General features: G+C 71.2%; 39 protein-coding genes (2 of these 39 cut by a window edge). 25 read left to right on the top strand and 14 right to left on the bottom strand.

What is annotated here, in order from left to right; translation table 11 throughout:
- Window positions 1-512: the 3' portion of a hypothetical protein gene (locus K8612_RS14735; protein WP_223743968.1), read on the top strand. It extends 316 nt beyond the left edge of the window; the window shows 512 of its 828 coding nt (coding positions 317-828); the start codon falls outside the window, past its left edge; it ends in the stop codon at window positions 510-512.
- A gap of 117 nt (window positions 513-629) precedes the next feature.
- Here the strand turns inward: K8612_RS14735 and K8612_RS14730 are convergent, their stop codons facing one another.
- The 4 genes from K8612_RS14730 to K8612_RS14715 form a co-directional block, all read right to left on the bottom strand.
- Window positions 630-2,180, bottom strand: coding sequence for a DHA2 family efflux MFS transporter permease subunit (locus K8612_RS14730; protein WP_223743969.1), 1,551 nt, complete (start codon window positions 2,178-2,180; stop codon window positions 630-632).
- Between the two features lie 6 nt (window positions 2,181-2,186).
- On the bottom strand, window positions 2,187-3,470 hold the full coding sequence (locus K8612_RS14725) for an HlyD family secretion protein (RefSeq protein ID WP_223743970.1): 1,284 nt from the start codon (window positions 3,468-3,470) through the stop codon (window positions 2,187-2,189).
- Window positions 3,471-3,515: 45 nt separating this feature from the next.
- Window positions 3,516-4,022: a MarR family winged helix-turn-helix transcriptional regulator gene (locus K8612_RS14720; protein ID WP_223744039.1), complete on the bottom strand. Its 507-nt coding sequence runs from the start codon at window positions 4,020-4,022 to the stop codon at window positions 3,516-3,518.
- A 129-nt stretch (window positions 4,023-4,151) separates the two neighbouring features.
- Window positions 4,152-5,246: a glycerophosphodiester phosphodiesterase family protein gene (locus K8612_RS14715; RefSeq protein WP_223762717.1), complete on the bottom strand. Its 1,095-nt coding sequence runs from the start codon at window positions 5,244-5,246 to the stop codon at window positions 4,152-4,154.
- A gap of 38 nt (window positions 5,247-5,284) precedes the next feature.
- Here K8612_RS14715 and K8612_RS14710 point away from each other — a divergent pair, with 38 nt between their 5' ends.
- Window positions 5,285-5,521, top strand: coding sequence for a hypothetical protein (locus tag K8612_RS14710; protein ID WP_223743972.1), 237 nt, complete (start codon window positions 5,285-5,287; stop codon window positions 5,519-5,521).
- On the opposite strand, the gene K8612_RS14705 is transcribed toward K8612_RS14710, so the two are convergent.
- Together K8612_RS14705 and K8612_RS14700 are read right to left on the bottom strand one after the other, a co-directional pair.
- Window positions 5,522-5,971 carry a nuclear transport factor 2 family protein gene (locus tag K8612_RS14705; RefSeq protein ID WP_223743973.1) on the bottom strand — a complete coding sequence of 150 codons (450 nt, stop codon included), beginning with the start codon at window positions 5,969-5,971 and terminating at the stop codon, window positions 5,522-5,524.
- Window positions 5,952-14,576: a non-ribosomal peptide synthetase/type I polyketide synthase gene (locus K8612_RS14700; RefSeq protein ID WP_223762716.1), complete on the bottom strand. Its 8,625-nt coding sequence runs from the start codon at window positions 14,574-14,576 to the stop codon at window positions 5,952-5,954. The genes K8612_RS14705 and K8612_RS14700 overlap by 20 nt, the downstream gene beginning before the upstream one ends.
- Window positions 14,577-14,662: 86 nt before the next feature.
- Between K8612_RS14700 and K8612_RS14695 the strand changes: the two genes are divergently transcribed.
- Window positions 14,663-15,199 (top strand): metal-dependent hydrolase, encoded by a 537-nt coding sequence (locus tag K8612_RS14695; RefSeq protein ID WP_223743975.1) that lies wholly within the window; start codon window positions 14,663-14,665, stop codon window positions 15,197-15,199.
- A 32-nt stretch (window positions 15,200-15,231) separates the two neighbouring features.
- On the top strand, window positions 15,232-16,995 hold the full coding sequence (locus tag K8612_RS14690; RefSeq protein WP_223762715.1) for a carboxypeptidase regulatory-like domain-containing protein: 1,764 nt from the start codon (window positions 15,232-15,234) through the stop codon (window positions 16,993-16,995).
- A 6-nt stretch (window positions 16,996-17,001) separates the two neighbouring features.
- On the opposite strand, the gene K8612_RS14685 is transcribed toward K8612_RS14690, so the two are convergent.
- Together K8612_RS14685 and K8612_RS14680 are read right to left on the bottom strand one after the other, a co-directional pair.
- Window positions 17,002-17,802 (bottom strand): glutaminyl-peptide cyclotransferase, encoded by an 801-nt coding sequence (locus K8612_RS14685; RefSeq protein WP_223762714.1) that lies wholly within the window; start codon window positions 17,800-17,802, stop codon window positions 17,002-17,004.
- Window positions 17,803-17,861: 59 nt separating this feature from the next.
- Window positions 17,862-18,323, bottom strand: a complete 462-nt coding sequence (locus K8612_RS14680; protein ID WP_223743978.1) for a response regulator — start codon at window positions 18,321-18,323, stop codon at window positions 17,862-17,864.
- 414 nt (window positions 18,324-18,737) lie between these two features.
- Between K8612_RS14680 and K8612_RS14675 the strand changes: the two genes are divergently transcribed.
- A complete protein-coding gene (locus K8612_RS14675; protein ID WP_223762713.1) occupies window positions 18,738-20,252 on the top strand; it encodes a Do family serine endopeptidase in 1,515 nt (504 codons plus the stop codon).
- A 56-nt stretch (window positions 20,253-20,308) separates the two neighbouring features.
- On the opposite strand, the gene K8612_RS39550 is transcribed toward K8612_RS14675, so the two are convergent.
- Both K8612_RS39550 and K8612_RS39240 read right to left on the bottom strand, forming a co-directional pair.
- Window positions 20,309-21,067, bottom strand: a complete 759-nt coding sequence (locus K8612_RS39550; protein ID WP_223762712.1) for an immunity 52 family protein — start codon at window positions 21,065-21,067, stop codon at window positions 20,309-20,311.
- A gap of 12 nt (window positions 21,068-21,079) precedes the next feature.
- Entirely contained in the window at window positions 21,080-22,645 is a 1,566-nt protein-coding gene (locus K8612_RS39240; RefSeq protein WP_223762711.1) for a Tox-REase-5 domain-containing protein, read from the bottom strand.
- Between the two features lie 365 nt (window positions 22,646-23,010).
- Here K8612_RS39240 and K8612_RS14660 point away from each other — a divergent pair, with 365 nt between their 5' ends.
- The gene (locus K8612_RS14660) at window positions 23,011-26,928 is read left to right on the top strand and encodes a serine/threonine-protein kinase (protein WP_223762710.1); all 3,918 of its coding nucleotides are present in this window, start codon (window positions 23,011-23,013) and stop codon (window positions 26,926-26,928) included.
- Window positions 26,929-26,959: 31 nt separating this feature from the next.
- Here K8612_RS14660 and K8612_RS14655 read toward each other — a convergent pair whose 3' ends face one another.
- Both K8612_RS14655 and K8612_RS14650 read right to left on the bottom strand, forming a co-directional pair.
- Window positions 26,960-28,774 carry an OPT family oligopeptide transporter gene (locus tag K8612_RS14655; RefSeq protein WP_223762709.1) on the bottom strand — a complete coding sequence of 605 codons (1,815 nt, stop codon included), beginning with the start codon at window positions 28,772-28,774 and terminating at the stop codon, window positions 26,960-26,962.
- Window positions 28,771-31,035 (bottom strand): PAS domain S-box protein, encoded by a 2,265-nt coding sequence (locus tag K8612_RS14650; RefSeq protein WP_223744040.1) that lies wholly within the window; start codon window positions 31,033-31,035, stop codon window positions 28,771-28,773. The genes K8612_RS14655 and K8612_RS14650 overlap by 4 nt, the downstream gene beginning before the upstream one ends.
- 262 nt (window positions 31,036-31,297) lie before the next feature.
- Between K8612_RS14650 and K8612_RS14645 the strand changes: the two genes are divergently transcribed.
- From K8612_RS14645 to K8612_RS14635, 3 genes are all read left to right on the top strand, one after another.
- On the top strand, window positions 31,298-32,686 hold the full coding sequence (locus tag K8612_RS14645) for a serine/threonine-protein kinase (RefSeq protein WP_223743984.1): 1,389 nt from the start codon (window positions 31,298-31,300) through the stop codon (window positions 32,684-32,686).
- A gap of 352 nt (window positions 32,687-33,038) precedes the next feature.
- Window positions 33,039-33,914 carry a hypothetical protein gene (locus tag K8612_RS14640; protein WP_223762708.1) on the top strand — a complete coding sequence of 292 codons (876 nt, stop codon included), beginning with the start codon at window positions 33,039-33,041 and terminating at the stop codon, window positions 33,912-33,914.
- A gap of 318 nt (window positions 33,915-34,232) precedes the next feature.
- Window positions 34,233-35,216 carry a sensor histidine kinase gene (locus K8612_RS14635; RefSeq protein WP_223743986.1) on the top strand — a complete coding sequence of 328 codons (984 nt, stop codon included), beginning with the start codon at window positions 34,233-34,235 and terminating at the stop codon, window positions 35,214-35,216.
- Here the strand turns inward: K8612_RS14635 and K8612_RS14630 are convergent, their stop codons facing one another.
- On the bottom strand, window positions 35,217-35,927 hold the full coding sequence (locus K8612_RS14630; RefSeq protein ID WP_223743987.1) for a TetR/AcrR family transcriptional regulator: 711 nt from the start codon (window positions 35,925-35,927) through the stop codon (window positions 35,217-35,219).
- 145 nt (window positions 35,928-36,072) lie between these two features.
- Here K8612_RS14630 and K8612_RS14625 point away from each other — a divergent pair, with 145 nt between their 5' ends.
- The 7 genes from K8612_RS14625 to K8612_RS14595 all read left to right on the top strand — a co-directional run bounded on the left by K8612_RS14625 (window position 36,073) and on the right by K8612_RS14595 (window position 45,737).
- A complete protein-coding gene (locus K8612_RS14625; protein WP_223762707.1) occupies window positions 36,073-36,915 on the top strand; it encodes a sterol desaturase family protein in 843 nt (280 codons plus the stop codon).
- Window positions 36,916-37,055: 140 nt separating this feature from the next.
- Window positions 37,056-38,549, top strand: coding sequence for an FAD/NAD(P)-binding protein (locus K8612_RS14620; protein WP_223762706.1), 1,494 nt, complete (start codon window positions 37,056-37,058; stop codon window positions 38,547-38,549).
- Between the two features lie 131 nt (window positions 38,550-38,680).
- On the top strand, window positions 38,681-39,967 hold the full coding sequence (locus K8612_RS14615; protein ID WP_223762705.1) for a hypothetical protein: 1,287 nt from the start codon (window positions 38,681-38,683) through the stop codon (window positions 39,965-39,967).
- A 417-nt stretch (window positions 39,968-40,384) separates the two neighbouring features.
- On the top strand, window positions 40,385-40,888 hold the full coding sequence (locus K8612_RS14610) for a hypothetical protein (protein ID WP_223762704.1): 504 nt from the start codon (window positions 40,385-40,387) through the stop codon (window positions 40,886-40,888).
- Complete coding sequence (locus K8612_RS14605; RefSeq protein ID WP_223762703.1) at window positions 40,885-41,982, top strand: porin; 1,098 nt, start codon at window positions 40,885-40,887, stop codon at window positions 41,980-41,982. Before K8612_RS14610 ends, K8612_RS14605 begins: the two co-directional genes overlap by 4 nt.
- A gap of 208 nt (window positions 41,983-42,190) precedes the next feature.
- Complete coding sequence (locus K8612_RS14600) at window positions 42,191-44,422, top strand: hypothetical protein (protein ID WP_223762702.1); 2,232 nt, start codon at window positions 42,191-42,193, stop codon at window positions 44,420-44,422.
- Between the two features lie 169 nt (window positions 44,423-44,591).
- The gene (locus K8612_RS14595; RefSeq protein WP_223762701.1) at window positions 44,592-45,737 is read left to right on the top strand and encodes a bestrophin family ion channel; all 1,146 of its coding nucleotides are present in this window, start codon (window positions 44,592-44,594) and stop codon (window positions 45,735-45,737) included.
- A 4-nt stretch (window positions 45,738-45,741) separates the two neighbouring features.
- On the opposite strand, the gene K8612_RS14590 is transcribed toward K8612_RS14595, so the two are convergent.
- On the bottom strand, window positions 45,742-46,530 hold the full coding sequence (locus K8612_RS14590; RefSeq protein ID WP_223762700.1) for a 2-keto-4-pentenoate hydratase: 789 nt from the start codon (window positions 46,528-46,530) through the stop codon (window positions 45,742-45,744).
- 186 nt (window positions 46,531-46,716) lie between these two features.
- On the opposite strand from K8612_RS14590, the gene K8612_RS14585 reads away from it, so the two are divergent.
- The 9 genes from K8612_RS14585 to K8612_RS14545 all read left to right on the top strand — a co-directional run.
- A complete protein-coding gene (locus K8612_RS14585) occupies window positions 46,717-48,159 on the top strand; it encodes an aldehyde dehydrogenase (RefSeq protein WP_223762699.1) in 1,443 nt (480 codons plus the stop codon).
- A 16-nt stretch (window positions 48,160-48,175) separates the two neighbouring features.
- Entirely contained in the window at window positions 48,176-48,604 is a 429-nt protein-coding gene (locus K8612_RS14580) for a RidA family protein (RefSeq protein WP_223762698.1), read from the top strand.
- A gap of 1 nt (window position 48,605) precedes the next feature.
- Window positions 48,606-49,130: a 3-hydroxyanthranilate 3,4-dioxygenase gene (gene nbaC, locus K8612_RS14575; protein WP_223743998.1), complete on the top strand. Its 525-nt coding sequence runs from the start codon at window positions 48,606-48,608 to the stop codon at window positions 49,128-49,130.
- A complete protein-coding gene (locus K8612_RS14570; RefSeq protein ID WP_223743999.1) occupies window positions 49,127-50,143 on the top strand; it encodes an amidohydrolase family protein in 1,017 nt (338 codons plus the stop codon). The genes nbaC and K8612_RS14570 overlap by 4 nt, the downstream gene beginning before the upstream one ends.
- Window positions 50,140-51,417 carry a kynureninase gene (gene kynU / locus K8612_RS14565; protein ID WP_223762697.1) on the top strand — a complete coding sequence of 426 codons (1,278 nt, stop codon included), beginning with the start codon at window positions 50,140-50,142 and terminating at the stop codon, window positions 51,415-51,417. The genes K8612_RS14570 and kynU overlap by 4 nt, the downstream gene beginning before the upstream one ends.
- A complete protein-coding gene (locus tag K8612_RS14560; protein ID WP_223762696.1) occupies window positions 51,404-52,783 on the top strand; it encodes an NAD(P)/FAD-dependent oxidoreductase in 1,380 nt (459 codons plus the stop codon). Before kynU ends, K8612_RS14560 begins: the two co-directional genes overlap by 14 nt.
- Window positions 52,761-53,498 carry an SDR family oxidoreductase gene (locus K8612_RS14555; RefSeq protein WP_014393716.1) on the top strand — a complete coding sequence of 246 codons (738 nt, stop codon included), beginning with the start codon at window positions 52,761-52,763 and terminating at the stop codon, window positions 53,496-53,498. The genes K8612_RS14560 and K8612_RS14555 overlap by 23 nt, the downstream gene beginning before the upstream one ends.
- Before the next feature lie 583 nt (window positions 53,499-54,081).
- Window positions 54,082-54,663: a hypothetical protein gene (locus K8612_RS14550; protein WP_223762695.1), complete on the top strand. Its 582-nt coding sequence runs from the start codon at window positions 54,082-54,084 to the stop codon at window positions 54,661-54,663.
- Window positions 54,664-54,775: 112 nt separating this feature from the next.
- Window positions 54,776-57,671 carry the 5' portion of a TonB-dependent receptor gene (locus tag K8612_RS14545; RefSeq protein WP_223762694.1) on the top strand. The gene runs 308 nt beyond the window's last position, so the window shows 2,896 of its 3,204 coding nt (coding positions 1-2,896); the start codon lies at window positions 54,776-54,778; its stop codon lies off the right edge, out of view.

Genomic DNA, 57,671 nt, shown 5'->3' with positions numbered 1-57,671 from the left:
AGGGGTTGAGGGAACAGGACACCAAGGACGCCGCTTACCGGCAACGGCGGGAGTCCATGGGGTATCGCTTCTTCGAGCAGTGGCACGTTTCGCAGTTTGTTCGCAGGAAGTTCCACGCAGAGAACCTTCCTGTCCAGTCACCCAAGCAGGGATTGCCTCAGGTCAAGCACCCCATCGCGCACTACGTGCCAGGGGCCTCTGAGCTGTTGCTCATGGAACCCATCGTCGGGACGCGAGCAAAGCTGACCGACGACCTCAAAGGACTCAGTGAGTCCTTTCTGGCCTTTCGCTCTCTGTTCGAGATGGCGAACACTCTGCGGAAGCCGACCTTCATCGTCTACGTCCTGACGGGTGGCTATGAAGGAGCCCTTGCGGAAGCCCAAGACGTGCTCAAGGGGGCTGCCCACGAGATCATCAACGTAGACGACCCCTCTCAGCGCATGCCGTTTCTCCAGCGCATTATGGCCGTGGGACGAACCGGCGGCGACCAAGGCGCACTCGCCCTCCACTGATGACTGCCGGCTCTGACGAATGAGGGGGGCCGCCAGCGGTGGAGGAAGTAAGCGGGGGCGGGGGAACTCGGATGTTGAGCCTCCCCGGAAAGCTCAAGGGGTTATTCGTCTTCCCGATCAGTGCGCGCCTTCCACCTTCACGTTGGGGTCCGCCTTCTGGAGCATGGCCACCAGGATGAGGGCGCAGACGAACAGCGCGGCGAGGATGAGGAAGTTGGCGTTGAAGGCCCGCACCAGCGCCTGCGCGCTGATGCGCTGACTCAAGAGGCCGTAGGCGGCGCCCGTGGGGTTGAGCACGCCCCGGGAGGCCATGGCGCCCGTCATGGAGGCGACCTGCTCCTGGGCCACCTGCCCGTAGACGTCCACGTGCGAGGTGATGGCGGTGACGTTGGCCTGGGTGGAGCGGCTGAGCGCGCTGCTCATCCACGCGGTGCCGATGGAGCCGCCCAGCTCGCGGGTGAGGTTGAAGAGGCCCGCCGCGTTGCCTCGCTGCTCCGGGCGCAGGTTGCTGAGCGCCATCACCGACAGCGGCACGAAGATGAAGCCCAGCGAGCAGGCGCGGATGAACACCGGCGTGATGAGGGTGATTTCATCCACGCGCGTGGTCAGGTGGCCGTTGGTCCACAAGGACAGGCTCACGCCCAGGACGCCGAAGCCGATGAGGAGCCGGCCGTCCACCTTGCCGCCGAACTTGCCGATGAGCGGCATCAGCAGCACCTGGATGGCGCTGCCCTTGAGGAAGATGAGCCCGATGTCCAACGCCTCGTAGCGCATCACCGAGCCGCAGAAGAGGCTGAAGAGGAACGAGCCGGAGAACAGCGCCGTGCCCACCAGGAAGTTCACCCCCGTGGCCGCGGAGTAGGAGCGGTTGGCGAACACGCGCAGGTCCACCACGGGGCTGGGGGTCTCCAGCTCGTGGACGACGAAGGTGATGAGCGCGATGCCCGCGATGACCGCCAGCAGGGTGATGAGCCGGCTGTCGAACCAGTCCTCGCGGTGCCCCTCCTCCAGCACGTACTGGAGGCACGCCATGCCCACGGCGAGCAGCGCGATGCCGTTGCGGTCCACCTTCTCCGTGGACGGCTCGAAGTGGGGCTGCTCGATGGAGCGCCACGCCATGTACGCGGCGAAGAGGCCCACCGGCACGTTGATGAGGAAGATCCAGTGCCAGCTCGCCGCTTCAATGAGGAGCCCGCCCACGGTGGGCCCCAGCAGCGGGCCCGTCACGGCGCCCAGGCCGAAGAGCGCGCCCGCCATGCCGTGCTCCTCGCGCGGGTAGCGGGCGAAGAGGATGGCCTGGGACGTGGGGATGATGGCGCCGCCGCCCATGCCCTGGAGGATGCGGAAGGCCACCAGCGAGGGCAGGTTCCATGACAGGCCGCACAGCACGCTGGCCACCGTGAACAGGAGGATGGAGAAGGTGAAGTACCTCCGGTAGCCGAAGCGGCGCTGGAGCCAGCCCGTCATCGGGATGACCACCACGTTGGCCATCATGTAGCCGGTGGACACCCAGGCGATCTGATCCAACGGCGTGCCGAAGCTCGCGCGGATGTCGCTCAGGGCCACGTTGACGATGGAGATGTCCAGCACGGACATCAGCGCCGCGGCCATGGCCGCGATGGTGATGCCCGCCTTGGAACCTTGGATGACGTCGCGGCGTGCGTCCACGGTGGGTTACTCCGCCTTCCGCGTATCCGCCGCCGCCGACTTCTGGGGCTCCGGCTTCGCGCGGGTGTCCACGGTGACGTAGACGCTCATGCCCGGCTTGATGGGCAGGTCCTTGCGGTCGCCGTCGAAGCGGATGAGCACGGGGATGCGCTGCACGACCTTCACGAAGTTGCCGGACGCGTTGTCCGGCGGCAGCAGGGCGAAGCGCGCGCCGCTGGCGCCCGCGAGGCTGTCCACGTGGCCCTTGAACGCGTGGCTGCCGAAGGCGTCCACCTCCAGCTCCACCGGCTGGCCCGGGCGCATCTCACCGACCTGGTCCTCCTTGAAGTTGGCCACGACCCAGATGTCGTTCTGCGGGACGATGGCCATCAGCGGGCGCTCCGGGCCCACCATCTGCCCCACCTCCACGGTGCGGCGGCTGACCACGCCGTCCACCGGGGCGCGCACCTGCGCGTAGGACACGGCCAGCTCCGAGAGCGTCAGCGCGGCGCGGGTCTGCTTGAGCCGGGCCTCCGCCAGCTTCAGCGCGGCCTGCGCGGCCTGCACCTGCACGGGCGCCGTCTCCGCGGCGCTGAGCTTGCCCTGCGCGGCCTCCAGGCCACCGGAGGAGCTCTGGATGCCGGCCTCCGTGGAGGTCAGCCGCGCGCGCGACTGGTCCAGGGCGGCCCGGGCCTGATCATACGCGGCCTGACGGGCGTCCAGGTCCGCCTGGGCCACGGCGCCCTGCTCGCGCAGTTGCTTGATGCGGCCCAGGTCCGTCTCCGCCAGCTTGAAGCGCGCCTCGGACGCGGTCACGTCCGCGCGGGCCTGGTCCAACGCGGCCTTGGAGGAGCTGATGCCGCTGGAGGCCTGGGTGACGCCGGCGCGGGCCTGGCGCAGGTTGGCGCCCGCGTTGGCCTCCGTGAGGGTGAGCTGGGCCTGGGCGTTGGAGAGCTGGGCCTCCGCGCTCATCACGTCCGCGCGAGCGACCTCCAGGCGCGCGTCCAGGTCCGCGTGGTCCAGCTCCACCACCACGTCGCCGGCCTTCACCGTCTGGTTGTCCCGCACCAGCACGCGGGCCACCTGACCGGCCACGCGCGGGGACACGTTGGCGATGCGGCCCTCCACCTGGGCGTCGTCGGTGGACTCGTGGCCGTGGGTGAGGAGGAAGCGCGTGCCCCCGCCCAGCACCGCCACGCCCACGAGGATGGGCAGCACCTGCTTGGCGCGCGAGCGCTTCGCGGGCTTCGCGACGGCGGGGGCTTCGGGGGTGGGAGCGGCTTCCAGCGAAGGGGCGGTGCGGGTCGTCATGGTTGTTGCTCGGGACGGCGTTGAAGATGGGGTGTGGGAAGAGGCTCAGGGGTCCCGCAGGGCGGGGATGCCGGAGGACACCTTGGCGAGCAGCGCGCGAAGCGTGTCCCGCTCATCCAGGCTCAAGGGAGCCATGAGCGCGGCGATGCGGCGGTAGTGGTCGGGCATCATGCCCAGGATGAACTCGCGGCCCTTCGAGGTGAGCTGCACGGAGTACATGCGCCGGTCCTCGGGGTGATCCGTGCGGGAGATGAAGCCGTCCTTCTCCAGCGTGTCCAAGAGGCCGGTGATGGTCGCGCGGCTGCAGCTCGCCAGCTCCGCGAGCTCCGCGGGGCGCAGCGTCTGCCCCGCGTCCTCCGCCGCGAACAACTGCACCAGCACGACGAAGCGCCCGTGGGACACGCCGTGCCGCGCGAAGTGCGCCTCGTAGGCGCCGGTCAAATCGTTGGAGAGCCGCAGCATCGTCAGACACGTCTCGATGGCGCTGGGGTCGAGCGCGGGGAAGCGCTGGGCCAACTGCTTCAGCCGCTCGTACCGGGGCACGAGCTTCATCGGCGTGGCGTTCTTGGGGCGGGAAGGGGTCAAGACGGGCGTCTAGTAAGGCCCCTAACGATTTTGCGCAAGATGATTTCGTCGCCTGACTAAATCCTTGATTTCACGGCCGGGGAGTGGACCGTCTGGCTACTCGGCCGCCTTCACGTCGGCGGCGGTGGGGCGCGTTTCCAGGAGGAGAACAGCGCGGAGCCGGGGGTGTCTGTCCTGCATGGAGCGCACGGCGCGCAGGTCGAAGGACTGCACGTCCACCCTCGGGGCGAGTGCTGCCTCCTGGATGACCCGGGCGACCGCGTCGCCGTGGGCCTCGGCGATGGCTGCCTTCGGAGACGTCCGTTTGAGTTCCACATTGAAGCGGACGCGGCGGGCGTTCCGGGCGCGGAGCGGGTCGCGGGCTTCATGGGCGGCGTCCGCCTGCTCCGCCGCGAAGGCGAACACCTGGCGCAGGGTGGGGACGGTGTACGGGTCCGGGAGCCCCGCGCGGGCGGCGAAGGCGACGGCCTCCGGGGAGCGGGCGCGGTCGTTCGTCTGTTCGGGGCGGTCCTGGAGTAGCCGGTCGCAGACGAAGGTGGCCTGGAGCCGGGCGACGGTGAGGGTCGCGATGGGGACGGGGGCGGACAGCGGGCTGCCATCCGCGTGACGGCACTTCGTGGGGGACAGGTCCGGGTCGTGGGAGAGCACGGGGACGCCGTCGGCGGTGAGGACGGTGTCCAGCTCCAGCGTGGTCATCCGGTGGTCGAGCGCGGCCTCGAAGGCGGGCAGCGTGTTCTCCGGCCGCAGGTTTCGCGCGCCCCGGTGGCCCTGCGCATCGAAGCGCTTCGGGTCGATGAGCCCGTCCGCGTCCAGCAGGTCCCCGGGGATGCCGTCGCCGTTGGCGTCGAAGTCGCGCACCGCCTGCATCAGGAGGTCCGGCCGGTCGCTGATGATGCCGTCCACGCCGCGCCGGAGCAGGGCCTGCATCGTGGGCAGGTCGTTCACGGTCCAGACGATGACCGGGTGGCCGGCGGCGCGGAGGCGCTCCAGGTCGATGCCGCCTCCGGGCCGCAGCAAAGACACGGATGGAGCGCACACGGGAGCGTGCGTCCGTGCGTGCGCACGCAAGGTGTCCATGAGGCGCAGCGTGGGGTCGTCCTCGGGCCGGGTGAGGGCGGTCCTGGTGCATCCCCAGGTGAGGCCCGCCAGGAGCACCGCGAGGGCCTGACGGAGAAACGATGCCGCGCGCATGGGCTGCCTTCCCTCCGCGTGTCGGTTAGGAAGCGGAAGTGATGGACGTGAAGGATGCCACCGTGCAGGCAGCGCTGCGTCAGGCGTGTGACGACGCGGGACTCCCGCCGTCCCTGCGGGCCTGCGTGTATCCGCTCTTGAGGGACCCGGAGGGGGAGTGGCCGCCCTGCTGCGGCGGAGGCTGCATGCCGTGCGCATCCACGCTGGCGGACGTGGCGCTGCGCACGCTGGAGCTGCTGGGCACGCCCCGGCGCTCGCCGCTGCCTCCGGGGTGATCAGCGGTATTTGTGCTCCACCAGCACCTCCGTGCGCGGAAGCGACCAGTGCATCTGGACCATCCGCCACTCGGTGCCCCGGCGCTCGAAGGCGCAGGCCACGCGGATGCCCTCGAAGGTGACGGGCCTGCCGCCCGAGACCAGGGCGATGTCCATCGCGGGCACGGTGAGGCAGGCCAGCGTGGAGGGCGCGGCGCCCCCGTGCCAGAGCTGCTCCGAGCGCAGCGTCACGCGGATGTCGCGCAGGCTGCCGAACTGGGTGCGGAAGGAGTGCTCCACGTGATTCCAGCCGATGAAGTGGAGGTTGGAGTGCGTGCCCACGACCACGATGTCCTCGTCGTGCCAGAAGAGCTGGGACAGGGCCTCCAGGCTCCCGCGCTCGTAGGCGTCCACGAACGCGGTGAAGCGCCGTGAGAGCTCCGTCTTCCACTCATCCCGCGTCGAGGTCATCGCGCTCCCCTCCCCTTCCCGCTGTCAGTTGCTCACGGATGAGTCGCGCCACCTCCGCCACATGGGGCTCCTCCATGACGGTGAAGTGGTTGCCGCGCACGTCGTGGGCCTGGAACGCGGCGGTCGTCAGCGCCTTCCACCAGCCCGCCGCGTGCGAGTCCAGCACCGGGTCCCGCTCCGTGGCCCGCAGGTACATGAGCGGCACCGCGTGGCGCCCCGGCGCGTAGGCGGCGATGGCCTCGTTGGTGGCGAGCACCACGTCGCGCAGCCGCGTGTCGAGCTCCATGGCCGCCCGCAGCCCATCCGCCGCGCGCGGGGAGATCTCCTGGAACGCGTCCATGAGCCGGAGCACGTCTCCCACGCTCCGGACGTTCAACCTGCGCGAGTCCTCCACCGTCACCGTGTCGATCTGGATGACGCCCGCCACGGCGTGGCCCCGCTTCAACAGCTCGGCCGCCATCTCGTAGGCGATGACGCCGCCCGAGGAGTGGCCGCCCAGCCAGTAGGAGCCCTGGGGCTGGAACGCCAGCAGCTCGTCCACGTACGCGCGGGCCATCGCCGGCACGTCGCGGTAGAGCACCTCTCCAGGCTCCAGCCCCGACGCGCGGAACGCGTGGACCGGCGTGTCCGCGCCCAACTGCTTCGCCAGCGGCAGGTACGTGTAGACGGTGCCCCCGATGGGCTGCACCAGGAAGAGCGGCGCCCGCCCGCGCCGTCCCTCCTGGAGCACCATCCGGAGCCTCGACTCCTCGCGGAACGGCCTCCCCGTCCGCTCCAGCTCGTCCTGGACCGCGCGCACCCACGCGCCCAGCGTCGGGTGCTCCAGCACCGAGTGCAGCGACAGGCTGACCGACAGCCGCGACTTGACCTCACGGTTGAGCTGCACGACCAGGAGCGACGTGCCCCCCAGCTCGAAGAAGTGGCTGTCCGGCGTCAGCGTGTCCACGCCGAGCAGCTCCTTCCAGAGGGCCTCCAAGGAGGAACGGACCTCCTCACGGCTGAGCGGCCGGGGCGCGCTCGCGACTTCAGGCCTCGGCGGTCGTGGCGCCTTCTCCGCCAGGGTGTACCGCTTGCGCTCGAAGGGATAGGTCGGCAGCACCACGCGCCTGCGCGGCCCGCCTCCACGCACCTCGCCCCAGTCCACGGGGAAGCCCGCGGACCAGAGCTGCCCCACGGTCTGGAGCAGGGCCTGTTCATCGCGCGCCGGGGACGGATGCCGGCCGAGCGTGTGCAGCACGAGCCGCTCCCGCCCCGCCCGGGGGTTCAGCAGCGTCAACGCGGAGAGCGTCTGTCCCGGTCCCACCTCCACGAACAACCGCTCGCGGTCCTCCAGCAGCAGCTCCAGCCCCTGGGAGAACCGGACCGTGTGCCGCAGGTGGCGGGCCCAGTACGTGCGGTCGTGCGCGTCGTCCGCGGTCAGCCACGTGCCCGTGACGTTGGAGATGAGGGGAATGGCCGGGGACTTCGGGCGCATCGACCGGGCCAGGTCCGTGAGCGGCTGCATCGCGGGCTCCACGAGCGCGGAGTGGAACCCGCTCGCGTTCGGCAGGCGCTTCGTCCTCACGCCCCGCTCCCGCAGCCGCGCCGCGAAGTCCTCCACCGCCTCCAGCGCCCCGGACACCACGCACTGCCCGGGCCCGTTGACCGCGGCCAGGGACAGCCCGGGCGGCAGCTCCTGCGTGAGCACGGCCTCCGACAGCGGCACGGCCAGCATGCCGGAAGGCGGCAGTGCGTCGCAGAGACGGCCGCGCAGCGCGACCAGCGACACGGCCTGCTCCAGCGACAGGACGCCGGAGAGGCACGCGGCGGTGTATTCGCCCAGGCTGTGCCCCAGGAGGCTCGTCGGGTGGAGTCCCCAGGCGCCCAGCAACCGCGACAGCGCGTACTCCGTCGTGAAGATGGCGGCCATGCCCAGCGAGGGCAACCGCAGCGCCTCCTCCTCCGGTGCGCCGCGCTCGCCGGTGAGCAGCGCGGCGCGGAGGCCCCGCTCCAGCTCCGGGCCGAAGAGCGCGGCGCATGCGTCGAAGGCTTCGCGATACGCCGGGGCGCGCCGGTACCACGCCGCGCCCATGCCCACCTCCTGCGTGCCCGTCCCCGGGAACAGGAAGCACACCTCCGGCAGCGGGGACGAAGCGGGCTGCACGGGCTCGTCCCGCCGGAGCATCGCGATGGCCTCCGCGGGGGTCTCGCACGCGATGGCGCGCCGGTATCCGAACGCCGTCCGCCCTTCCTGCAACGTGTACGCGACGTCCGCCAGGGGCTGTTCGGGGTGCCGCTCCAGATGCTCCGCGAGCCGCCGTGAGGCCGCGCCCAGCGCCTCACCGCTCCGCGCCGAGAGCACCAGCACCTCCGCCGCCGGGCTCGCGGCGACAGGGGGCTGGGGGCGTGCCTCCTCGAGGACGACGTGCGCGTTCGTTCCGCCAATGCCAAACGCGCTGACGCCCGCGAGCCGCGGGAACCCCTCGGGCAGGGACCACGCCCGCCCTTCGCGGCTCACGACGAACGGGGAACGCTCCAGGCCGGCTTCGGGATGGGGCTGCTCGAAGTGGACGGTGCCCGGGAGGAAGCGGTGCTCCAGGGCCAGCGTCGTCTTGATCAACCCCGCCACGCCAGCCGCAGAGTCCAGGTGCCCCACGTTGCTCTTGAGCGCGCCCAGGACCACCGCGGGCTCTGACGCCTCCCGCGCTCCGAAGGCGAGCCGCAGCGCCTGGACCTCCAGCGGGTCGCCCAGCGGCGTCGCCGTGCCGTGGGCCTCGACGTAGGTGATGTCGCGAGCGGCCACGCCCGCGTCGGCGTGGGCTCGCGTGATGACGTCGCGCTGGCCCTCCACGCTCGGGGCGGTGAAGCCGACCTTGGCGTCTCCGTCGTTGTTGATGGCCGAGCCCCGGATGACGGCATGGATGGCGTCCCCCTCCCGCAGCGCATCCTCCAGGCGCTTGAGCACCACGATGCCCACGCCGCTGGAGGGCACCGTCCCCTGCCCCTTCGCGTCGAAGGGACGGCAGTGTCCGTCCGGAGAGGTGATGCCGCCGGCCTCGTGGAGGTAGCCGGACGGGCCGGACGCGAAGAGGGAGATACCGCCCGCCAGGGCCACGTCGGACTCGCCGGCCCGCAGGCTCTGGCAGGCCAGGTGCACGGCCACCAGGGACGTGGAGCAGGCGGTCTGCACCGTGAGCGCGGGCCCGCGCAGGCCCAGTTGATACGCCGTCGCGGTGGCGAGGAACTGCCACGGGTTGCCCAGGATGGACCGGTATGCGTCCGAGGCCGCGGAGAGCGAGCGGAAGCGCGGCAGCACCTGGTCCAGCCAGTAGCGCGGCACTCCCGAGCCCGCGAACAGCCCCGCCTTGCCGGGCAGCCGCTTCGGGTCATAGCCCGCCGCTTCGAGCGCCTCCCACGCGCACTCCAGGAACACGCGGAGCTGCGGATCCATCAGCCGCGCGTCCAGGGGGCTGTAGCCAAAGAAGGCGGCGTCGAAGGACTCGACGTCCTCCAGCAGCCCGGAGGCCCGGACGTAGGCGGGGTCTTCCAAAAGCTGGGGGTCCTCGCCCGCGGCGAGCAGCGTCTCCCGGCTGAAGCGGGACAAGCCCTCACGGCCCTCCACCAGCAGCGTCCACAGCGCCTCGACGCTGGGAGCCCCCGGGAACCGCCCCGCCGTGCCGATGATGGCGATGGGCTCCGAGGAGCGCACGGGGCTCCGCGGGGGCTCCGGCGTCACCGCAGACACGGTGGGGTCCGCGTCCAGGTGCCGCGCGAGGGATTTGAGGGTCGGGAACTGGAACAGCGTGGCCATGCTCACGCGGAGGCCCAGCTCCGAGGCCAGCGCGGACTGGACCCGCGCGAGCAGCAGCGAGTTGCCGCCCGCGTCGAAGAACCCCTGCTGCCTGCCGACGCGCTCCACGCCGAGGATCCGGCACCAGATGCGCTCCAGTGCCTTCTCACGCTCCGTGGACGCGGGAGCTTCGGGAGCAGCCCGGGAGTTGGCGGAAGGCAACGGCAGCGCGTTACGGTCGAGCTTCCCCGTGGGTCCCAGCGGGAACGCCTCCAGCAGCACCCACTCCCGGGGCACCATGTGCGGGGGAAGCGTTTCGCCCAGCGCCTCCTTGAACGAAGGCGTCACGGTGGCGTCCCGGGGGATGACGTAGCCCACCAGGTGCCGCTCTCCCGCGAGCAGCCGGGGTTCGACCACGGCGTCCCGGACCTCCGGGTGGTTGCGCAACGCGGCTTCGATTTCGCCCAGCTCGATGCGGAAGCCGCGCAGCTTGAGCTGACGGTCGGACCGTCCGTGGAAGTCGATGCCCCCGTCCGGGCGACGGCTGGCGAGGTCTCCGCTCTTGTAGAGGCGCGCTCCCGGCTCCGCGCTGAAGGGATGGGGGATGAAGCGCTCCGCGTCCAGTTCGGGGCGGTGCAGGTAGCCGTGCGCCAGCCCCTTGCCCCCGATGTAGAGCGCGCCGCGCACGCCCACGGGGACCGGCGTCAGGGTCTCATCCAGCAGGTAGACCTCGTAACCCGGCAGGGGCGTCCCGATGGAGTACGGGCCCCTGCCGGCCACGCACTCCGCGGTCGTCGTGAAGACCGTGGCCTCGGTGGGCCCGTAGACCTGGATGAACCGGCGGCCCGGGGCCCACGTGTCCACGAGCCGCGCGGGGAGCTCCTCGCCTCCAATCACCAGCACCTTCAGGTCCGGAAGCGCCCGCCACGCCATGGAGGCCAGCGCTGACGGAGTGCACATCGCGGTGTGGATGCGCCGGGTCTCCAGGAAGTCCGCCAGCTCCTCACCGGCGGCCAGGTCCTCCTGGGCCATGAGGTACAGCGTGGCGCCGGAGGAGAGCGTCGGGAAGATCTCCGCGACGGAGAAGTCGAAGCCGTAGCGCGCGCACTGCGCCACGCGCTGGCCCGGTGCGAAGCCGAAGTCCGAGGCCACGGTCTCCGTCAGGTGCACCGCGCTCCGGTGGCTGATGCACACGCCCTTGGGCTGTCCCGTGGAGCCAGAGGTGTAGATGACATACGCGAGGTCCTCCCCGGTGACGTGGACCCGGGGCGTGTCCTCCGGGCCGCCGCGCACCTGCTCCAGCGCGACCACCGGGACGCCCGCGCCGTCCATGAGCGAGAGCGTCGCCTCCCGCGCGAGGATGAGCCTCAGCCCCGCGTCCCGCGCCGTGAACTCCAGCCGCGCCCTGGGATAGGCGGGGTCCAACGGCACGTAGGCCGCGCCCGCCTTCAGCGTCCCCAACAGCGCGATGATCAGCTCGAAGGAGCGCTGGACACAGACGCCCACGAAGTCTCCAGGCCGGATGCCCTGGGAGATGAGGTGATGGGCCAGCCGGTTCGCCGCCGCGTCCAGCGCCCGGTAGCTCAAGGACCGCCCCTGGAAGACGAGGGCCGGCGCGTCCGGCGTGCGCTCCACCTGGGCCTCGAACGGCTGGTGCAGACAGGCCGCGTGCGACACGTCCCGCACGGGTCCATGGGCCCAGGCGAGCCCCTGTGACTGCTCCGCCTCCGAGAGCATCGGCAACGCCGAGACCAACTGCTCCGCGTCGTGCGAGGCCTCGCGCAGCAGCGTCACGAAGTGCTGGCCCATCTGGTGGACCATCCACGGCTCGAAGACGTCCAGCGCGTACTCCCACCGCACGGACATGCCGTCGGGCCGCTCGTCCAGCTCGATGGAGAGGTCGAGCTTCGACGTCCCCGTGTCGATGTCGTGGGGCTCCACCCGCCAGTCCGGCGCCGGCACCGAGATGCGCGGCTCCAGCGTGCAGCTCACCTGGAACAGCGGGTTGGCGCCGGGGATGCGCGCCGGGTTCACCGCCTCCACGATGCGCGGGAATGGCGCGTCCTGATGTTCGAGCGCCTCCAGGCAGACGCGGCGCCCCTGCTCCAGGAGTCCCCGGACGGTCAGCCCCTCGGAGAAGCGCAGCCGCAGCGGCAGCAGGTTCACGAAGTGTCCGGAGATGGCCCGCGCCTCCTCGCGGCTCCGCCCGGAGAAGGCCCCTCCGACGATGAGGTCGTCCGCTCCGGAGTAGCGGTGCAGCAACGCGCCGAACACGGACAGCAGCGTCATGAAGAGCGAGGCGTCCTCGCCGCGCCCCAGCGCCTTCACGGACTCCAGGAGGTCCCCGGGGATTCGCACGACGTGCTTGCCCCCGCGGAAGCTCGGGGCCTGCGGGCGGGGATGCTGCGTGGGCAGCTCCAGGTGCGGAGCCCCCGCGAGCGCCTGCTTCCACCACTCCAGGTGCGGTGCGATGGCCTCCCGGTAGCGGGCCCCCTGCTGCCAGACGGCGGCGTCGCCGTACTGGAGCGGCAGGGGCGGCGGCGCAGGTGCGTCCGCCAGATAGAACCGGTGCAGCTCCTGGAGGAACGTCGCCATCGTGAAGCCATCCACGATGAGGTGGTGCATCACCAGGGCGAGGCGGCTCTCCGTCGCGCTCAAGCGCATCCACGTCGCACGCAGCAGCGGCCCGTGCTCCAGGTCGAAGGGCTCACGCGCCTCCTGGGTGGCCAACTGCGACGCCTTCGCGCTGCGCAGGCTCCCAGGGACGGCGTGCAGGTCCACGCGCCGCAGGTGGAACGGCATGTCCGGATGCACGCGCTGGAACGGACCGTCCGGCGTGGAGCCGAAGGTCGTCCGCAGCACCTCATGCCGGGCGATGAGTGAACGGAACGCCCGCTCCAGCGCGTCAGGCTGGAGGTCACCGGGCAGGTACAGCGTGAAGGGCTCGTTGTAGACGGCGCTCCGGGGCGCCAGTTGCTCCAGGAGCCACAGTTGCCGCTGGGAGTCGGACAGGGGCAGGGGCCGCGTCCGGTCCACCGGGACGATGGGGGGCACGTCGATGCTCCGGCCCGCGCCCCGTGCCGACTCCACCCACCGCGCCAGCTCCGCGATGCTCGGGCTGTCGAAGAGTGTCCGCACCGGGAGGCGGACCGACACCGCCTGCTCCAGCCGCTCGATGAAGCGGATCGCGAGCAGCGAGTCCCCGCCCGACTCCATGAAGCGATCCTGTGTGCCGGCCTGCTGCGTCCCCAGGACCTCCGACCAGACGCGAGTGATCTCCTGCTCCAGCAGCGTGCGCGGTGCATCACCCTCCCCCGAGCCGAAGCGCGGCGCCGGAAGCCGCGAGGTGTCCACCTTGCCGCTGGAGTTGAGCGGCATGGCGTCCAGCGCCACGAGCGCATGCGGGAGCATGAAGTCCGGCAGCTTCGCCCCCAGGTACGCGCGCAGCTCCGCGTCCTCCACCCCGCGCGGTGAGACATACGCGACGAGCCGCTTGTCGCCCGGGGAGACCTCGTGCACGCGGACCACGGCGTCACCGACTCGCGGGTGGGTGCGCAGGACGCTCTCGATCTCCGCCAGCTCGACCCGCGCGCCACGGATCTTCACCTGGTGGTCCACCCGCCCCAGGAACTCCAGGTTGCCGTCCTGGAGCCACCGCGCCCGGTCTCCGGTCCGGTACATCCGCGCCCCGGGCACGCCGCTGAACGGATCCGGCGGGAACCGCTCGCCGGTGAGGGCGGGCCGGTTCAGGTAGCCCCGCGCGAGCCCCTCGCCGCCCAGGTACAGCTCCCCCACTTCGCCCACGGACAGCGCCTTCCCCGCGTCGTCCAGGACATGCAGTTGGAGCCCCGCGAGCGGCCTGCCGATGGGGATGGCCACGCCCGGCGCCGGAGGCACGAGGAGCTCATACGCCGTCGCGGAGGTGGTGCACTCCGTGGGTCCATAGCTGTTGAGCAGCCGCTGGGGCCTTCCGTGCGCCATGACTCGCGCCACCCACTTGGGGTCCAGCACGTCACCGCCCACCATGAGGACGCGGAGCCCGCCGAACGCGCCCGGGATGGCCGCGGCCAGTTGATGGAACAGCGACGTGCTCAGCACGGCGGCGGAGATGGCATCCCGCTGGAGCTTCGCCGCGAGGAGCGGAGGCGACAGCAGGGTCTCCCGTGAAACCAGACACAGCGTCGCGCCGTTCAGCAGCGCGCCCCAGACCTCCAGCGTCGAGGCATCGAAGGCATACGACGCGGCCTGGAGCACGCGGTCCTCGCGCCGGAAGCCCATGAAGCCCGCGTCCAGCACCAGCCGCGCCACGCCCCGGTGCGGGATGCACACGCCCTTGGGCCTCCCCGTGGAGCCGGACGTGTAGAGCACATACGCCAGTGAGTCCGGCCCCGCGCCGCCCCGCACATCCACGGCATCCTGTTCCTCCAGGGGTTCATCCGGAGCGGGAGGCTCGACGACGTGCCCCTGGAAGCGCAGCCCCTGGGCGGCCTCGCGCCGTCCGACGAGGACCCGCATCCCGGAGTCCTGCATCATCGCGGCGAGCCGCTCCTGGGGATGGCCCGGGTCCAGGGGGAGATAGGCGCCCCCTGCCTTCAGGATGCCCAGCACTCCCACCACCGTTTCCGGTGTGCGGTCAGCGAGGATGCCCACGGGCTGGTCGGGCCCCACGCCGAGCGCCTGGAGCCGCCGCGCCAGCCGGTTCGCGCGCTGGTTGAGCGTGTCATAGCGGAGCACACCGCCATCGAAGTGCAGTGCCACGGCCTCGGGTGTGGCGCGTGCGTGTGCTTCAAACAGCGTGGCGATGTCCCGCCGCGGGTGCGCGGAGATGGAATTCATGATGAGTCATTGCCCCCCATTTCCTCAACGTATTGCCCCGGGAACCTTCGCCGTGGGCCCGGACTGCCGTACGCTAGTGCACACCCATGAATCCCATCGTCCACGCCGAGGTGTCCTGGCTCCTCGCCCAAGGCCTGCGCGAACGGCGTGACCGCGTCCTGGTCACCTGCGCGGGACTCGCGCCGGATCTGGATGGTTTGTCATTGCTGGCGGGTGAAGAGTTTTATTCGCGTTATCACCACGTGATTTTCCATGGCTACGTGGGAGCGCTCGTCACCCTGGCGGTGTGTACGGCGTTGGCGAGGCAAAGGGCAGCCGTGGCCCTGCTGTCGGTGGCTGCCTTCCACGGGCATCTGCTGTGCGACCTCGCCGGCAGCGGGCCGGGCTGGCCCATCCACTACCTGTGGCCGCGAAGCATGGAGCCGTGGTCGTGGTCCGGGCAGTGGGACCTGGCCTCCTGGCAGAACACGCTCATCGGGCTGGCCGCGACGCTGGCGTGTCTGGCGTGCGCCCTGCCCTTCCGGAGGACCGCGCTGGAATTGCTGTCACCGCGCTGGGACGCGGAGGTGGTCCGGACCGTGCGGCGGCGCTTTTCCAGACAGGCCGATTCGCAAGCCCATTGAGCTGAAAGCAGACGCCGCCCCAGAATGCGGCCATGGGCTTGCTGGGGCTGGGAGTGCTGCTCGTGGGGGTGCTGGGCGCGGCCGTGGAGGCGGAGGACACCACGGTCACCGTCTATAAAGACCGGACGCTCGTGGAGCGGACCACCCTCGTGAACCTGGCTGGCACGGAGCGCGTCGTGTGGCCGCTCCTGATGGGCAAGCTGGAGGCCTCTTCCGTGCGCGTGCAGGCGGAAGGCGCCGAGGTCCAGCGCGTCGAACTTCGCCCTACCTACGTGCCCGCCTTCACCGCCGAGGAGGTCCGTGCGGCAATTGAAGCCGTGGGGCCTCCCCGCTCCTCCGCGGATGAGGAGTTTTCGCCTCCCATGGACTGGTACCGGGCCGCGGCGCATGCCGAATCCCTGGCCACCCGGCCTTCGCCTTCCGCGCTGGAGGTGGCCGCCATGTTGGAGGGAACAGGCGCCACGAGGGTGGTGCTGAGCTACTTCCTTCCAGCCGTCAAAAGCAAATACCTCCCCGCCCTCTCCGTGCGAAGTCAAGACTCCCAGGTGGAGGCGGAGTTCCGGGGGCAAATCTTCCAGAATACAGGCGCCGACTGGAACGAAGCCCTCTTCCACTTCGCCCCTGGACAATCCAGTCCCGTCTTCGACGCTCCCCGACCTACTCCGGTGTGGCTGGACCAGCCGGATGCGCTGGAGGAGGAGTCAGCGCAACGTCGCCAGATGTTCGGCGCCATCGGGTATTCCACCGCGCCCATCTGGGCCCATCCGGAGTCCCGCCAGCCGGAGGCCCCTCCCACGGTCCTCACCGGAACGGTCCTGGACGTGAACACGGGAGCGCCACTGAAGGATGTGGTGGTCAACGTCTTCTCCGAACACCTCCGGACTGACGTGTTCACGTTCACGGACGTGCGGGGTGAGTACCGCATCACCGATCTGCCACCTGCGTCCGCGGGCTACAGGCTGTCCTTCCAGCGCGAGGACGTCAGGCCCTGGATGCGCGAACGGATGGACATTCCCCGAGCCAGCACCGTGCGAGTCGATGTGCGACTCTGGACCGGAGCGGGGCCGGATCCGGAGCCGCCTCCGCCCCCTTCGCGAGAGTCCCAGGGCGGGTGTGGTCCCAACGCGATACGGCTGGACCCCGTGTTCATGGACTTCGTCATGACGAACATCGGTCAGCCCGAACCCGCGACCATCCCTCCGCCCCGGGACTTCGCGCGACTGGCGGCTCCCGTCCTCGACGCCCCCTGGGTTCCGGATTGGCGTCTCACGGTTCCGGGGCGGCAAACCCTGCGGGACCGGACCGCGCCCCGCTTCCCGCTGTTCACGGAGACCTGGCCCATGACGGTCCACCGCCAGGTCTTTCCCGCGCAGGACACCGCCACCTATCTCGTCGCGGAAGTCCATGCCTCGCCGACCCGCGAGCTGATCATGCATGAGTGGGTCCCGCTGGCCGTGGACGGACAGCCCCACAAATCCGTGAAGCTGTTACCCCTGGGGCAGGGAAGCACCTTCACCCTCCCGCTCGGCACCGACCCGAAGGTCCGCGCGGAGAGGACCGAGCAACGCGCTCCCGTGGAGTGGCATTCGCGCGAGGTCCACGACGTCACCGTGCGGGTGCCCAACCCGTATCCCGTGCCCATGAGCGTGCGCGTGCTGGACACCTGGCCGAAGGGAAGCCGGCTCGTCCGCGCCACGCCCGGCGTCCAGCGGGATGACGCCACGGGAGGCCTGACGTGGGACCTGAAGGTGCCACCGGCCAGCACGGGCACCGTGTCCTTCCGCTACTCGCGCTGACGCGGGCTACGGCGTGGCGGCGGGCGCCAGCGTCACCTCGAAGAGGTCGGGCCACAGCTTGCCGGTGAGGAACAGGCGGCCGGTGCCGGGCTCCAGCGCGATGCCGTTGAGCACCGCTTCGTAGCTGCGCACCCGGCCGCTCACCGCCCGCGCCAGCGCCGACGCGTCGATGACCGCCAGCACGCGGCCCGTGGCGTAATCAATCTTCAGGATGTTGTTGGAATGCCAGACGTTGGCGTAGACGCCGTCCTCCGCGCACTCCAGCTCGTTGAGCATCTCTTGCGGCGCGCCCTGCGCCGTCACCTGCACCTGGGACTTCACGTGGAAGTCCTTCGGGTCGTGGAAGCGCAGCGTGGCCGTGCCGTCGCTGCGCACCAACTGGCCCCGCCAGTAGCACAGGCCCCAGCCCTCGCCGTCGTACTCCACCTGCTGCTCCTGCGCGGGCGGGGCGCCGTTCCACACGAAGAGTGTCTCGTCCTGCCAGGTGAGCTGGTACAGCCGCTCGCCGTCGCTCGCGAGCCCCTCCGGGAACACGTCCGGCAGGGACTGCCTCCACAGGGGCGCCGCCTGCTCCAAGGAGATGCGGCGCAGGTCGCCCTTCCCACCGGTGCTCTCGTAGAGCTGGCCCTGGTGGAACTGGAGCCCCTGCGTGAAGGCCGTGGGGTCGTGCGGATAGGCGTGGACGATGCTCGCCACCAGCCGCTGGGGCCTTGCCTCCGGAGCGCCCGCGTCCGGCGTCTGGCGCTGCGTGGGCGCGCATGCCAGGGACAGGAGCGACAACGACAGGGACCAGGGGAGGCGGCGCATGGGCTTCCTTGCGGCAGGCGTTACCGCGCCACCTTAGCGCGCCATCACCCGGGGCGGCGTCACTCGCGCGTCACCGCGAGGGCCACCTCCACCGCGCCGCGCAGCTCGTCCATGTCGAACGGCTTGTTGAGCACACAGGCGGCCCCCAGGCGCAGGGCCTCGCGGTGCAACTGCACGTCTCCAAAGGCGGTGATGAGGATGACCGGCGTGGTCCACTGCTCACGCCGCAGCCGGGCGAGCACCTCCAGGCCCGTGAAGCCCGGCATGCGCACGTCCGTGATGATGAGGTCGGGCGCGCGCGACTCCTCCGCCGTCAGCCCTTCCACGAGGACGCGCACCAGCTCCGGCCCGTCCGACGCCTCCACCACTTCATAGCCGCGCCGCACCAGCATCTTGCGGATGAGCGTGCGCATCTCCGTCTGGTCATCCGCGACCAGGATGCGCGGGGGCCTCGCGAGCTCCGATGAAGGGTCTTCCCAGGCCGCGCCGCGCGCGACTCCTTCTGACTGCTCGTGCACCATGGGCGTGAACTCCTGGAGGGGTTGGACGGGGACCTGTCACTCCATGAGCATCCGCCGTGCCATGTCTGGAGAAAGCCGCCGGGGTGGGGCGTGGGGCATGCCGCCCCTGGGCGAAATGCCCCGGCTGGGGCACTTTGCCCCGCGCGCCGGGGCCTCCCGGGGCATGGCTCCCCTCTGAAGCGGGGTTTGGAGGGGTTGGCCCACGGACTGCATTGAGGTCCGGGCGTCGGACCGGATGCGGGGCTTCCTCCAAGAGCTCCCTTCAGGCAGCTGGGCCATCGGTGGCTCCCGGTGTCGCTGGTGGAACGGGACCGCTGCCTCCTTCCCAGGGTGCCCACCGCATCCGGTTCGACTCTTTCTTTCCCATCCCGTCCGGAAGACCCGCTTCCGGCCGCCACCCAAGGAGAACGCACGATGGTCCGCACGCTTCCGTCCCGCCGCCACCTTGCCCGCGCGCTCACGCTGATGCCCCTGGTCGCCCTGGGGGCCTGCAAGCCGGCCGCGGACGTGGCTCCCCCCGCGCGCCCCACGCTGTCGTTGAAGACGGCCACCACGCCCTCGGGGGCGAAGGTGGAGCCGGCGGTCTATTCGCCCACGCCGGGGTCGCCCGGCGCGCTCATGTCGCTGGCGCCGCTGGTGGACACGGTGAAGGGGGCGGTGGTGAACGTGGAGGTGCAGGCCCGCGCCCGGCCCGCGATGGGCGGGATGATCCAGGGCCTGCCCCCGGGCCTCGCCGAGCGCTTCGGCATGCCGGGCGGGCAGAACCCCTTCGGCGGGGGCGGCGCTCCCGCGAAGCAGGGGCTGGGGTCGGGCTTCGTCATCGACCCGTCCGGGCTGGTGCTCACGAACAACCACGTGGTGGAGGGCGCGGACACCGTCCGGGTGAAGCTGGAGGACGGGCGCGCGTTCGAGGCGGAGGTGCTGGGCCGCGACTCGCTCACGGACGTGGCGCTGCTCCAGTTGAAGGGCGTGTCCGGGAACCTGCCGTTCGTGAAGCTGGGGGACTCGGACGGCCTGCGCGTGGGCGACCCGGTGATGGCCATTGGCAATCCGTTCGGGCTCGCGTCGAGCGTGAGCGCGGGCATCCTGTCCGCCCGGGCGCGCGACATCCACGCGGGTCCGTATGACGACTTCCTCCAGACGGACGCGGCCATCAACCCGGGCAACTCCGGCGGCCCGCTCTTCAACATGAAGGGCGAGGTGGTGGGCATGAACACGGCCATCATCGGCGGCGCGACGGGCATCGGCTTCGCGGTGCCGGCGAACCTCATCCAGGCGCTGCTGCCGCAGCTCCAGGAGACAGGCGTGGTGCGCCGGGGCTGGGTGGGCCTGGCGGTGCAGGACCTCACGCCGGAGCTGGCGCGCGCGCTGCGCGTGGACACGGCGAAGGGCGCGGTGGTGGCCGGCGTCAGCGAGGGCGGCCCTGGCGCGAAGGCGGGCCTGCGCGAGGAGGACATCATCACCTCGGTGGGCGAGCGCGCGGTGGACTCCGCCGGAGCGCTGACGCGCGCGGTGGCCCTGCTCAAGCCGGGCAGCGAGGTGAAGGTGAGCCTGGTGCGCGGCGGCAAGGCGATGGAGGTGCCGGTGAAGCTGGGCACCCGGCCGACGCAGCGGGGGGAGGAGGAGGTGACTCCCCGGGACTCGACGCCCGCGCCCCTGTCGAAGCGGCTGGGCCTGCGGCTGTCGGAGGCGCAGGACGGCAGCGGCGGCGCGCAGGTGGTGGCGGTGGAGTCCGGCAGCCCCGCGGAGCGCGCGGGCCTGGCGCCCGGGATGGTGCTGACGCAGGTGGGGGACCAGAAGGTGTCCGGCGTCGCGGAGGCGGCGCAGGCGCTGACGTCCGCGGAGCCGGGGTCCGCGCTGCTGTTGCGCGCGCGGGTGCTGGGACAGGACGGGTCGCTCCTGCGCGCGCTTGAAGTGCCGCAGCGGTAGGACCGGGGTTGAGGCTGGCGCGCTCCACCGGCCGGGTGGAGCGCGCTGTCTTGCTTTCAGCGGGGCTGGATGAGCCCGGCCCGGGCGAGCAGCTCGCGCACGCGCCGGGCCAGCGCCACGTGCTCCGGGTTGGCCACGGTGAAGCGCTCCGGGGTCAGGATGATGAGCGTGCCCTGGTCCTCCACGGGTTCGATGCGCACGGGCGCGGGCAGTGGGGGCACGATGCCGCGCTGCTTGGAGAAGTAGGTCACCCAGCCGACCCAGGGGCCTGCCCGGGTGTCCTCGGGTTCCAGCGCCCGGTGCGAATCAGAGCCGGCCACGGCCCAGTCCGGCTCCATGGCCACCGCCATGCTGCGCACCGCATCCGTGAGCACGGGAGCGGAGATCACGCGCTCGGCGTTCGGACTTCGCCCGAGCGTGGGCAGGCTCAGCACGCAGCAGTTGGGGACGACTTCGGAGTAACACCCACAGAGGATCTTCAGGGCCGATCGATCGTAGTCCCCTCCGCCATTACCAAAGGTGACACTGAAGCCCAGTTGCTCGATGACCGGCTTCCCCTTCTCGCGGTTGACGCCTCGCCGAAACATCTCGGTGAGCGTCGGCATGTCTGACGGCAACAGGGGGAACTTGCGCTCGTCCTTGAGCGACCGCGTGGGCTTGTACCAGTGCGCAAGGAACGGGTCACACGGAGCCAACAGCTCCAGGAGCTTCGCGGTTCGCCGCCCGCAGTCTTCAGGAACCTCCCTGCGCGCACCCCAATAGGCCCCTGCGTAGTACGTCTCGATACGAGTCCAGGGCCTGTCCGTAGCGGTCACGGCGTTCCCTCCTTAGCGTGCTTGAGTGTGCACGATCCGGATCCCTTGGATACCTTCGCGTTCGAAGAGCATCTCGATTGCGTTCACGGCCTTCTCCTCGGCGACGTGCCACTCGATGCGAACCCCCAATCCTCGAACGGCTTCGAGCTGCCGTCTCGCCTGCCTGGCGAGTGCCTCCGCTCCCGTGCGTTTAAACCACCGCTTCGGCGCCAGGATGTCGGAAAACTTGTTCGCGTAGCCGGGGCCCTTGGCCTCCCGTAGCACTCCGTCCCGGAAGCCGTCGAACTTCACGTCCCCGACCCAGTACGCCTCGTCCGCCGAGTGCCCGGAGATCTGCTCCTGGTAGCGCCGGGCCCGGTCGGACATCGACTCCTTCGCGGGCCCCCAGTGCCCTGGCTCGTCCGGCGCCGCCGCCACGTTCGCCTTCTGGAGGACGATGGCCGCCCCGGGCCCTCCGCTCAGCACCGCCGCCGCGCGTCCCACGGGCACCGCGACGCGCTCGACACGGAGCATCCCCTCCGCGGACACCGCGAGCACGGGCACCGTGGCCTCCACTCCCGCCGCTGCTCGCGTCAACGTGCGCGTCGTCGCGGAGGCCGTCCCCCACAGCATGACGACGTTCGTGGTCAGCCGCGCGGCTTCACGGATCTGCTCGCCCTCCGTCATGTAGCGGAAGCGCTCCCAGTACGCGGGCGAGGACGCGATGAGCGCCGCCACGCCTTCCGGCAGATGGCGCAGGCTCGCGAGGCTGTCCGTAGGATGGGACAGGAGCTGCCCCAGGCCGTGGTACAGCTCCACGAACGCGTCCTCCGCCCCATCCAATGAGCGGCCGAGGACATCCGCGTCGTCGTACACCTCCGCGAGCGGCCTCCAGTCAGAGGCTCGCAGCCGCGCATCGACGTGACGGAAGACGCCGCCCTTGCCGCTGTAGAAGCGCCCCAGCTCGAAGTTCCCCGCGCGGAAGGTCCCGTCCCTCCACTGCACGGCCCCCACCCTCTGCTGCGTGCGCCCATCGAGCGCCCAGGCCAGGTAGCCGTCCGGCCGCAGCACCGCCACCTGCTCCCGGACGAACCGCTCCACCCGGCGCGCCAGCTCCTCGCGCGACACCGCGCCGCCCTCCAGCACCTCGCGCAGCACGAAGCCCGCCGCCATGCGAGGCGGATACGTCCCCAGCGTCACCGGACTCTCCATCAGCCGGTTCAGCACCTCCGCCGCGTCCTCGGGCGTGAAGGGATTGCGCGGGGCCGGCGGCGCCTCCAGCCCTGCGCGCACCAGGAGCTTCTCGAACGCGTCCACCTCCAGCAGGCCCAGCTCCACCGCCTGCCGCGTTCGCTCCTGCGCGCTCCCGAGCAGCACCGTCCCCGGAGGCAGCCGCACCGGCGCCGCGTCCCCCACCGTGCCGCCCGCGCCCTCGGAGGCCGAGCCCCCATGCAGCGGTGCCGGCGAGGCGCTGTGATAGCGCGCGTAGCCGTGCAGCCCCACCGGCAACGCACCGGCACGCCCTCCCGCGCAGCCCACCAGCCCCGCGAGGAGCAGCAAGCCCAGCCACGCGCACCCTGGCGACTGAATCCCTCTCATGCCTGTTCCTCCTGGTGAACAGGGCTAGCAGGGAGTCCTGACATCCTTGCGCGTCGCGGTGCGCAATGACGCAGCCGGTGCGCGGCCGACCCGCTGACGCTCCGGCTGCCCTGGATGTCCGGTGTCGCGTGGTTCACAGGGCGCGACGCCTGGAAGCCCTCCGGGCCTGCGAGGACTTCTGACGAGTGCTTCACGCGTCCGTCGAATGACGGGCCTTGGGGGTTCGGCAATCACGGCGGCGGTGGCATAGAGTGGCGACCGTGCCGCGCTGCCTCACATGCGGGCGGCGTTGGGAGGGCTCTCATGCGCCGTGCCCGCCCGGCGTCTCGCCTCCCGTCGCTCCGCCATCCGATGCCTCGCTCGTCGTGCCCGACGTCCCGGGCTACCGCTGCGAGAAGGTCATCGCGCGCGGTGGCTTCGGCGTGCTGCTGGCCGCGCACAAGCGCTCCGCCGACGGCACCGAGGGTGACCGCATCGCGCTGAAGCTGGCGCGCCCCGGCATCGCGCTCGCGGAGGCGCAGCTCGCCCGGGAGGCGGAGGCCCTGCGCGTCATCGGGCCGCCCACCGTGCCCGCGCTCCATGCCGTGGGCACGCTGCCCGGCGGCCAGCGCTTCGTCGACATGGAGTACGTGCCGCTGCCCACGCTGGCGGACTGGATGGCCCGGGTGTCCGGCCCCATGTCGCCGCAGGAGTTCGGGCCTCGCGCCAGCGCGCTCCTGGAGGCGGTGGCCGTCGTGCACGCGCACGGCCTGGTGCACTGCGACCTCAAGCCCGAGCACGTCTTCCTGGACGACGCCCACAAGCGCGCCCGCGTCTTCGACTTCGGACTGGTGCAGCGCCCGGCCCCCGGCGCGCTCGCGGATGACGGCACGCCCGGCGACACGTCCTCCTTCGCCGGCACCGCCGAATACATGGCCCCCGAGCAGTGCGCGGGCCACGCCGTCCTGGACGCGCGCACGGACGTGTACGCGCTGGGCGTCATCCTCTACGAGCTCATCGCCGGCCGGCCTCCCTTCTTCGGCTCGCTCACGGAGGTGCTCCAGGCGCACCTGTCGCTGAGGCCCCCGCCTCCGTCGGAGTACGCCCCGGTGGCGCCGCCCGTGGAGGAGGTCGTGCTGCGCTGCCTGGCCAAGGAGCCCGCGCGCCGCCCCCGCGACGCCGCCGCCGTGGCCCAGGCCCTGCGCGCCGCGCTGGACCACGCGGGCCAGTCCGCCGTGCAGCCCGCGCCCCGGCTCACCCTGCTGCCCGAGGTCCGCCCCGCCCAGACGCGCCGCTCGGTGGCGGTGCTGTTCACCTTCTCGCGCGCCAACCCCGTGGCGATGCAGAAGGCCCTGGCCGCCTACGGAGGCCACATGGCCTTCGCGGAGGGCGAGCGCTTCGCGGGCGTCTTCGACCCCGACGTGGGAGAGAACCCCGTGCGCCGCGCCCTGCGCGCCGCCGAAGGCCTGGCCGAGCGGGGACTCGCCCCGGTGTCGCTCGTGGACGTGGCCTCCGTCACCGTGCAGCGCCGCCGCGACGGCGCCCCCCGCTACCTGGGCGCCATCTTCGCGCGCGAGGACCGCTACCCCCACCTCGCGGAGCCGCGCGGGCCCCTGCTGTCCCACGCCGCCGCGGAGGCCGTGCCGGAGGTGCCGTGCCTGCCGGTGCCGGGCCGGTCCGGGCTGATGCGCCCCGCGCCCTCGGGCGGCGCGCCCCGGCCGGACGTCACCGTGCTGCAACTGGGCAGCGCGATGCTGGTAGGCCGCGACATGGAGCTGGAGCAGCTCCTGGAGAGCGCCCGGTCCGCGGTGTCGGACACGGCGCCCACCATCGTCACCGTGCGCGGCGACCGGGGCCACGGCAAGAGCCACCTGGCCTCCACGCTGGGCCTGCGCCTGAGGGCCGCGCTGCCGCACGCGCGCGTCCACACCCTGCGCTCGCGCGAGCCCGTGCAGGGCGACCCGGAGGGCACGCTGCGCACGCTCCTGCGCGTGGCGCTGCACGGCTTCGACCGCGACGACACCGACACGCAGGAGGACGGCCGCACCGCCATCCTGGACAGGCTGGGCACCCGGCTGGGCATGGAGCTGTGGCCGGGCGTGGCCGCGACGCTCGGGTGGTACGCGCCGGGCGGGCCGGAGCTGCATAGCTGGGCCGCGGCCCCGGGCGCGCTGCGTTCGCTGGCCATGCGCGCCACCGGCGAGCTGCTGGCGGCGCACGCCCGCGAGCGGCCCCTGTGCCTCATCGTGGACGACGCGCACTTCGCGGAGGAGACCGCGCTGGACGCGCTGGAGTACGCGGCGCTCGCGGAGACGCGCGTCCCCCTGTGGATCTGCGTGCTGGTGCGCCCGGGCTTCGAGCAAAGCCGCCCCGCGTGGGGCGCCCGCGCCGCCCGCCAACTGGACCTGCCCCTGTCCGGCCTGGCCCCGGGCGACGCGCATGCCCTGTGCCGCGCGCTGCTCAAGCCGGTGGAGAACGTGCCCGCGCAGGCGGTGGAGCGCATCATCGATCGCGCGCAGCGCGTGCCCCTGTTCCTGGTGGAGCTGGTGCGCGGCCTCAAGCGCCAGGGGCTGGTGCGGCAGCGCGCGCCGGGCGGCAACTGGTACCTCGTCACGGACGAGCTGGACCGGCTGCCGGAGCTGCGGCTGGTGGAGTGGCTGGCGGACCGCGAGCTGGGCGCGCTGCCCCCGGCGCTCGCCGCGCATGCCCGGCTGTGCGCGCTGCTGGGCGGGACCTTCACCGGCACGGCGGCGGACGGCGTGGTGCGCGAGCTGGAGCGCGACGGGGCCGCGGCCCAGTTCCCGCTGGACATGGGGCACGCGACGCGGCGGCTCCTGGACCTGGGGCTCCTGGTGGAGCACCGCTCGGAGGGGCTGAGCTTCCGCAACGAGCTGGTGCGCGAGGCCGTGGTCGCGGGCCTGCCCGCGGAGGAGAAGGCGCGCATCCACCACGCCGCGTACCGCCACTACCTGAGCCCGGCGGGCGCGCAGGAGCGCCAGCGGCTGGCCCGGCTCGCGCTGCACGCCGCGGCGGCGGGCCTGCGCGACGAGGCGGCGGCGCTGACCATCGACATCGCGGAGTCCGCGCGCGGCCGTCACGCGTACCTGGACGCGGAGGCCATGTACACGCGCGCCCTGGAGCTCATCGAGCCCGAGGACGAGCTGCGCAGGCTCACCGCGCTGCGGGGCCGGGGTCTGATGCGCTACCGCATCGGCCGGTACGAGGACTCGCTCACGGACTTCGCCATCGCGCGGGAGCGCGCGCGCAGCGTGGGGGACGCGCGCGCCGTGGTGGAGCTGCTGCTCGACGAGGCGGTGGCGCTCGACTGGGTGAACGACTACGCGCGCAGCGAGGCGCGGGTCCAGGAGGCGCAGCAACTGACGGAGACGGTGACGTCGCCCTACGTGCAGGCGCGGCTGCTCCTGGCGCTGGGCCGCACGCAGTTCCGCAAGGGCGAGTGGATGGACTCGCTCATGACCCTGGAGGCCGCGGCGGAGCGGGCGCGGAAGCTGGGCGACGCGGGCTATGAGACGCTGGTGGTGGCGCTGCTCCTGCTGGTGGCCATCCTCCCGAGCCTGGGCGACATCGACGCCGCGGAGCGGGTGCTGGACGAGCTCATCTGCGCGTGCACGGAGCGCGGCGACCGCTTCCACCTGGGCTCGGCCATCAACAACCGCCGCAACCTCAGGGTGGCGCGGCGCGACCTGGCCAACGCGCTGAAGGACCAGGAGCGCTTCATGCAACTGGGGCGCGAGCTGGGCGTGGTGGGCTGGGAGTACTTCGCGGAGTACAACCTGGGCGAGCTGTACTACCAGGCGGGCGACGTGGAGGCGGCGGCGCCGCACATCGCGCGGGCCATCGTGCTGGAGCGCCGGCACCCGGAGGTCGCGCACCGCCCCTGGGCCCTGCTGCTCCAGGCGCGGGCCATGGCGTGGACGGACCGGCACGACCGGGCGCGCGACCTGCTGGAGCAGGTGCGGCAGGCGATGGCGACCAACCGCCACGGCGTGAACCTGAGCCCGTCGGAGGAGGTGCTCTTCTCCATGGTGGAGCTGGCCTCCAAGGACGCGACCGTGGAGGAGTGGCACGCCCTGCGCGAGCGCTCCGCCCAGGCCTCCGTGGAGCAGGAGCCGCTGGAGGTCCTGGAGATGATGGGGCTCGCGGCCTGGCGCCGGGGCGACTTCGCGGAGGCGATGCTCGCGCTCGGGGAGGCCCTGGCGCGCGCGGCGCACATGCCGAACCTGATGGAGGACCGCATCCGCCGCTCGCTGGAGCGGGTGCGGGACCTCACGCCCGCGGCGTAACGGGCGCCTGCGCGGGCGCCGGGACCGGCCGCTACGCCGACCGGGAGAGCGCCGTCGTCGCCGCGATGATGAGCCCCATCAGGGACTCGCCCACCAGCGCGCCGGAGCCCAGCGCGGGCACGTGCGCGTCCGTGGCCCTGGGAGACAGCCTCCGCGCGAGCGCCGCCAGCCCCGCGCCCACGCACAGCGTCACCGCGAAGTACGCGGGCGTGAGGAAGCCGATGCCCATCGCCACCGGCGACGGCAGCCACCGCGCCGCGCGGCCCTTCGCGGCCAGCGTCAGGAGCGCGCCCACCGCGCAGCCCACCAGCGCGCCCCACCCCGCGTACGGAGGCAGGCCCGCCAGGCCTCGCACGGACACCTCCGCCACCGCCCGGAACTGCGCCGCCGCCGGCACCGGCAGCGCCGCGGTCCCCAACCCGTACGCGTCCACCAGCAGCAGGTAGGCCGGCACCGACACCAGCGCGCCCACCGCCACGCCCACCAACTGCGCGGCGAGCTGCCGCGAGGCCGACGCGCCCAGGAGGTGCCCCGCCTTCAACGACCACAGGCTCACGCCAATCTGCGCTGACGCGTTGGCCACCACCGAACCCGCCGCCACGTTGGGCGACAGCTCCCCGGGCCGCACCACGCCGAAGACGACCTGCGTGAGGTTGCCCATCTGGCTCACCGGCGACACGTCCGTCTGCCCCGCGCCTCGCGCGCACACCGCGCACAGCGGCACCAGCAGCGCGAGCGCCAGCAGCATCGACGGCACGCCCAGCCCGAACAGCACGCCGCCCAGCACCACCGCCAGCACGCACGCCGCCGCCGCCACGCCCAGGCTCCAGCGGGGCAGCCCGCCCCGGCTCGTGCCCACCGAGCGCAGGTCCTTCGCCGCGCCCAGGAAGTCCCGCGCCTGCGCCGCCAGCGACACCACCGCCGCGCCCAGCATCAACCCCACGCCGGGCCACATCAGCCACGCGGACAGCGGCTCGTACCCCGCGCCCGCCACCACGCCCGCGCCCAACAGCCCCGGCGCGAGCGCGCCCCACGCCAGCCCCGAGCCCAGCAGCATGCTCAGCGCCAACTGCAGGCCCGTCATCATCCCCACCGCCAGCAGCATGGGGCTCATCCCCACGCCCCACGTCAGCGCATCCAGCCCGACGCCGCCCACGCGGCCCGGCAGCGCCACCATCCCCGGCAGCCACCCGCGCGCGTCCCGCATCCACGTGAGCGCCATGGCCACCAGGCCGGCGCCCACCAGCGTCCGGCCCCGGCCCGCGGGCGTGTCCCGCGCCTCCGAGGGCGAGGCCGCGTGCAGCGTGGAGATGAGCTCCGCCGTGGCGATGCCCGTGGGGAACGGCAGCGCCTCCTGCTCCAGCAGGCGCCGCCGCAAGAGCCCCGCCACCAGCACGCCCAGGACGCCCAGCACCACGCCCCAGGCCGCGATGCCCCAGCCCGGCACGCTCATGCCCAGGAAGGCCAGCGCCGGCAGCGCGCCCAGCAGCCCCGCCGACGCGGGCATCGCGCCCACCGAGGACGCGGCCGTCTGCGTGAGGTTGTTCTCCAGCGGCGTGTACGGCACGCCCCGCCTGCGCCCATAGGCCGCCAGGCCGCTGAAGCCCAGCACCGTCGCGGTGATGGAGCCCGAGTCCCACCACCCCGTCTTCATCCCCATGTAGAGGTTGGTGACGGCCAGCAGCGCGCCGATGAGCAGGCCCATCCCCAGCGACCGGGCCGTCCACTCCCGGCCCTCTGGCGCCGGCGCGCCCGCGAGCCCCATCCCCGCCGCCACGGCCGCGGGGGCCTCCGGCCCCGCCGCGACCTCCGGAGGAGCGGCGGGGTGACCGGAGGAGGCGCTCATCGAGCCGCCTCCGCCGAGCGGCCGACCAGCTCGCGCAACTGCGCCAGGTCCAGCGGCTTGCTCAGCTTGAGGTTGGGCACGTCCCGCAGGAACGACGTCGTGCGCGGGGTGAAGGCGCCCCCCGTCATGAACACCATCCGCCCCGCCTGCTCCGGCACCGAGCGCCCCAGCTCGAAGTACAGGTCCATGCCCGTCATCCCAGGCATCATCACGTCGCAGAGGATGAGGTCGAAGCGGCCGCCCTCGTTCACCAGCCGCAGCGCCGCCTGCGCGCTGTTCGCGGTGGACACCTCGTGCTCGGAGGCCAGCGAGCGCTGCAGCGCCACCGTCACGTTGGGCTCGTCATCCACCACCAGGATGCGCGCCCGCGCCCCCGCCGGCGCCGTCGTGGACAGCCGCGGGTAGAGGTCCGGCTCGTGCGCCGCCGAGCGCAGCACCACGCGGAACGTGCTGCCCCGCCCCGGCGTGCTCTCCGCGTGGATGGCGCCGCCCATGGACTCCACGATGCCGTGGCAGATGGACAGCCCCAGCCCCGTGCCCACGCCCACCGCCTTGGTGGTGAAGAACGGGTCGAAGATGCGCCCCAGCACCTCCGGCGTCATGCCCACGCCGGTGTCGCGCACCTCCACCACCACCTTGCCCGGCTCGCCCGGGCGGATGATGGCGCGAATCTCGTGCTCGGTGACGGAGGACGGGTCCTCCGGGATGGCCTGCGCCGCGTTGAGCAGCAGGTTCAGGAACACCTGGCACAGCCGCGCCTCGCTCGCCTCCACCGCGGGGACGGGCTCGAACTCCGTCACCAGCCGCGCGCGGTGGCGGATGACGTTGTCCGCCATCTTGCACGCCAGCTCCACCGACCGGCGCACGTCCACCGGCATGGGGCGCGACTCCTGCTCGCCGCGCGCGAAGACCTTCAGGTCCCGCACGATGGTCGCGATGCGCTCCGCGCCCTCCGTCGTCTCGCGCACCAACTGCTGGATGGAGGCCACCGGCTCCGACGGGGCGCCTTGCGCCTCCAGCTTGTCCAGCCCCTCGCGGATGAGGTGCAGGTTCACCAGCATGTACGCCAGCGGGTTGTTGATTTCGTGCGCCACGCCCGCGCCCAGCGTGCCCACGCTGGCCAGCCGGTCCGCCACCACCAGGCGCGCCTGGAGCTGCCGGCGCTCGCTCAGGTCGCGGTGCACCATGATGTTCGCGATGATGCGCCCCTCCGCGTCGCGCAGCGGCACGACCACGGACTCGCAGACGCACGCCATGCCGTCCGCGCGCTTGAACTCCAGCTCCCCGCTCCAGCGCCCGTGCACCTCCAGCGCGGTGAGGATGGCGCCCGTCAGCCGGTCCGGCTCACCCGGGTGCAGCACGCTGAAGAGCGTCTGGCCCATGGCCTCCTTGCGGCTCCTGCCGAACATGCGCTCCGCGCTGGTGTTCCAGTCGATGACGCCGCCCGCCAGGTCCGTGATGACGACGCCGTCGGAGATGCTCTCGAAGATGAGCGCCTGACGGTGCAGCTCCTGCTCCGCCTGCTTGCGCGCGGTGATGTCCATCACCGTGCCCGTCACCCGCGCGGGCTGCCCCGCGGCGTCCAGCAGCACGTCGCCCTTGCACGAAATCCAGCGGTAGCCGCTGCCCGCGGGCTCGATGCGGTACTCCACGTCCACCTGCGAGCGCTGCGCCAGCGCCGTGGCCAGGTTCGCGCGCAGGCGGGGCAGGTCCGCCGGGTGGACCACCTCATCCAGGTCCATGGCGCGGCCGGACAGCTTGCCCACGGCCAGACCCAGCAGCCGGTCCACGTGCTCGCTCCAGGTCACCTGCCCCGTCTTCGCGTTCCAGTCCCAGATGCCCACGCGCGCGGCGGACAGCGCCTGCCGGAGCTGCTCCTCGCGCTGCTCCAGCACCTCGCGGCGGGAGAAGCGGAACACCGTCACCGTGCCCACCTGGAGCCGGTCGCCCTCCTGCAGCTCCGCGGTGGACACCGGCAGGCCGTTGAGGAACGTGCCGTTGGTGGACTCCAGGTCCGTGACGAGGCACGAGCCATCCGGCTTGCGCAGGATGCGCGCGTGCTTGCGCGACACCCCGTGATCGTCGATGCGCACCTCCGCTTCCGACCCGCGCCCGATGACGTGCTCGCCCGGCTCCAACCGGTACGCCTTGCCAATGGCCGCCGGCGTCGTGGTGCTGATGAGGATGAGGCACGCCCCGGTCGAGGACGGGGCCGTCACCGACTGGCCCGCGCAGGTCGTGAGCTCGTCCACCAACGTCATCATGTATGCAAGCCCCCTGACGTCCCCCTGCGCTCGGGCTGGCCGTGTCCTCGCCGCCTGTCGTGCATGACGCCGCGCTCCGTGTGGGCCCGAGGTCCTGGGCCGGACCGCAACCATACCCCAACGGCTTCCAATGAACGTCCCCTGCACCCGGAGGACAATGAGCCTGACTCCTGGTGAACGGCCAGGCAGGCAGGCAGGGCCCCCCACCCGGCACGGGCACTCGCGACCCACCCCGTGGATGGTAGGGTGCGGGGCATTCATGGCGGTGGATTCCGAGAGCACCTTCCGCATCCAGGCGCGCGCGAACGCGAGCGCCCCGGACAAGGGGCACGACACACCCACCCGTGCCGAGCGCGGGCCGGGCACCCTGGCGGGTGAGTACGTCCTCAAGTCCATGCTGGCGGCCGGCGGCCACGGCAGCGTCTACGAGGCGGAGCACCGCATCCTGGGGCGGCACGCCGCGGTGAAGGTGCTGCACTCGCACCTGGCGGACCAGGGGGAGATGCTGCAGCGCTTCGTGCGCGAGGCGCGCGTCGTCAATCAGATCCACCACCCGAACATCGTGGACGTCTACGACTTCGGGCTGATGCCGGACGGCAGCCCCTACTACGTGATGGAGCTGCTCTCCGGGCGCACGCTGAGCCAGGTGGTGCAGGAGCGCGGGCGGCTGTCCGCGTCCCGCGCGCTGGCGTACCTGGAGCCCGTCTGCGGGGCGCTGGAGGCGGCGCACCGCGCGGGCGTCGTGCACCGGGACCTGAAGTCCAGCAACATCCTCGTGGTGGAGGAGGGGGAGAAGCCCCGGCTGAAGCTGCTGGACTTCGGCATCGCGAAGCTCATCCAGCAGGAGCCCGGCCAGGAGGGGCTCACCACCGCCGGCCAGCGCCTGGGCACCGCGCACGCGATGGCGCCCGAGCAGTTCCGCGGCGGGAGCATCGGGCCGCCCACGGACGTGTACGCGCTGGGCGTGCTCCTGTACCAGTTGCTCACCGGCCGCTACCCCTTCCAGTCCGATGATCGCCTGGAGCTGGAGCGCATGCACCTGGAGGCCCCGCCGCCGCGCCCCAGCGTGAAGGCCCCGGTGTCCCCCGCCGTGGACGCGGTGGTGCTCCGCTGCCTGGACAAGGACGCCACCCGCCGCTACCCCAGCGTGAACGCCTTCCTCACCGCCCTGCGCGAGGCCACGGAGGAGCCCAACCAGGTGGAGAGCCAGACGCGGCTCGTGCTCGCCGTGAACGCGGAGGTGGTGCTCCCCGCCTCGGACCTGGACGACGACACCACCTACGCCGCGCTCGCCACCGTCATGGACACGCTGGAGCAGGGCCTGCGCGCGGAGAGCTTCACCCTGGCGCTCCAGACGGGCACCGCGCTCCTGGGCGTGCGCCCCCTGACCGCCGGCGGCAGCCCCGCGCAGGCCCTCCAACCCCTGAGAGACCTGCAAGCCGAAGCCCAGCGTCTGGCCGAGGCCGTCCACGCCCGCGTCCACCTCTGCCTCCACCAGGGTGAGGCGGAGACACGCGGCGACTCCGGCGAGGCCGAGGTGGTAGGCGGCCCGGTCACGCATGTGGCAACCTGGAACGTAAGGGACCCCGGTGGCTTCGCCATCACGCGTCCCGCGTCCCAGCTCCTCGAGATTCCTCCTCCGCCGTAGGCCGTCCCCGCCGTCCCCGCCTCCTCCTCCCCCGTAGCACCCCACCTCAGCCCTGTGGCTCCATTCCCTTCACCGGCACACGTCTGGCCCCGTGAGAATTGGACCCACACCATAATTTTTTGACGAAGCCGTATTTATTTTAGATCCTGAATCCGTCACGATTCCCCTGTCTGACAGTTTCAGCACCTTTCTGGCTGAAAGCCTGGACTGCCTGACATTCTGGAAGTCGGACCTCCGACTTCCCTCGAGCGGGAGCCCCTACATGCGCCTCACCCCTGCTTTTCGGCCTGGAAGTGGATGCAGCGAGTGGTGGAACCGAGTTGCCTCACGCCAACCCCTGAAGGCGGCCTTGATGACGGGGGCGCTGTTCGCCCTGGTGGGTTGCGGCGGGGCGATGCCGGAGGACGCCATGATGGGGGCTGATCCCGCGTCGGTGGACCAGGCGCAGCAGGTGGACAACGGGCTGACCGTCAACGGGTTGACGGTCAACGGGCTCACCGTCAACGGGCTGACGGTCAACGGGCTCACCGTCAACGGGCTGTCCACGCAGGGCTTCAACGAGTGGTTCAACCAGAACGCGGACACGGCGCCGATGGTGATGGCGTACATCGTGAAGTGCTCGGTGCCCGAGGGGCAGACGCGCACCTTCCAGTCCACGACCACCGGGGTGAAGTACACGTGGCCGGGCGCCCTGGGCCTGGCGCCGGGCTGGGCGGCGGGCAAGGCCGCGACGGTGGCGGAGCAGCAGGCGGTGAGCGCGTGCCTGGCGGCGCACGCGAACAAGTACGGCCTGCACATCGCGCTGTCCGTGCTGGGCCGCACGGCCGATGGCGCGGCGATCCCCTACTCCGCCGAGGAGCTGTCGCAGTTCAGCGCGAAGGAGGCGTGCTTCTTCGGCAACCTCTTCACCAACGAGGGCCTGTTCGCGGCGCGCGACCGCGACTTCAGCGCGGCGGAGAGCACCACGCGCGCGTGCGGCCTGTCGCTGACGGCGGACGCCTGCGCGCCCATCACGAACATCGGAAGCTGCTCGCAGTTCTGCACCAAGGCCGACCCCAGCCAGCCCTACTACACGCACTGTACGTATAACGGGAAGACGTACCCGGCCATCACCACGCGCGTGCAGCCCACGGAGCTGTTCCGCTGCGGCGACGGCGTGTGCCAGTTCACCGAGCACGCGGGCCCCGGCACCACGGCGGAGAGCTGCCGCGCGGACTGCGGCGTCTGAAGCGGAAGCACCTGTTGAACCCGTGGTGAAGCGCGCTGGACATGGACGGCCCCGGCATCACCTCGGGCCGCGTGTCCAGAAGCCGCCGGGCGTGCGGTGAGCTCCCCTCCCGCGCGCCCGACCCCCCAATGGAAAATGACAGCCGGGACGTGACGCCCACGCGGTGTCGGCCCGACGGCATCCTGGACCCGCGCACACCTTGCCGGGCACGGGGCGGCGGTGTTGGATGGCCGTCTACAGGCCGTGGCCCGGAAGCAGGGAACCTCCGCTACGAGGAGCGGTGACGGCCGCGGTTGGACGTGGGTGGAGCGGGCCGCGATGACGTTACGAGCGAAGGTGGGGCGGTTGGCGGCGATGACGCGGCGGCGGGGCACGCTCCGCCAGGCCTTCGAGCGCCTGGGCCCCGACTCCAGGACCCGGTGCGCCGTGGAGACGCCCTGCTCGGACAACCGGCTCCTGGAGGAGACGGTGCGCGAGCGCACCGCGGCGCTGGAGGCCGCCAACGCGAAGCTGTCCAGCAGCCTGGAGCAGTTGCACGCGACGCAGGCCCAGTTGCTCTTCGCGGACCGGCTCATCGCGCTGGGGCGCATCGCGGCGGGCGTGGGCCATGAAATCAACAACCCGCTGGCCTTCATCCTGAGCAACCTGGAGTACATCCACCAGGAGCTGCAGCAGAAGGAGCGCCTGTCGGAGCAGGACCGGCAGGAGATTCTGGAGGCGCTGGCGGAGACGCGCGACGGCGCGGAGCGCATCCGGCTCATCGTGCGGGACCTGCAGACGCTGTCGCGCGCGGAGGACGTGGGCAGCGGGCCCGCGGAGCTGGCCGCGGTGGTGCGCACGGCGGCGAAGATGGCCATGCACGAGCTGCGGCACCGCGCGCGGCTGGTGGTGGAGTGCGACGGCGTACCGCCGGTGCAGGGCAACGGCTCGCGGCTGGGGCAGGTGTTCCTGAACCTGCTGCTCAACGCGGCGCAGTCCATCCCGCCGGGGAACGCGGAGGGCAACGAGGTGCGCGTGGTGGCGCGCCCCGGCGAGCCCGGCCACGTGCTGGTGGAGGTGCGCGACACCGGCTGCGGCATCGCGCCCGAGCACCGCGAGCGCATCTTCGACCCCTTCTTCACCACCAAGCCGCTGGGCGTGGGCACGGGGCTGGGGCTCGCGGTGTGCCATGGCATCGTCACGTCGCTGGGCGGCACGCTGACCATGGAGAGCGCGCCCGGCCGGGGCAGCGTCTTCCGGGTGACCCTGCCGGTGGCGGGCGCCTTCGTGCAGGCGCAGCGCTCGCAGGCCGACTGGACCTGATCAGCCCCCGCCGGGCGGCTTCACCCCGAGCGAGCGCTGGAGCATCCCTCCGAGCACCTCGCGGAAGCGCGCGTCCGACGCGGCGTCCACCGGATGCCCCAGCACGGGCAGCAGCACCTCGCGCGCGAGCAGGAACCACTGCGACGCGCACAGCGCCACGATGAGCGTCATGTCCACCGTGTCGCGCGAGGGCGGCGGCGTGCCCTGCGTCTGGGCCACGCGGCCTGCCTGGAACTCCAGCGCGTCCGCCAGCAGCCGCGGGCCCTGCGCGCGCACGAACGGCATGTGCTCGGCGCGGCCGGTGAGCAGCGCCCACGCCATCAGCCGGCTGTGCTGGCCCTCCTGCACCACGGTGAAGAAGCGCTCCAGCAGCGCCCCGGCGTCCGGCGGCGCCTCCGCCGCGAGCAGGTGCTCCCGGAAGGACGCGGCCAGCAGCTCGTTGCGGCGCAGGAGCACCTCGCGCACCAGGGCCTCGTAGGTGCCGAAGTAGTGCGTGACGAGCGCGTGGCTCACCCCCGCCGCCTTCGCCACCGCCTGCAGCCCCACCCGGTCCGGCCCCTGCTCCACGAGCAGCGGCTCGGCGGCCTGGAGGATGGCCTCGCGCGCCTCCTCCGGGGTGCGCCGCTTGCGGGGCGCGGCGGGCTTCGCGGGACGACGGGGAGCGGAGGTGCGCCGGGCCGGAGCCCGGCCCTGGGGACGCCTGGGTGCCATCCCGGCGCATCCTAGCCACCGGGCCCCGTCGTTCAACGCACCCCTTGTTATTGTCAGATTTGACAATAGACACGGAGGGGCATTATCCATGGGGGTGTCCGGGCATGCCTGGCCCGGAGGTGTGCTGGCCTTCGCGAGGTCCGTGATGCATCCGCTGCTGCCCGAGAATCCGTCGCCGCTGAGGGTGTTCCTGGTGGTCCTGCTCATCTCGGGGACCCTCAAGCTGCTGACGGTGGCGGGCGGCTGGGGGGTGTGGCGCACGCGGCTGGCGGCGCGCTTCCGGGTGTACCGGCGGGAGCTGTCGAAGGGGCAGTTGCGCAGCGAGGCGCTGGCGGCGGTGGGCGTGGTGCTGACGGACGCGGTGCTCATCGGGGCGTTCCGGTCCTTCACCGGGCCCCTGATGGCGCCGTTCAGCCTGTCCACGGCGCTGTGGTCGTACGCGTGGATGTTCGTGGGCTTCGAGGTGTGGTTCTACGTGACGCACCGGCTGCTGCACCACCCGCGCTTCTACCGCTTCCACGCGCAGCACCACGTGGCGCAGGTGACGGAGCCGCTCACCGCGCTGTCCTTCTCCGTGGCGGAGCGGGTGGTGCTGATGGTCGGCGGGCTCGGCCTGCACTTCGCGGCCCTGCACGTGTTCCCGGGCACGCAGGTGGGCGTGCTGGCCTACATGCTGACCAACTACGTCCTCAACGCGTTCGGGCATGGCAACACGGAGTGGCTGCCGAAGCGCTTCGTGACGTCCTGGGTGGGCCGCGTCTTCTTCACCCCCACGTTCCACGCGCTGCACCACGCGCGCTACCAGGGGCACTACGGCCTGTACACCGTGGTGCTGGACCGGTGGCTGGGCACCACGTTCGCCGACTATCCACGGGTGCATGCGCGCGCCCGCGATGGCGAGGGGCTGACGCGCATCGGGGAGCGGCTGGCGGTCGCGCCCCCCGCCCCCTCCCTCCCCTCGGAGCCCGAGGCGCGCCCGGCGGTTTGAGGTCCGCCGGGCCCCGCCGTCACACGGTGGGCTCCGGAGTCAGGCCGGGGCTCCCGGGGCCGTGGGCCTACGGACAATCCGCGCGGGTGACGACGCCTGGGAGGGATGGCATCCGGGGGGGCCGGCCCTAGAATCGCGCGGTGAACTCCCGGCAGGACGTGATCATCATCGGCGCGGGCGCCAGCGGAACGCTGCTCGCGGCCAGTCTCTTGCGGGGCGCGCGCTCGCCCCTGCGCGTGACGCTCGTGGAGCGGGGGGAGCAGTTGGGGCGGGGGGTCGCGTACTCCACCACCAGCGCGCGTCACCTGCTCAACGTGCCGGCCGGCCGCATGAGCGCCTGGGTGGACGACCCGGAGCACTTCCTGCGCTGGCTGCGCCTGGAGGCGCCGGACACGCCGCCGTCCGCGTTCGCCGAGCGCCGCCGCTACGGCCAGTACCTGGAGTTCGTGCTGAAGGAGGCCGCCGCGAAGGCCGCGCCGGGCGTCCGGCTGGAGACGCCGCGCGACGAGGTGACCGCGGTGGTGGAGACCGCGGACGGCGTGAAGGTGTCGCTCGCGAGCGGCCAGGTCCTGGAGGCGAAGTGCGCGGTGCTGGCGCTGGGCAACGCGATGCCCGCGGACCTGCGCGTGCCGGACGGCGGGCTGTACGCGAGCCCGCGCTACCACCGCTCGCCGTGGGTGCCCGGGGCGCTGGAGGGCATCGGCCCGGGTGACCCGGTGCTGCTCATCGGCACGGCGCTCACCATGGTGGACACGGTGCTGTCGCTGGGCGAGCGCGGCCATCAGGGCCCGGTGCACGCGCTGTCGCGCCACGGCCTGCTGCCGCACCCACACCGCGCGCACGGCGCGAAGACGCCCGCGGCGGCGGAGCCCCTGCGCATCCGCGAGCTGCTGCGCTCCGTGCGCCGGGAGATGGACCGCTGTCGCGACGCGGAGACCGCCACGCAGGCCGCGTCCCCGTCCTCGGAGAGCGTGGTGCCGTTCAGCACGCTGCGCATCCGCGACGTGCTGCGCACGATGCGCCAGGAGGTGGACGCGCAGGCGGCGGCGGGGGCGGACTGGCGCGCGGCGGTGGACTCGCTGCGGCCGGTGACGACGCCGTTGTGGCAGCGGCTGTCGGAGCCGGAGCGGCGGCGGTTCCTGCGCCACCTGCGGGCGTACTGGGAGGTGCACCGCCACCGCATGGCGCCGGAGATCCACGACGCGCTGGACGCGTGGCGGCGCGAGGGGCGGCTGGTGCTCCACCCGGCCCGCGTGCTCGGCTTCGAGCTGGAGCCGGACGCGGTGGCGGTCCACCTGCGCCCCCGGGGTGAGCGCGAGCCCCGGGTGCTGCGCGTGCGGCACGTCATCAACTGCACCGGCCCCGAGTCCAACCCGGCCTCGCGCGGCCAGCCCGTCCTGCGCGGCCTGCTGGAGACGGGACAGGCCCACGCGGACTCGCTGGGCATGGGGCTGGCGACGGCGCCCGACGGCGCGGTGCTGGACGCGCGCGGACAGCCCTCCGCCCACCTCTTCACGCTGGGCCCCACGCGGCGGGGGGACCTGTGGGAGACCACCGCCGTGCCGGAGATCCGCTCACAGGCCCGCGACCTGGCGGACCTCCTCTTGCGCCGGTTGGGTGCGCCTGCCCGGTAGAGGACCTGACAGGCGCCATGACCTGGAGGTGGGCCTGCTGCTCTCCAGGCAACGCCGCCCTCCGGGGGAGGCTGTCGGGGTTCCGCCGTTTCGTGCGACATTCCAGGTCCCCCTCCTGGAGTCCCGTCCCGATGGCCCTGAAGCGCCCCCTCCCCGCCCTCATGGGAGGCGTGTCCCTGTCCGTCCTCGTGAGCCTCGGGGCGCTGGCGCACCGGCACCTGCGCACCGACGCGCTGGAGGAGCGGCTGCTGCGCGAGGTGAACACGCTGGCATACGCGGAGCATCCGCGTCCGGCGCACCTCACCGCCACGCGGCCCGGCACCTTCGGGGACGCGATGGCGCCGCTGCTGCCCGCGCTGCTCCAGCGGGCCCGCGAGACCCCGCCCTCCACCGGGGCGGAGGCCCAGACCCTGGAGGCCGTGACGGAGGGCCGCGCGCCGGTGACGGACCTCCCCGCGCCCCGACTGGAAGCGCTGGAGCGGGGCCTGCCGTTGACGCACCAGGTGCTCGCCGCCACCCACGCGGAGTTCGGTGGGCTCCCGGAGGACCTGCGCCCCCTGTCCGGTCCGGAGCTGTCGCGCCGGGACGCGCTGATCCACGCGCTCCGCCGCGTGGTGGAGGACGCGGCGCTTCAGACGCGGCGGCTCGTCGCGCGGGGGGACGCGGACGCGGCGGTGGACACGTGCGTGGACACGCTCGCGCTCAGCCGGGAGCTGGCCCTGGGCGGCGGGCTCGTGGGGCTGCGGCTGTCCGCGGCCGGCTATGCGCGCGCGTGGCGGCCCTGCGCGGACGCGCTCGACGCGGCGTCCCTCACCCGCAAGCGCCAGGCCGTCTCGCAGCTCACGCGGCTGCATGAGGGCTTCCCTCCGGTGTCCCTGACGCTGCACGAGGAGTCCGTCGCCGCGCAGCTCCGCGCCTTCCGCGACCTGCTCTCCGACGACGCCCGCGCCGCGCTGCCGCCCACGTGGTTCGACGCGCCCGGGCAGCCCGGCGCCCTGTCCCGCCGGCTCCAGTGGCGTCAGTGGGTGGAGGACGCGGACCGCCTGCTCGCCGTGGTGGACCAACCGGCCGAGGAGCGCCGCCGCGCGCTGGCGGCCCTGGAGGCCCGGAAGGCCGGGGAGTATTTCCGCCAGGAGGAGACCCCGGCGGTGCGCCTGTCGCCGGAGGACCTGGAGGCGCTGGAGCTGCGCGCGCTGCGCTCCGAGGCCCTCATCGCCCTGGTGGAGGTCGACGTGGCCCGCGCGGAGAAGGGCCAGTGGCCGCGCGCGCTCCCCACGCGCACGACGTCGCTGGTGCTGGAGCCCGTGGACGAGACCCGGGTCAGCATCCGCTCGTGCATCCCGGGGATGATGCCCGACCCGCTGGTGGTGGAGGCGGACGGCTCGCTCCTGCTCCAGCACGTCCAGGACGTGCCCTGAGCCGGTGGCGCTGTAGCCGCGGCCGTCACGGGTTGTGACGCCGGAGGACTCAGCCGCATCCACTCCACGCCTGCGGATGGCCAGACCCAGATGTGTCGGCTGAGCCCGTGCACGAACGCCTCGCCTTCACTCAGGCAAGCACCGCAAGTCAACGATGGCGCACCAATCCCTGCCATCATTACTCCCTGCAAAACAGACTCAAGGCATCATGCGGTCTGCACTGACGTGACAACAAAGCATGCCTTGAAGATCAACATCCTGGCTCAATCCAAGAGGTGTAGAAAAGGACCCAGCTCACGACACAGCACTTCCGTTGAGCCCTGCATCCCCATGCAGTGCAGCACCTGATGAGTGACGAGATTGCCAAAAGCCTGACATTCAAATTAGCATTTCCCTCCTCAATTCACAGGAGGGGGTATGTCACAGAAGAAGTCAAAGACTGTGGCGGGACGCAAGGCCCAGGCGAGCGAACCGGTCACGTTCATTGCACCGAGTTCCACTGGCCTTGTCGACGCCGCGGCGATAGACATGTTCGGGGTGCTCGATGCACTGCATCCCTTGGAAGGTGCCGTCAACGCGCTGGGCGCCGCGGGCATCAATGCCTTGGCGCCATCTGAGGGTACAGTCCAACTTCGACTCGTCTGGACCCATCCCTCGACCCCGGTTTTCATCCGCTACTTTGTCGACGGCAAGCACGCCGTCGGAGTCACCGGCAAGGGGGGCACCAACAGCGTCTCCATCAACTACGCTCCAGGCCAGAAAGTCAGCGCGTCATTGCGGTTTCTAGGGGAGGGGTGGAAGTTCAAGCTCTACGCATGGGTATCTGGCCAGGCTCCATCTCACGAGCCAGTGGAAGAGGGCTCGGATCCGAGTGATGCCGCGAGCGACAACGTCATCGTCTTCAAGGTCAAGATCCCATGAAGTTGGCCTCCATGCACACGGTTCAGGTCGCGGCCACGCTTGTCCTCGCATTGAGCACCTTCTCCGCGGCCGCCCAGGACACCGCGTCCGCGTCATCAGCGGGGACACCGGTCCTGACGGACGAGGAACGACAGAGGTACGCGCCATTTGCGCTCGCCGCAGGCACGGACGAGGCAACGAAGCGCGGCTCCGAAGCCAACCCGGACCCATGGTCAGTGACGAATTCGACTCAGTTGTTCAGCCGCCCCACCTTCGGCGAGCTCTTCAAGGTGTCAGCGGAGACAACAGAGACAGGGAGCGCCTATCAGCTCAGTGGAGACGTCTGGAGCCTCTTCGACCCCTTCAAGAACCGTCCTTGGGGAACGTTGCAACTGAGCGGTTCGTACGCCCCCGACACGAAGGAGGCTTCGCTGGGCCTCAAGTTCAATTACAGCACGCGTGTCGCGGCACTTCTCTCCGACAAGGTGCTGGACACCATCCGTGAAAGAACGCAGGAGGCGGTCGATCAGTGCCTTGCATCCGCGAATGTAGGGAAGCGGGGCGTAACGATGACGGATGAAGAAGAGCAGGCCTTCAACAAGAGCCTGAAATATTGCGAAGACACAGCTGGCACGCCCGTCGTCAACAAGGACCTCCAGGTCGCGTATGGCTTTCGCCCCAACTTTGCATTGGGCGTTGCCGCCGCCCATAACTTTGACACGGGCCGCTTCGCGAAGTTCGCTGTGAACGGGTCCATGGAAGTCCCGCTTGTCCAAGGCTTCTCGCTGATTCTCAACGGCGATGTCGCCAATGACCGTGTCGAGACTGGCGGCGGACGCGCATGGACACTGTCTGGAACAGGGGCAGTGAACTACACGACGCCAATCAAGCTGGAGTTGAGTGGTGCCTTCAAGCTCAAGGGTTGCCTCACCGACCCATGCGAGGCGGACGGGTCCAATTTCGAGTTCGGGCCTCGCATCGCCTACCCCGTGACGAAGGACACGGTCCTTGCGCTCAACTTGACCTGGAAGGACACAGGTGCGGGCCTCAGCGATGTCTTCTCCGGCCTCGCCCTCTCCCACAGCTTTGGTTTCGAGCCCTCTAAACAGAATTAGCAGGGGCTCAGGAAGAGGCCCTCAGGCATGCACGCGCGCTGGGGCCAGACGTGAAGGCGGATGATCCGCCACAGCGCTCCGACAGGTCCTGAGCTGGTGACGGCGGCGCCCTGGTGGGTCGCCCGCGCCCGCTTCACGTCCGGCCTCCCACGTGGGAGCGGCGATGTAGGATGCGGCCTTTCCGTGGACGTCGTGGGAGGGAGCCGTCATGTCGTGGAAGCTCGCGCTGCTGGACGAAGTGTCGAAGGTGCTGCCGGATGCGCCGCTCAAGGGCTCGGACATCCGCGTGGAATTGCCGACCGCCAGCTATGCGCTGCCCGCGGGACAGAAGCTGGGCTCCCTGACGTTCGCGTTCGACGTGTCCGCGCGCGGCTTCGTGGAGGGCTATGACGCCCCGGCGGACGTGGACGCGGCGGGCGTGGTGGGCGAGGCCCCCGGCGACGCGGCGACGCAGTTGGCGCCGGCGCTCGTCTACGGCGGCGACCAGGCGTGGCTGAAGTACGGCGTGGAGGCGCGCGTGAAGGCGGACGTCGGCGTCCCGCTGCCCTACGTGGCGCTCGCGGCCAACGGCGACGTGCGCGTGCTGCTGGCGGACTACCACCGGCACCCGCAGGACATGAAGGCGCGCGACGCGCTGAAGGCGGACGCGCCGAACCTGCGGCTGCCCCTGCTCACGTCGTCGCTGGACACGCTGGGCGTGGGGGACGCCATCGCCTTCCAGGCGCGCGGCGAGCTGTCCGTCACCGCGACGCTGGACTGGACGGACGTCTACACGTCCAACCTCCAGACGCTGACGAAGCTCCTGTCCGCCAGCACGATGGTCGCCTTCGAGGCCAAGGCGGGCGCCACCGTGTCCGCGAAGGTGAAGGTGGTGGACGACTACGCCGTCATCTTCTCCCGCCCCGAGCCCGGCCAGGTGCGCGTGCAGGTGAAGAAGGTGGTGGCGCGCGAGGCGGGCGTGACGGCCAGCCTGCACGTGGAGGCGAGCCTCACCGACCCGGCCGCCGTCGTCTCCCAGGTGGAGCACGTGCTCGAAGGGCTCCTGTCGGTGCCGCTGTCCGAGTTCGACGCCCTGATGACGAAGCTGGAAGCGCACACCCTGTCGGAGAACGAGACGAAGGTCCTGCGCATCATCCTGGACCGGCTGGGCTTCGGGGAGCTGGAGGCCAACACCACGGCGCTGCGCACGCAGTGGGAGAAGCTCCGCGCGGACGTGCGCGCGCGCGTCCAGGCCCTGGCCGAGTCCAAGTTCGAGGCGGGCTTCCGCTACGAATACCTGCGCCTGCGCGAGCAGACCACGCTGCTGTCCACCGTGTGCACCGACGCCCAGGCCCGCGCCCTGCACCCGCTGCTGGTGTCCGGCCGGATGGACAGCGCGATGCAGCGCATGCAGGCCGAGGGCATGGCGCTGGAGCAGTGCCTGCTGAAGGAGGTCAACAAGGAGTCCAAGGCCTGGGGCTTCTCCCTGAAGCTGGGCAAGTGGGCGCTGGGCGGCAGCGACACGCGCGAGCTCACCCAGGTGGTGCAGCGCAACAGCCTGGAGAAGGAGTCGCCCCAGCGCGTCTCCTTCCTGGGGGTGCGCAGCTACCAGGGCGCGCTGCTCACGCCGTACATGCACTGGACCGCGGACTTCAAGGCGGACATGGCGGAGTTCCGCAAGTCACCCACCGTGGCGGACTTCGACCTGGGGCTGTACCTGCTGCTGGCCCATGACGCGCGCAAGCTGTCGGAACACGACCTGCGCCAGGCCGTGGACGAGGCCATCGTCTGGGGCGCGCTGGACGACGCCGAGGAGGAGGAGGTCCTCCGGCGCATCCGCGACGCCTCCGGCGGCAGGGAGCTGGAGACGCGGGTGGAGCTGAAGCTGGACAACCGGACGCTGCGCGACGTCATCACCCACGCGGCGGACGCGGACGCCCCTTCCGCCTTCGCTCGCGCGCTGGGCCGGGCCCTGCCCTGGTACGGCGTGCCGTGCCGCGACCGGCCCGCCGTGCGGGAGCTCATCTACGCGCCCCTGTGGAAGGCCTACCTGGAGCAGAACTGGTCCGCCGCCGACGCGGCGAAGACGGCCGCCGCGAACCTGAAGAACCACCCGCTCGTCGGGCACTTCGCGTACACCGAGGGGCAGTTGGGCAACGGCATGCTGACGTTCGCGGAGGTCATCCAGAAGAACCCCGGCACCGTGTCCAAGTGGCGCGACCTGCGCGCGGGGCTGCTGGACCTGCGCAACAACGAGCAGCGCTCGCCGTCCGTCTTCAACGGCGCGTTCAAGGCGCTGTCCCAGTCGTGGGCGCAGTCCTTCCACCTGAAGGCCACGGGCGCGTTCTTCCTGGAGCTGGCGTCGCGCGGCGGCAACGGCCTGGCCACCGTGGAGCGCACCTTCACCGTGACGGTGCCGGGGACGGGCGCGAGCATCGTCTTCTCCAAGTCGCGGGCCTGACGGGCGCCTCCGCGTCCGTCCGTCCGCTTCCGCACGCTCCCGGGGCGTGCGGAGGCGGGCTTCCGTCCGGGCGGAGGCGCGAAGGTGACGCGGCGCATTGCCGCGCCACGGGGGCATCACTACATCCAGCTCCTCACGCAGCACCTGCGCCGTAGAGGAGCCCCGGGAGATGATCGTCGGTCGGATGCTGTCCTGGCGGATCATCCTCCGCTACACGGGGCGCCCCGTCGTCGTCCACATCGCCATCGCGCTGGCCATCTCGCTGGGCTACGTGGCGCTGGACGCCAGGTGGCTGTCGGTGCCGGCGCTGCCGGTGACGCTGCTGGCCGCGGCGCTGGGCGTGCTGCTCGGCTTCCGCAACAACTCCGCCTACGAGCGCTGGTGGGAGGCGCGCACCCTCTGGGGCGGGCTGGTGAACGCGTCGCGGACGCTGGCCCGTCAGGTGCTCACCTTCCTGCCCGCGCCCCGCGCCCAGCGCAGCGACGGCACCCCGGAGACGCCCTCCGCCGCGTCCCGCCTGGTCCAGGTGGCCGTCCAGCCAGAGGGGCCCGCGCTGGCGCCCGCCTGGTCCAAGGTGGGTGACGGCGCGGTGCGCGACCAGTTCGGTCAGGCGCGCGACCTGCGCGGCCCGGGCGCGCCCCGCGCGAACCTGGCCACGTTCCTCCACCCGGGCGTGGAGTCCCCCCGGGGCATCCCCAGCATGTTCGAGGGCATCTCCGAGGACGCGCGCGAGCTCGTCTACGCGCAGATCGGCTTCGTGAACGCGCTGCGCTGCCACCTGCGGCGGCAGGACCCCTTCCCGGAAATCACCCCGTTCTTCCGCCCGTCCGTGCTGGAGGCGCTGCGCGTGGAGCAGAACGTGCCCGCCGCCATCCTCCTGTGGATGGGCACGCGCATGCGCCGCATCTACAGCGACATCGAACACCCGGAGAAGGTCTACATGCGCGTGTCGATGGACGAGACGCTCACGGAGCTGACCAACTACCTGGGCGCGTGCGAGCGCATCAAGAACACGCCCCTGCCCCGCCAGTACGACATCCTCCCGCACGCCATGGTGCGCGCCTACCTCACCATGCTGCCCCTGGGCGTCGTCGCGGACCTGGGCGTGCTCACGCCGCTCGTCACCGCCATCATCGCGTTCCTCTTCATCGCCATGGACGCGGTGGGCCGGGACGTGGAGAACCCCTTCGAGGACGCCGTCAGCGACACGCCCATGACGGCGCTGTGCCGCACCATCGAGATCAACCTGCGGCAGATGCTGGGCGAGTCCGAGCTGCCCCCGCCCGTCCAGCCGAAGGAAGGCCTGCTGTACTGAGCGCCTACTCCGCGGCCGTCACCTCCACGGTGCCCAGCCCGTCCACGGTCAGCCGCACGTGGTCGCCGGGCTTCATCAGGTAGGCCGCGGTGGCCGCGCCGGACAGCACCAGGCTCCCCGCGGGCAGCACCTGTCCGCGCTCCGCGAGCAGCGCGCAGAGCTGGATGAGGGACACCACCGGGTCCCCGGAGATGGCGTCCGAGCGCGCCTCGCCCTCCACCCTGCCGTTCACCTCCATGCGCATCTGGAGCTTCGTCAGGTCCAGCTCGCGCGGGGCGCGCTCCAGGGTGCCCGGCACGAACAGCGACGACGACGCGTTGTCCGCCACCACGTCCGGCAGGCTGAAGTACTTGAAGCCCACGAAGCGCGAGTCCAGGACCTCCATGGCCGCGAAGACGGCGTCGCACGCGTCCAGCACCTCGTCGCGCGTCACGGTGCCCTTCAGCTCCTTGGACGTGCGGAAGGCGATTTCAGGCTCGATGCGCGGGTGGATGCCCGCGCCCACGCGCACCACGCCGCCCGGCTGCACGCGCATCCGGTCCGTGAGCACGCCGAAGATGGGCGAGCCCAGGTTCATCTGCTGGCGCTTCGCCTCCGACGTGAAGCCCATCTTCAGGCCCACCACCCGCTCGCCCTGGGCCTCGCGCAGCCGGATGCCCTCCGCCTGCACCGCGTAGCCGTCCGGCACGGTCAGGCTCGGGTGCGCGTGCGACAGGGGCGGCACCTCCCGCCGCTCGCGCCGCGCCGCGTCCAGGATTCCAGCCAGGGCCGCTACATCCACAGTCGAGGTCATGCGCGAATCTTTTCCATGCCCGGCCCGCAATTCCACCAAGGATTCACCCGTGGAGCGGGTCCTGGAGGTGCTGGGCGCCAGACGGCCGCGCAAGCGAGCGCCATCCAACGCCGACTGTTCGGAATCCTGGAGGCGGCGGACGGCCGCGACATACATTGCCGCGTCTCCCTTCAGGAGGGCGCTGCCTTGGAGAAGGTCCTCAACTACGTCGGTGGCGAGCTGGTGCCCGCGGCGGGCGGCCAGTGGCTGGACAAGCCGGAGCCCGCGACGGGCCAGCGCTACGCGCACGTGCCGGACTCACGTGAGGTGGACGTGCAGTCCGCCGTGGAGGCCGCGGGCCGGGCCTTCCCCGCGTGGTCCGCCCTGCCGGCCATCGAGCGCTCGCGCTACCTGCGCCGCATCGCGGGGCTCATCCACGAGCGCCTGGACGCCTTCGCGCGCGCGGAGTCCATCGACACGGGCAAGCCGCTGTCGGTGGCCCGCACGGTGGACATCCCGCGCAGCGTGCTCAACTTCGAGTTCTTCGCGGACGCGGCGACGCAGTTCTCCAGTGAAGCGCACCCCATGGACGGTGTGGCGCTCAACTACACGCTGCGCTCGCCGCTGGGCGTGGTGGGCTGCATCTCGCCGTGGAACCTGCCGCTGTACCTGCTCACGTGGAAGATCGCCCCCGCGCTGGCGGCGGGCAACTGCGTGGTGGCCAAGCCGTCGGAGGTGACGCCGATGACGGCCTTCCTCCTGTCGCAGGTGTGCCGCGACGCGGGGCTGCCGCCCGGCGTGCTCAACCTGGTGCACGGCCTGGGGCCCCACGTCGGCGGGCCGCTCACGCGCCACCCGGACGTGAGCGCCATCTCCTTCACCGGCAGCACGCGCACGGGCGCGGAGATCGCCCGCGTGGCCGCGCCCGCGTTCAAGAAGCTGTCCCTGGAGATGGGCGGCAAGAACCCCAACGTCATCTTCGCGGACTGCGACTTCGACGAGGCGCTGGCCACCACGCTGCGCTCGTCCTTCGCGAATCAAGGACAGATCTGCCTGTGCGGCCCGCGCATCTTCGTGCAGCGCTCGCTGTATCCGCGCTTCAAGGAGGCGCTGGTCGCGCGCACGAAGGCCCTCAAGGTGGGCGACCCGCTGGTGGAGGGCACGGACCAGGGCGCGCTGGTGTCGCGCGAGCACTTCGAGAAGGTGATGGGCTACATCGCGCTCGCGAAGCAGGAGGGCGGCCACATCCTCACCGGCGGCCAGCGCGCGAGCGTGCCCGGCCGCTGCGCGAACGGCTGGTTCATCGAGCCCACCCTGGTGGAGGGCCTGGCGCCCACGTGCCGCACGAACCAGGAGGAGATCTTCGGCCCGGTGGCCACGCTCATGCCCTTCGACGACGAGGAGGAGGTGCTGTCGTGGGCCAACTCCACGCGCTACGGCCTGGCCGGCAGCGTGTGGACGAAGGACCTGGCGCGCGCGCACCGGTTCGCGGCCCGGCTGCACAGCGGCATCGTCTGGGTGAACACCTGGATGCTGCGCGACCTGCGCACGCCGTTTGGCGGGGTGAAGGAGTCCGGCGTGGGCCGCGAGGGCGGCTGGGACGCGCTGCGCTTCTTCACCGAGCCCAAGAACGTCTGCATCAAGCTTTGAGCGGGGAGAGCGACACGTGAGCGCTGGCGAGCGGATCGATTCGAAGAAGGCCCCGGAGCCGGTGGGGCTCTACCCCCACGCGCGCCGCGTGGGGAATCTGTTGTTCCTGTCCGGCGTGGGCCCGCGCGAGCGCGGCAGCAAGGCCATCCCGGGCGTGGAGCTGGACGCGGCGGGCAACATCGTCTCGTACGACATCGAGACGCAGTGCCATTCCGTGTTCCGCAACGTGCGCTACATCCTGGAGGACGCGGGCTCGTCGTGGGAGCGGCTGGTGGACGTGACGGTGTACCTCACGGACATGAAGCGGGACTTCCCCACGTACAACCGGCTGTGGGCGGAGTACTTCAAGGACAACCCGCCGTGCCGCACCACGCTGGAGATCAACGCGCTGCCCACGCCCATCGCGATTGAGCTCAAGTGCATCGCCACCATTGGAGACGTGTGACATGGGCCGACTGACCCCCATCAACTTCAAGAAGTGGATCGACGAGCACCGCCCCCTGCTCAAGCCGCCCGTGGGCAACCAGCAGGTGTGGGCGGACCGGGACTTCATGGTCACGGTGGTGGGCGGGCCCAACTCGCGCACGGACTTCCACGTCAACGAGGGCGAGGAGTTCTTCTACCAACTGGAGGGCGACATCACCCTGCGCGTCATCGACGAGGGGCAGGTGCGGGACATCCCCATCCGCGAGGGGGAAATCTTCCTGTTGCCGCCCAAGGTGCCGCACTCGCCGCAGCGCCCCCCGAACACCATCGGCCTGGTGCTGGAGCGCCGCCGCCAGCCGCAGGAGCTGGATTCGTTCCTGTGGCTGTGCCCGAAGTGCGGCGAGAAGCTCTATGAGGAGTCGCTGCACGTCACCAACCTGGTGACGCAGCTTCCGCCGGTGTTCGAGCACTTCTACGGCAACCCGGAGCACTGCACCTGCAAGCAGTGCGGCACGAAGGTGACGCGGGGTGGTGCGCCCCAGTGAAGGTCGACATCCACACGCACCTCCTCCCCCCGGAGCTCCCCCGCTTCGCCGAGCGCTTCGGCTACGGCGGCTTCATCACGCTGGACCACCACGCGCCCTGCCGCGCGCGGATGCTGCGGGATGACGGGAAGTTCTTCCGCGAGATCGAAAGCAACTGCTGGGACCCGAAGCAGCGCGTCGTGGAATGCGACGCGCACGGCGTCCAGGTGCAGGTGCTGTCCACGGTGCCGGTGCTGTTCAGCTATTGGGCGAAGCCCCAGGACGGCCTGGAGGTGGCGCGCTTCCTCAACGACCACCTGGCCGGCGCGGTGGCGACGGCGCCCCGGCGCTTCGTGGGGCTGGGCACGGTGCCGCTCCAATCCACCGACCTGGCGGTCAAGGAATTGGAGCGCTGCGTGCGCACGCTGGGGTTCGCGGGCGTGCAGATTGGCAGCCACGTCAATGACCTGAACCTGTCCGACCCCGCCCTCTTCCCCTTCTTCCAGGCGGCGAGCGACCTGGGCGCGGCCGTCTTCGTGCACCCGTGGGACATGATGGGTGAGGCGAAGATGACGAAGTACTGGCTGCCGTGGCTGGTGGGGATGCCGGCGGAGGTGTCGCTGGCCATCTGCTCGCTCATCTTCGGCGGGGTGATGGAGCGGCTGCCGAAGCTGCGGTTGGCCTTCGCGCACGGCGGCGGCGCGTTCCCCGGCACGCTGGGCCGCATCCAGCACGGCTTCGAGGTCCGCCCGGATCTGGTGGCGGTGGACAACCCCGTCGCGCCGCGCGACTACCTGGGGAGGTTCTGGGTGGACTCGCTGGTGCACGACGCGGAGACGTTGCGCGGCATCGTGAAGCTGTTCGGCGCGGACAAGGTGGCGCTGGGCAGTGACTATCCCTTCCCGCTGGGCGAGGAGCGGCCCGGCACGCTCATCGAGTCGCTGACGGACCTGGCGCCTTCCGTGCGCGAGCGGCTGCTCTCCCGCAATGCCCTGGAGTGGCTGGGGCGCTCGCACGAGGACTTCGCACCATGACGGCCCCTGTCTACGAGAACACCGATGTGTTCGCCTACGGCCTGGACGCGGCGGATCCGCTGAGGCCCCTGCGCGACGAGTTCCTCTTCCCGCCCGCCCCTTCCGGCGCGCCGGCCATCTACCTGGCGGGCAACTCGCTGGGGCTGCAGCCGCGCAAGGCGCGCAAGTACGTGCAGATGGAGATGGAGGACTGGGAGCGGCTGGGCGTGGAGGGCCACGTGCACGGCCGACACCCGTGGCTGCCCTACCACGAGCAGCTCACCGGCATGGTGGCGCGGGTGGTGGGCGCGCAGCCCCTTGAAGTCGTGGTGATGAACACCCTGTCGGTGAACCTGCACCTGATGATGGTGTCGTTCTACCGGCCCACGCGCGAGCGCTTCAAAATCCTGATTGAAGGCGGCGCCTTCCCGTCGGACCAGTACGCGGTGGCGTCGCAGGCGCGCTTCCACGGCTACGACCCGAAGGAGGCCATCGTCCGGCTGATGCCCCGCGAGGGCGAGGACACGCTGCGCCCCGAGGACATCCTGGAGGCCATCGAGCGGCACGGGAAGGAGCTCGCGCTGGTGATGCTGGGCAGCGTGAACTACCTCACCGGGCAGGCGTTCGACCTGAGGGAGATCACGCGCGTGGCGCACGCGCAGGGCTGCAAGGTGGGCTTCGACCTGGCGCACGCGGCGGGCAACCTGAAGCTGTCGCTGCACGACGACGGGCCGGACTTCGCGGTGTGGTGTTCGTACAAGTACCTCAACGGCGGACCGGGCAGCCTGGGCGGCGTGTTCGTGCACGAGCGCCACGCGCACTCGCCGGAGCTGCCGCGCTTCGAGGGCTGGTGGGGGCACAACAAGGCCACGCGCTTCGAGATGGGCCCCACCTTCGACCCGCTGCCGGGCGCGGAGGGGTGGCAGTTGTCCAACCCGCCCATCTTCCAGTTGGCGGCGCTGCGCTCGTCGCTGGAGCTGTTCGACAAGGCGACGATGGCGGCCCTGCGCGCGAAGAGCGACCAGTTGACGGGCTACCTGGAGTTCCTCCTGGACCGGCTGCCCGCGGGGTACGTCACCATCACCACGCCGCGCGACCTGAAGCAGCGCGGGGCGCAGTTGTCCCTGCGCTTCAAGGGCGAGCCGAAGCGGCTGCTCCAGCGGCTGTCCGCGGCCGGCATCATCTGCGACTTCCGCGAGCCGGACATCATCCGCGCCGCGCCCACGCCCCTCTACAACACGTACCTGGACGTCTTCCGCTTCGTGAAGGCGCTGGAGGCCCATGCCCTCGAATGAGTCGAAGCTGACGGTGGTGGGAGCGGGCCTGGTGGGCTCGCTGCTCTCGCTGTACCTGGCCCGCAGGGGCCACACGGTGGAGGTGCTGGAGCGCCGGGCGGACATGCGCCGTGAGACGCTGGACGCGGGGCGCTCCATCAACCTGGCCATCTCCACGCGCGGCCTGCACGCCTTGCGGCAGGTGGGCCTGGAGGAGGAGGCGCTGAAGCACGCCATCCCCATGCGCGGGCGGGTCATCCACCCGGTGAAGGGCGAGCTGGCCTTCCAGCCGTATGGGAAGGACGACTCGCAGCACATCAATTCCATCTCGCGCGGCTGGCTGAACAAGTTCCTGATGACGCAGGCGGAAGCCACGGGCCGCGTGTCCATCCGCTTCCGTCAGCGGGTGACGCAGGCGGATCCGGCCGCGGGAATGCTCACGGTGCTGGACGAGGCCACGGGCGTGACGCGGGAGGTGCGCGACGCGGTGGTGTTCGGCACGGACGGCTCGGGTTCGGCGGTGCGGGAGGCGCTGCAATCCCAGACGGACTCGCAGACGCTGGGGCATGGCTACAAGGAGCTGACGATTCCGCCGGGCGAGGGCGGGCGCTTCCAGATGGAGAAGCACGCGCTGCACATCTGGCCGCGCGGCACGTTCATGCTCATCGCGCTGCCGAATGAAGACGGCAGCTTCACGTGCACGCTGTTCCTGCCGTGGGAGGGGCCGGTGAGCTTCGCGACGCTCCAGACGCCCGCCGCGCTGGAGGCGTTCTTCCAGGAGCAGTTCCCGGACGCGAAGGCGCTGATTCCCGGGCTGGTGGAGGAGTTCTTCTCCCGGCCCACCGGGCACATGGTGACGGTGAAGTGCGCGCCGTGGCACGCGGGCGGGCGCACGCTGCTGCTGGGCGACGCGGCGCACGCCATCGTGCCGTTCTACGGCCAGGGGATGAACTGCGGCTTCGAGGACTGCGTGGTGCTGGACGCGCTCCTGTCGAAGCAGGCGGACTGGGCCGCGGCGTTCGGTGAGTTCGAGCGGCTTCGCAAGACGAACGCGGACGCCATCGCGGACATGGCGGTGGAGAACTTCATCGAGATGCGCGACAGCACGGCGGATCCGCGCTTCCTGTTGGAGAAGGGCGTGGAGAAGGTGTTGCTCAACGCGTTCCCGGGCGAGTTCGTCAGCCGCTACACGCTGGTGAGCTTCAGCCGGGTGCCCTACCGGCTGGCGTACGGCGTGGGCGCCATCGCGGGCGGCATCGTGGCGGAGCTGGCGAAGGACTTGAAGCGGCCGGACGACGTGGACCTGGACCGGGCGGCGAAGCTGATTCGCGGCCGGCTGACCCCTTTCATGGAGGAGCACGCGGATGGATTTCGGCTTGAAGGGTAGGCGGGCGCTGGTGACGGGCGCGTCCTCGGGGCTGGGGCGCGCCATCGCGGACACGCTGGTGAAGGAGCGCGCGACGGTGGCGGTGTCCTCGCGAGGCGGGGAGAAGCTCCAGAAGGCGGCGAAGGAGCTGGGCGCGGCGCTCGCGGTGCCGTGTGATTTGACGCAGGCCGGGGCCGCGCGCGGGCTGGTGCGTGAAGTCACGCAGAAGCTGGGCGGCCTGGACGTGCTGGTGGTGAACGCGGGGGGCCCGCCGTCCGGAGGCTTCGAGGCCATCACGGTGGAGCAATGGCAGACAGGGTTCCAGAGCCTGTGGCTGGCCACGGTGGATGCGATCCAGGAAGCGCTGCCGGGCATGAAGGCACAGGGCTGGGGCCGCATCGTGCTGGTGACGTCCACGGCGGCGCGCGAGGCGATGAACAACCTCACGGTGTCCAACGGCCTGCGCGCGGGGTTGCTGGGATTGGTGAAGAGCCTGAGCAATGAAGTGGCGCCGTATGGAATCACGGTGAACGCGGCGCTGCCGGGCTACCACGCGACGGACCGGATGAAGGACCTGGGCCTGTCCGACGAGAAGGTGGCGCCGAACATCCCCGCGAGGCGGCTGGGAAGGCCGGAGGAGTTCGCGGCGCTGGTGACGTTCCTGGCGTCGGAGCCGGCCGCGTACATCAGCGGCCAGTCCATCGCGTGTGACGGTGGAGCACTGCGGGGCTTCTAGGCCACGGCTCACATCGCGGCGTAGCTCAGCGGACAGCCCGCCCCCTGAGACGATGGAGCTTTGGAAGGGCTTTGAAGTGACGTCGGTGGCCTTCCGGGGGGAAGGCCATGGACGCGACGAAGCGGGCGGTATGCCTGGGGCTGGCGTGGCTGATCACGGGCTGCGCGACGGGCGGTGGAACCGTTGTGGAGGGCAGCCTCCAGCCCCGGCACTTCCGGTTCGTCACGGTCGTTGAACAGACAGAACCAGGCGCGGATGGCTGGCAGGAAGCCTGTGTTCATGTTCCGCTCCGGCGTGACACAGGAGAAGTCTTCAAGTGCACGCTGGGCATCGGGATGCCCCTGGAGACAAAAGCGTTGGGACCCCTTCCGCGGGAGCTTGCCCAGCGCATCTCAGCGGACTGCGCGAACCTCGCGGCCCAGACTGTGTTCAGTTCGACCACACCTGTCACAGCACTGGGGCTTGCCTGCAAGCAGTTCAGGGACACCTTCGCCCTGGCACTCGGTGGTGCGGTCCGGGGCTCACGGGTTGCTCCAACGTGCCACACGGCCACCAGCCCCATGAATGCCGGAGGCCGGAAGCCATGACACCTTCCGCGAATGACCTGCTCGCGATTGCTCGTCGCTACTGGGGCTCCGACCAGGCCTATGTCTTCCGTCAGGAGCGCACTGCCGAGGATCTTCGCTACGAGGCACTGTGGGAGGAGAAGAATTCGGAGAGGCCCCGCTGGGGGGCCTTTGTGAAGACACTTCGAGAAGCACTTCCCGGCTGCGATGCCAGGGACTACACGCCGCCCCTGGCGAACCCCAGCTTTGGTGCGCTCGTCTATCCTCCCTACGAGCGCATCATGCACAAGCCGCGGTTCATCTGGACCGTCGCCGGGTATCTCAGCATCCTCGCCCCGGTCTACACGGTGCACTGCGTTCGGCATCAGTACCTGGGCAAGCACTGCCTGGACTCCAAGGTGTTCCTGGGTCCCGCTCCGTTGGAACTGCGTGGCATCGCGGACACGGTCGCCCGACACATCGAGGCCGAATACGGCGCCACCGCGCTGCCGCTCGAAGTCGCGCAGACGCCCGTCCCCCTCTACGTCAACTTCATGAAGCCGCCGGAGACCACGCTCTTCCACGCGCTCTTCACTTCGGAGCCCTGGAACATCCCCTGACGCAGCGGGCCAGCCATTTTCCATTCTGACGGCAAAGTCTTTGTGATTTGGGCTGGTGGATTTCTCACGTTTTGCGACAAAGTTCGCCCCCTTCGCCGGGAGGGGCGCAGACGTGTCCAGACGAATCCGTTTCATCCGTGGGCTGTGGCTCATGGCCGTGTTGTGGGGCGCCGGGGCCTGGGCCCAGGGCAACTCGGTCATCACCGGGACCCTGAAGAACGCGCTCGACAAGCAGCCCCTGGTGGACGTCGTGGTCACCGCCACCTCGGCCCAGCTTCAGGGCGAGCGCACCGTGCTCACCGACAAGAGCGGCCTGTACCGCATCCCCCAGCTCCCGCCGGGCACGTACACCCTGCGCTTCGAGGCCCAGGGCTATCAGCCCTATGCCCGCGACGGCATCCTGCTGCGAATCGACCGCACCATCCGCTTCAACGCGGAGCTGGCGCCGGACACCCTGAGCTCCGACATCGAGGTCGTCGGCTCGCCGCCGACCCTGGACGTGGGCTCCAGCGCCGCGGGCGTCACCGTGGACCAGGACTTCATCCGCAACATCGCCGTCATCCGCCCCGGCACCAAGGGCTCCGCGTCCCGCTCCTTCGAAGGCCTGGCCGAACTGGCCCCCGGCGCCACCGAGGACCGCTACGGCGTGAGCATCAGCGGCAGTTCGTCCCCTGAGAGCCAGTACGTCGTGGACGGCCTGTCCGTGAACGACCCCGGCGTGGGCACCCTGGGCACGCCCCTGTCCGTGGAGTTCGTCAAGGAGGTCAACGTCATCACCGGCGGCTACATGCCGGAGTACGGCCGCTCCACCGGCGGCGTGCTCAACGTCGTCACCAAGTCCGGCTCCAACGAGTTCCACGGCTCCGTGTTCGCCAACTACGCGCCCGGCGCGTTCCAGACCTCCGGCAAGGAAATCCTGCGCGAGGGCAGCGTCATCTCCGCGCAGGGCAGCGCCCACAACCTGGGCGACTTCGGCTTCGACCTGGGCGGCCCCCTGCTCAAGGACAAGCTCTGGTTCTACGTGGGCGTCGCGCCGTCCTTCAATCGCATCCAGGTGGACCGCCAGCTCAGCAGCTACGAGCTGTGCACGGAGGTGGACCCCGCCAACGGCTGCGCCGCCGTGGGCGCGCGCCGCAAGGACCCCACCACCGGCTTCTCCCAGGTGACGCCCATCGACGGCAGCCGCACCAGCCGCTTCGCCGACGAGCGCAGCGTGCAGTACCTGGGCAAGCTCACCTACAACTTCAACCCGGACCACAGCCTGTCCGTGTCCGTGTTCGGCACGCCGCGCTCCTCCGGCGGCAGCGGCAAGTACTCCTTCAGCGACGACGGCGAGCCGGAGGTGTGCACCAGCCTGTCGTGCACCGCCTTCGTGCAGGGCGCTTATGAGGCCATCGCCACCCGGCGCAGCAACAGCGCCATGGACATCGTCGCGAAGCAGGCGTCGTCCTTCTTCGACAAGAAGCTGCTCGTGGACGCGACGCTCGGCTGGCACCACCAGGCGGACTCCATCCTCCCGTCGGACGGCTCCGGCCTGGGCTCCGGCGAGGGCCTGTCCGCGAAGCCCAACATCGCCTGGCGCCGCACCCGCAACCCCGGCTACCACACCATCAACGAGTTCGAGACGCTCCCCTCCGAGGACGCCTGCGGCACCACGCCCGAGGAGCAGCGGCTGCGCTGCCCGGTGACGGCCTACTCCACCGGCGGCCCCGGCACCATCAGCGTCCAGCGGCTGGACCGCGTGCAGGGCAAGGTGATGGGCACGTACCTGCTGGAGGCCCTGGGCCACCACATCCTCAAGGCCGGCGCGGACATCGAGCGGATGAGCTTCTACAACAAGCGCGCGCGCACCGGCCTGACGCCCTGGCAGGAGTGCACCGGCGGCGACTGCTTCTTCAGCCTCAACCAGTACGGCTACCTGCAGGGGCCGGACCTCCCGGTGTTCCTGCCCAACAAGGAAGGCACCTCCACGTCCACCACCGTGGGCGGCTTCATCCAGGACAGTTGGTCCGTCCTGGACAAGGTCACCGTCAACGTGGGCCTGCGCTACGACGTGCAGACCATCTACGGCCTGGACGGCGAGGTGGGCCTGCACCTGCCCAACCAGTGGTCCCCGCGCCTGGGCGTCATCTACGACCCGACGCAGAGCGGCCGCGCCAAGCTCTTCGCCAACTTCGCGCGCTTCTTCGAGAACGTCCCCCTGGACATGGCGGACCTGTCCTTCCCGCAGCAGCAGTTGCTCTCCGCCACCTACGACTCGCCTCCGTGCGTTCCCTCGCGGGAGGATTCGCTCCTGGGGGACTGCACCCAGAACGCCAACCGCCAGCCCATTGGCAACCGCGAGAGCCCCAACCAGTTGTGGGACGCGCAGGGCGGAGACCGCGTGCCGGTGGACCCCCAGATTCGCGCCCAGTCCGCGGACGAGTTCGTGGTGGGCGGTGAGTACGAGCTCTTCACCGCGAGCCGCCTGGGCGCCACGTACACCCGGCGCTACCTCAACGACGTCATCGAGGACATGAGCCGCGACGACGGCAGCACCTTCTTCCTGGGCAACCCGGGCAAGGGCTACTCCACGGACTTCCCGCTGGCCCGGCGCGAGTACGACGCGGTCAACCTCTACTTCCAGCGCGCCTTCACCAACGGGTGGCTGGCCCAGGCCAGCTACACCTGGTCCACCCTGCGCGGGAACTACTCCGGCCTGTTCCGCGCGGACACCGGCCAGCTCTCCCCCAACCTCACGCGCGACTTCGACCTGGTGTCGCTCACCGTCAACCGCGAGGGCCAGCTCCCCGGGGACCGCACGCACTCCTTCAAGGTGTTCGCCGCGAAGGAGCTGGTGCTGGGGCCTCGCACCAGCATCAACGTGGGCGGCAACTACCGGGCGCGCTCCGGCGCGCCGCTCAACTACCTGGGCGCGCACCCGCGCCGCAGCGGCTCGGAGACGTTCATCCTGCCGCGCGGCAGCGCGGGCCGGCTGCCCTGGGTGCACGGCGTGGACGGGCACGTGG

This window comes from Corallococcus sp. AS-1-6 (genome assembly GCF_020037015.1).
GTDB lineage: Bacteria > Myxococcota > Myxococcia > Myxococcales > Myxococcaceae > Corallococcus.
The sequence above is the reverse complement of the archived record's forward strand: the minus strand, read 5'-3'. Positions and strand labels throughout refer to the sequence as shown.

What these genes read in the sequence shown, in the direction of transcription:
- K8612_RS14725 (WP_223743970.1), bottom strand. Translation starts at nt 3,470, where the DNA reads ATGACGACCCGCACCGCCCCTTCGCTGGAAGCCGCTCCCACCCCCGAA.
- K8612_RS14720 (WP_223744039.1), bottom strand. Translation starts at nt 4,022, where the DNA reads ATGAAGCTCGTGCCCCGGTACGAGCGGCTGAAGCAGTTGGCCCAGCGC.
- K8612_RS14715 (WP_223762717.1), bottom strand. Translation starts at nt 5,246, where the DNA reads ATGCGCGCGGCATCGTTTCTCCGTCAGGCCCTCGCGGTGCTCCTGGCG.
- K8612_RS14705 (WP_223743973.1), bottom strand. Translation starts at nt 5,971, where the DNA reads ATGACCTCGACGCGGGATGAGTGGAAGACGGAGCTCTCACGGCGCTTC.
- K8612_RS14700 (WP_223762716.1), bottom strand. Translation starts at nt 14,576, where the DNA reads ATGAATTCCATCTCCGCGCACCCGCGGCGGGACATCGCCACGCTGTTT.
- K8612_RS14695 (WP_223743975.1), top strand. Translation starts at nt 14,663, where the DNA reads ATGAATCCCATCGTCCACGCCGAGGTGTCCTGGCTCCTCGCCCAAGGC.
- K8612_RS14690 (WP_223762715.1), top strand. Translation starts at nt 15,232, where the DNA reads ATGGGCTTGCTGGGGCTGGGAGTGCTGCTCGTGGGGGTGCTGGGCGCG.
- K8612_RS14685 (WP_223762714.1), bottom strand. Translation starts at nt 17,802, where the DNA reads ATGCGCCGCCTCCCCTGGTCCCTGTCGTTGTCGCTCCTGTCCCTGGCA.
- K8612_RS14680 (WP_223743978.1), bottom strand. Translation starts at nt 18,323, where the DNA reads ATGGTGCACGAGCAGTCAGAAGGAGTCGCGCGCGGCGCGGCCTGGGAA.
- K8612_RS14675 (WP_223762713.1), top strand. Translation starts at nt 18,738, where the DNA reads ATGGTCCGCACGCTTCCGTCCCGCCGCCACCTTGCCCGCGCGCTCACG.
- K8612_RS39240 (WP_223762711.1), bottom strand. Translation starts at nt 22,645, where the DNA reads ATGAGAGGGATTCAGTCGCCAGGGTGCGCGTGGCTGGGCTTGCTGCTC.
- K8612_RS14655 (WP_223762709.1), bottom strand. Translation starts at nt 28,774, where the DNA reads ATGAGCGCCTCCTCCGGTCACCCCGCCGCTCCTCCGGAGGTCGCGGCG.
- K8612_RS14650 (WP_223744040.1), bottom strand. Translation starts at nt 31,035, where the DNA reads ATGACGTTGGTGGACGAGCTCACGACCTGCGCGGGCCAGTCGGTGACG.
- K8612_RS14645 (WP_223743984.1), top strand. Translation starts at nt 31,298, where the DNA reads ATGGCGGTGGATTCCGAGAGCACCTTCCGCATCCAGGCGCGCGCGAAC.
- K8612_RS14640 (WP_223762708.1), top strand. Translation starts at nt 33,039, where the DNA reads ATGACGGGGGCGCTGTTCGCCCTGGTGGGTTGCGGCGGGGCGATGCCG.
- K8612_RS14635 (WP_223743986.1), top strand. Translation starts at nt 34,233, where the DNA reads ATGACGTTACGAGCGAAGGTGGGGCGGTTGGCGGCGATGACGCGGCGG.
- K8612_RS14630 (WP_223743987.1), bottom strand. Translation starts at nt 35,927, where the DNA reads ATGGCACCCAGGCGTCCCCAGGGCCGGGCTCCGGCCCGGCGCACCTCC.
- K8612_RS14625 (WP_223762707.1), top strand. Translation starts at nt 36,073, where the DNA reads ATGCATCCGCTGCTGCCCGAGAATCCGTCGCCGCTGAGGGTGTTCCTG.
- K8612_RS14615 (WP_223762705.1), top strand. Translation starts at nt 38,681, where the DNA reads ATGGCCCTGAAGCGCCCCCTCCCCGCCCTCATGGGAGGCGTGTCCCTG.
- K8612_RS14610 (WP_223762704.1), top strand. Translation starts at nt 40,385, where the DNA reads ATGTCACAGAAGAAGTCAAAGACTGTGGCGGGACGCAAGGCCCAGGCG.
- K8612_RS14605 (WP_223762703.1), top strand. Translation starts at nt 40,885, where the DNA reads ATGAAGTTGGCCTCCATGCACACGGTTCAGGTCGCGGCCACGCTTGTC.
- K8612_RS14600 (WP_223762702.1), top strand. Translation starts at nt 42,191, where the DNA reads ATGTCGTGGAAGCTCGCGCTGCTGGACGAAGTGTCGAAGGTGCTGCCG.
- K8612_RS14595 (WP_223762701.1), top strand. Translation starts at nt 44,592, where the DNA reads ATGATCGTCGGTCGGATGCTGTCCTGGCGGATCATCCTCCGCTACACG.
- K8612_RS14590 (WP_223762700.1), bottom strand. Translation starts at nt 46,530, where the DNA reads ATGACCTCGACTGTGGATGTAGCGGCCCTGGCTGGAATCCTGGACGCG.
- nbaC (WP_223743998.1), top strand. Translation starts at nt 48,606, where the DNA reads ATGGGCCGACTGACCCCCATCAACTTCAAGAAGTGGATCGACGAGCAC.
- kynU (WP_223762697.1), top strand. Translation starts at nt 50,140, where the DNA reads ATGACGGCCCCTGTCTACGAGAACACCGATGTGTTCGCCTACGGCCTG.
- K8612_RS14560 (WP_223762696.1), top strand. Translation starts at nt 51,404, where the DNA reads ATGCCCTCGAATGAGTCGAAGCTGACGGTGGTGGGAGCGGGCCTGGTG.
- K8612_RS14555 (WP_014393716.1), top strand. Translation starts at nt 52,761, where the DNA reads ATGGATTTCGGCTTGAAGGGTAGGCGGGCGCTGGTGACGGGCGCGTCC.
- K8612_RS14550 (WP_223762695.1), top strand. Translation starts at nt 54,082, where the DNA reads ATGACACCTTCCGCGAATGACCTGCTCGCGATTGCTCGTCGCTACTGG.